General features: G+C 52.1%; 53 protein-coding genes and 4 riboswitches (2 of these 57 only partly in view). Of the genes, 28 read left to right on the top strand and 25 right to left on the bottom strand.

Annotation, left to right across the window (positions count from 1 at the left end; translation table 11 throughout):
* From rsxC to EKD02_RS01260, 8 genes are all read right to left on the bottom strand, one after another.
* Positions 1 to 697 carry the 5' portion of an electron transport complex subunit RsxC gene (rsxC, locus tag EKD02_RS01295; RefSeq protein WP_126342367.1) on the bottom strand. It extends 629 nt beyond the left edge of the window, so the window shows 697 of its 1,326 coding nt (coding positions 1–697); it begins with the start codon at positions 695 to 697; the stop codon falls past the left edge of the window.
* Positions 698 to 1,531, bottom strand: a complete 834-nt coding sequence (locus EKD02_RS01290; RefSeq protein ID WP_126342365.1) for a Fe-S cluster domain-containing protein — start codon at positions 1,529 to 1,531, stop codon at positions 698 to 700.
* 183 nt (positions 1,532 to 1,714) lie between these two features.
* Positions 1,715 to 2,146: a SoxR reducing system RseC family protein gene (locus tag EKD02_RS01285; RefSeq protein ID WP_126383446.1), complete on the bottom strand. Its 432-nt coding sequence runs from the start codon at positions 2,144 to 2,146 to the stop codon at positions 1,715 to 1,717.
* Between the two features lie 6 nt (positions 2,147 to 2,152).
* Positions 2,153 to 3,460: an adenylosuccinate lyase gene (gene purB / locus EKD02_RS01280; RefSeq protein WP_011890040.1), complete on the bottom strand. Its 1,308-nt coding sequence runs from the start codon at positions 3,458 to 3,460 to the stop codon at positions 2,153 to 2,155.
* Positions 3,461 to 3,503: 43 nt separating this feature from the next.
* Positions 3,504 to 4,916 carry a CCA tRNA nucleotidyltransferase gene (locus EKD02_RS01275; RefSeq protein WP_126383444.1) on the bottom strand — a complete coding sequence of 471 codons (1,413 nt, stop codon included), beginning with the start codon at positions 4,914 to 4,916 and terminating at the stop codon, positions 3,504 to 3,506.
* Between the two features lie 21 nt (positions 4,917 to 4,937).
* Positions 4,938 to 5,996 carry a Gfo/Idh/MocA family oxidoreductase gene (locus EKD02_RS01270; protein ID WP_126342359.1) on the bottom strand — a complete coding sequence of 353 codons (1,059 nt, stop codon included), beginning with the start codon at positions 5,994 to 5,996 and terminating at the stop codon, positions 4,938 to 4,940.
* A gap of 39 nt (positions 5,997 to 6,035) precedes the next feature.
* Positions 6,036 to 7,313 (bottom strand): MFS transporter, encoded by a 1,278-nt coding sequence (locus EKD02_RS01265; protein ID WP_126342357.1) that lies wholly within the window; start codon positions 7,311 to 7,313, stop codon positions 6,036 to 6,038.
* Positions 7,314 to 7,386: 73 nt separating this feature from the next.
* Positions 7,387 to 8,283 carry a cobalamin-binding protein gene (locus EKD02_RS01260; protein WP_126383442.1) on the bottom strand — a complete coding sequence of 299 codons (897 nt, stop codon included), beginning with the start codon at positions 8,281 to 8,283 and terminating at the stop codon, positions 7,387 to 7,389.
* 81 nt (positions 8,284 to 8,364) lie between these two features.
* Between EKD02_RS01260 and EKD02_RS01255 the strand changes: the two genes are divergently transcribed.
* The 22 genes from EKD02_RS01255 to EKD02_RS01150 all read left to right on the top strand — a co-directional run bounded on the left by EKD02_RS01255 (position 8,365) and on the right by EKD02_RS01150 (position 32,853).
* On the top strand, positions 8,365 to 10,062 hold the full coding sequence (locus EKD02_RS01255; RefSeq protein ID WP_126383440.1) for a Na/Pi cotransporter family protein: 1,698 nt from the start codon (positions 8,365 to 8,367) through the stop codon (positions 10,060 to 10,062).
* 41 nt (positions 10,063 to 10,103) lie between these two features.
* A riboswitch (cobalamin riboswitch) is annotated at positions 10,104 to 10,324 on the top strand.
* 26 nt (positions 10,325 to 10,350) lie between these two features.
* Positions 10,351 to 10,650 carry a hypothetical protein gene (locus tag EKD02_RS01250; RefSeq protein WP_126342351.1) on the top strand — a complete coding sequence of 100 codons (300 nt, stop codon included), beginning with the start codon at positions 10,351 to 10,353 and terminating at the stop codon, positions 10,648 to 10,650.
* A 46-nt stretch (positions 10,651 to 10,696) separates the two neighbouring features.
* A riboswitch (cobalamin riboswitch) is annotated at positions 10,697 to 10,936 on the top strand.
* 117 nt (positions 10,937 to 11,053) lie between these two features.
* Positions 11,054 to 13,207 (top strand): ribonucleoside triphosphate reductase, encoded by a 2,154-nt coding sequence (locus EKD02_RS01245; RefSeq protein WP_126383438.1) that lies wholly within the window; start codon positions 11,054 to 11,056, stop codon positions 13,205 to 13,207.
* On the top strand, positions 13,204 to 13,902 hold the full coding sequence (locus EKD02_RS01240; RefSeq protein WP_126383436.1) for an anaerobic ribonucleoside-triphosphate reductase activating protein: 699 nt from the start codon (positions 13,204 to 13,206) through the stop codon (positions 13,900 to 13,902). Before EKD02_RS01245 ends, EKD02_RS01240 begins: the two co-directional genes overlap by 4 nt.
* A complete protein-coding gene (locus EKD02_RS01235) occupies positions 13,895 to 15,232 on the top strand; it encodes a cobyrinic acid a,c-diamide synthase CobB (RefSeq protein WP_126383434.1) in 1,338 nt (445 codons plus the stop codon). Before EKD02_RS01240 ends, EKD02_RS01235 begins: the two co-directional genes overlap by 8 nt.
* Positions 15,233 to 15,310: 78 nt before the next feature.
* Positions 15,311 to 15,516, top strand: a riboswitch (cobalamin riboswitch).
* Positions 15,517 to 15,628: 112 nt separating this feature from the next.
* Complete coding sequence (locus EKD02_RS01230; protein ID WP_126342342.1) at positions 15,629 to 16,600, top strand: zinc-dependent alcohol dehydrogenase; 972 nt, start codon at positions 15,629 to 15,631, stop codon at positions 16,598 to 16,600.
* A gap of 79 nt (positions 16,601 to 16,679) precedes the next feature.
* Complete coding sequence (gene trpD / locus EKD02_RS01225; RefSeq protein WP_011890051.1) at positions 16,680 to 17,771, top strand: anthranilate phosphoribosyltransferase; 1,092 nt, start codon at positions 16,680 to 16,682, stop codon at positions 17,769 to 17,771.
* Between the two features lie 144 nt (positions 17,772 to 17,915).
* Positions 17,916 to 18,155: riboswitch (cobalamin riboswitch) on the top strand.
* 255 nt (positions 18,156 to 18,410) lie between these two features.
* Complete coding sequence (locus tag EKD02_RS01220) at positions 18,411 to 20,297, top strand: TonB-dependent receptor plug domain-containing protein (protein ID WP_244924377.1); 1,887 nt, start codon at positions 18,411 to 18,413, stop codon at positions 20,295 to 20,297.
* Between the two features lie 80 nt (positions 20,298 to 20,377).
* Complete coding sequence (locus EKD02_RS01215; protein ID WP_126383430.1) at positions 20,378 to 21,178, top strand: ABC transporter substrate-binding protein; 801 nt, start codon at positions 20,378 to 20,380, stop codon at positions 21,176 to 21,178.
* 62 nt (positions 21,179 to 21,240) lie between these two features.
* Positions 21,241 to 22,758, top strand: coding sequence for a cobyric acid synthase (locus EKD02_RS01210; RefSeq protein WP_126383427.1), 1,518 nt, complete (start codon positions 21,241 to 21,243; stop codon positions 22,756 to 22,758).
* The gene (cobD, locus tag EKD02_RS01205) at positions 22,755 to 23,804 is read left to right on the top strand and encodes a threonine-phosphate decarboxylase CobD (protein ID WP_126342332.1); all 1,050 of its coding nucleotides are present in this window, start codon (positions 22,755 to 22,757) and stop codon (positions 23,802 to 23,804) included. Before EKD02_RS01210 ends, cobD begins: the two co-directional genes overlap by 4 nt.
* Positions 23,797 to 24,759 carry an adenosylcobinamide-phosphate synthase CbiB gene (gene cbiB, locus EKD02_RS01200; RefSeq protein WP_126383425.1) on the top strand — a complete coding sequence of 321 codons (963 nt, stop codon included), beginning with the start codon at positions 23,797 to 23,799 and terminating at the stop codon, positions 24,757 to 24,759. The genes cobD and cbiB overlap by 8 nt, the downstream gene beginning before the upstream one ends.
* 13 nt (positions 24,760 to 24,772) lie before the next feature.
* Positions 24,773 to 25,312 (top strand): cob(I)yrinic acid a,c-diamide adenosyltransferase, encoded by a 540-nt coding sequence (locus EKD02_RS01195; RefSeq protein ID WP_126383423.1) that lies wholly within the window; start codon positions 24,773 to 24,775, stop codon positions 25,310 to 25,312.
* A gap of 1 nt (position 25,313) precedes the next feature.
* Complete coding sequence (locus EKD02_RS01190; protein ID WP_126383421.1) at positions 25,314 to 26,357, top strand: FecCD family ABC transporter permease; 1,044 nt, start codon at positions 25,314 to 25,316, stop codon at positions 26,355 to 26,357.
* 2 nt (positions 26,358 to 26,359) lie between these two features.
* A complete protein-coding gene (locus EKD02_RS01185) occupies positions 26,360 to 27,622 on the top strand; it encodes an ABC transporter ATP-binding protein (protein WP_185805675.1) in 1,263 nt (420 codons plus the stop codon).
* An 8-nt stretch (positions 27,623 to 27,630) separates the two neighbouring features.
* Positions 27,631 to 28,437, top strand: a complete 807-nt coding sequence (gene cbiR / locus EKD02_RS01180; RefSeq protein ID WP_439099345.1) for a cobamide remodeling phosphodiesterase CbiR — start codon at positions 27,631 to 27,633, stop codon at positions 28,435 to 28,437.
* Positions 28,434 to 28,955 carry a bifunctional adenosylcobinamide kinase/adenosylcobinamide-phosphate guanylyltransferase gene (cobU, locus tag EKD02_RS01175; RefSeq protein WP_126383415.1) on the top strand — a complete coding sequence of 174 codons (522 nt, stop codon included), beginning with the start codon at positions 28,434 to 28,436 and terminating at the stop codon, positions 28,953 to 28,955. The genes cbiR and cobU overlap by 4 nt, the downstream gene beginning before the upstream one ends.
* A 10-nt stretch (positions 28,956 to 28,965) precedes the next feature.
* A complete protein-coding gene (gene cobT, locus EKD02_RS01170; protein ID WP_126383413.1) occupies positions 28,966 to 30,030 on the top strand; it encodes a nicotinate-nucleotide--dimethylbenzimidazole phosphoribosyltransferase in 1,065 nt (354 codons plus the stop codon).
* A 6-nt stretch (positions 30,031 to 30,036) separates the two neighbouring features.
* The gene (locus EKD02_RS01165; RefSeq protein ID WP_011890063.1) at positions 30,037 to 30,786 is read left to right on the top strand and encodes an adenosylcobinamide-GDP ribazoletransferase; all 750 of its coding nucleotides are present in this window, start codon (positions 30,037 to 30,039) and stop codon (positions 30,784 to 30,786) included.
* Positions 30,787 to 30,928: 142 nt separating this feature from the next.
* A complete protein-coding gene (locus tag EKD02_RS01160; protein ID WP_041469784.1) occupies positions 30,929 to 31,336 on the top strand; it encodes an OsmC family protein in 408 nt (135 codons plus the stop codon).
* A 52-nt stretch (positions 31,337 to 31,388) separates the two neighbouring features.
* On the top strand, positions 31,389 to 32,369 hold the full coding sequence (locus EKD02_RS01155) for an SLAC1 anion channel family protein (protein ID WP_011890065.1): 981 nt from the start codon (positions 31,389 to 31,391) through the stop codon (positions 32,367 to 32,369).
* Positions 32,370 to 32,388: 19 nt separating this feature from the next.
* Positions 32,389 to 32,853 (top strand): DUF134 domain-containing protein, encoded by a 465-nt coding sequence (locus EKD02_RS01150; protein WP_126383411.1) that lies wholly within the window; start codon positions 32,389 to 32,391, stop codon positions 32,851 to 32,853.
* Between the two features lie 62 nt (positions 32,854 to 32,915).
* Here EKD02_RS01150 and EKD02_RS01145 read toward each other — a convergent pair whose 3' ends face one another.
* Together EKD02_RS01145 and EKD02_RS01140 are read right to left on the bottom strand one after the other, a co-directional pair.
* Positions 32,916 to 33,314 carry an SET domain-containing protein-lysine N-methyltransferase gene (locus tag EKD02_RS01145; protein WP_244924376.1) on the bottom strand — a complete coding sequence of 133 codons (399 nt, stop codon included), beginning with the start codon at positions 33,312 to 33,314 and terminating at the stop codon, positions 32,916 to 32,918.
* Between the two features lie 92 nt (positions 33,315 to 33,406).
* A complete protein-coding gene (locus EKD02_RS01140) occupies positions 33,407 to 33,634 on the bottom strand; it encodes a hypothetical protein (RefSeq protein ID WP_126342316.1) in 228 nt (75 codons plus the stop codon).
* Between the two features lie 123 nt (positions 33,635 to 33,757).
* Between EKD02_RS01140 and EKD02_RS01135 the strand changes: the two genes are divergently transcribed.
* On the top strand, positions 33,758 to 35,098 hold the full coding sequence (locus EKD02_RS01135; RefSeq protein ID WP_126383409.1) for a BaiN/RdsA family NAD(P)/FAD-dependent oxidoreductase: 1,341 nt from the start codon (positions 33,758 to 33,760) through the stop codon (positions 35,096 to 35,098).
* Here EKD02_RS01135 and EKD02_RS01130 read toward each other — a convergent pair.
* The 6 genes from EKD02_RS01130 to EKD02_RS01105 form a co-directional block, all read right to left on the bottom strand.
* A complete protein-coding gene (locus EKD02_RS01130) occupies positions 35,083 to 36,018 on the bottom strand; it encodes a hypothetical protein (protein ID WP_126383407.1) in 936 nt (311 codons plus the stop codon). The two genes, EKD02_RS01135 and EKD02_RS01130, sit on opposite strands and share 16 nt — an antisense overlap.
* 217 nt (positions 36,019 to 36,235) lie before the next feature.
* Entirely contained in the window at positions 36,236 to 38,302 is a 2,067-nt protein-coding gene (locus EKD02_RS01125) for an intermembrane phospholipid transport YdbH family protein (RefSeq protein ID WP_126383405.1), read from the bottom strand.
* Between the two features lie 21 nt (positions 38,303 to 38,323).
* Positions 38,324 to 38,671, bottom strand: a complete 348-nt coding sequence (locus tag EKD02_RS01120; protein ID WP_126342308.1) for a YdbL family probable chaperone protein — start codon at positions 38,669 to 38,671, stop codon at positions 38,324 to 38,326.
* A gap of 17 nt (positions 38,672 to 38,688) precedes the next feature.
* Positions 38,689 to 38,886, bottom strand: coding sequence for a YnbE family lipoprotein (locus EKD02_RS01115; RefSeq protein ID WP_126342306.1), 198 nt, complete (start codon positions 38,884 to 38,886; stop codon positions 38,689 to 38,691).
* On the bottom strand, positions 38,883 to 39,401 hold the full coding sequence (locus EKD02_RS01110; RefSeq protein WP_126342304.1) for a DUF2141 domain-containing protein: 519 nt from the start codon (positions 39,399 to 39,401) through the stop codon (positions 38,883 to 38,885). The genes EKD02_RS01115 and EKD02_RS01110 overlap by 4 nt, the downstream gene beginning before the upstream one ends.
* Positions 39,394 to 39,861, bottom strand: coding sequence for a hypothetical protein (locus EKD02_RS01105; RefSeq protein ID WP_011890075.1), 468 nt, complete (start codon positions 39,859 to 39,861; stop codon positions 39,394 to 39,396). Before EKD02_RS01105 ends, EKD02_RS01110 begins: the two co-directional genes overlap by 8 nt.
* A gap of 160 nt (positions 39,862 to 40,021) precedes the next feature.
* On the opposite strand from EKD02_RS01105, the gene EKD02_RS01100 reads away from it, so the two are divergent.
* The 3 genes from EKD02_RS01100 (at position 40,022) to murB (ending at position 42,676) form a co-directional block, all read left to right on the top strand.
* Positions 40,022 to 40,618, top strand: coding sequence for a nitroreductase family protein (locus EKD02_RS01100; protein ID WP_126342302.1), 597 nt, complete (start codon positions 40,022 to 40,024; stop codon positions 40,616 to 40,618).
* Between the two features lie 75 nt (positions 40,619 to 40,693).
* A complete protein-coding gene (locus EKD02_RS01095; protein ID WP_049752416.1) occupies positions 40,694 to 41,002 on the top strand; it encodes a hypothetical protein in 309 nt (102 codons plus the stop codon).
* A gap of 78 nt (positions 41,003 to 41,080) precedes the next feature.
* A complete protein-coding gene (gene murB, locus EKD02_RS01090) occupies positions 41,081 to 42,676 on the top strand; it encodes a UDP-N-acetylmuramate dehydrogenase (protein ID WP_126383501.1) in 1,596 nt (531 codons plus the stop codon).
* Positions 42,677 to 42,681: 5 nt separating this feature from the next.
* Here the strand turns inward: murB and EKD02_RS01085 are convergent, their stop codons facing one another.
* The 6 genes from EKD02_RS01085 to EKD02_RS01060 form a co-directional block, all read right to left on the bottom strand.
* Positions 42,682 to 43,497 (bottom strand): FAD/NAD(P)-binding protein, encoded by an 816-nt coding sequence (locus EKD02_RS01085; protein ID WP_126342435.1) that lies wholly within the window; start codon positions 43,495 to 43,497, stop codon positions 42,682 to 42,684.
* A 47-nt stretch (positions 43,498 to 43,544) separates the two neighbouring features.
* The gene (locus tag EKD02_RS01080) at positions 43,545 to 44,558 is read right to left on the bottom strand and encodes a 4Fe-4S dicluster domain-containing protein (RefSeq protein ID WP_126383403.1); all 1,014 of its coding nucleotides are present in this window, start codon (positions 44,556 to 44,558) and stop codon (positions 43,545 to 43,547) included.
* Positions 44,559 to 44,570: 12 nt separating this feature from the next.
* The gene (locus EKD02_RS01075; RefSeq protein WP_011890081.1) at positions 44,571 to 45,401 is read right to left on the bottom strand and encodes a 4Fe-4S dicluster domain-containing protein; all 831 of its coding nucleotides are present in this window, start codon (positions 45,399 to 45,401) and stop codon (positions 44,571 to 44,573) included.
* A gap of 10 nt (positions 45,402 to 45,411) precedes the next feature.
* Positions 45,412 to 45,861: a hydrogenase iron-sulfur subunit gene (locus EKD02_RS01070; RefSeq protein WP_011890082.1), complete on the bottom strand. Its 450-nt coding sequence runs from the start codon at positions 45,859 to 45,861 to the stop codon at positions 45,412 to 45,414.
* 36 nt (positions 45,862 to 45,897) lie between these two features.
* Positions 45,898 to 47,868: a CoB--CoM heterodisulfide reductase iron-sulfur subunit A family protein gene (locus tag EKD02_RS01065; RefSeq protein ID WP_126383401.1), complete on the bottom strand. Its 1,971-nt coding sequence runs from the start codon at positions 47,866 to 47,868 to the stop codon at positions 45,898 to 45,900.
* A 107-nt stretch (positions 47,869 to 47,975) separates the two neighbouring features.
* On the bottom strand, positions 47,976 to 49,517 hold the full coding sequence (locus tag EKD02_RS01060; RefSeq protein ID WP_126383399.1) for a heterodisulfide reductase-related iron-sulfur binding cluster: 1,542 nt from the start codon (positions 49,515 to 49,517) through the stop codon (positions 47,976 to 47,978).
* Positions 49,518 to 49,685: 168 nt separating this feature from the next.
* On the opposite strand from EKD02_RS01060, the gene mscL reads away from it, so the two are divergent.
* Positions 49,686 to 50,135, top strand: coding sequence for a large-conductance mechanosensitive channel protein MscL (gene mscL / locus EKD02_RS01055; RefSeq protein ID WP_126383397.1), 450 nt, complete (start codon positions 49,686 to 49,688; stop codon positions 50,133 to 50,135).
* 90 nt (positions 50,136 to 50,225) lie between these two features.
* The gene (locus EKD02_RS01050) at positions 50,226 to 51,449 is read left to right on the top strand and encodes an LL-diaminopimelate aminotransferase (protein WP_126383395.1); all 1,224 of its coding nucleotides are present in this window, start codon (positions 50,226 to 50,228) and stop codon (positions 51,447 to 51,449) included.
* Positions 51,450 to 51,609: 160 nt separating this feature from the next.
* Here the strand turns inward: EKD02_RS01050 and EKD02_RS01045 are convergent, their stop codons facing one another.
* The 3 genes in view from EKD02_RS01045 to secA are tightly spaced (at most 29 nt apart) and all read right to left on the bottom strand, a layout consistent with a single transcriptional unit that may run on beyond the window.
* A complete protein-coding gene (locus tag EKD02_RS01045) occupies positions 51,610 to 53,196 on the bottom strand; it encodes an NAD(P)H-hydrate dehydratase (protein WP_126383393.1) in 1,587 nt (528 codons plus the stop codon).
* A gap of 3 nt (positions 53,197 to 53,199) precedes the next feature.
* On the bottom strand, positions 53,200 to 55,485 hold the full coding sequence (purL, locus tag EKD02_RS01040; RefSeq protein ID WP_126383391.1) for a phosphoribosylformylglycinamidine synthase subunit PurL: 2,286 nt from the start codon (positions 55,483 to 55,485) through the stop codon (positions 53,200 to 53,202).
* Between the two features lie 29 nt (positions 55,486 to 55,514).
* A protein-coding gene (gene secA / locus EKD02_RS01035) for a preprotein translocase subunit SecA (protein WP_126383389.1) crosses the window boundary here: on the bottom strand, positions 55,515 to 56,601 show its 3' portion. Its footprint extends 1,976 nt past the window's final position; 1,087 of the gene's 3,063 nt are visible here — the last part of the coding sequence; its start codon lies off the right edge, out of view; it ends in the stop codon at positions 55,515 to 55,517.

Genomic DNA, 56,601 nt, shown 5'->3' with positions numbered 1-56,601 from the left:
ACTTTGTTTCAAGGGTAACAATTTCAATGCCAGTTCCCTTCGCCGCCTTTTTCATGGCCGCAATGGCGTCGGGCTTGTTGGCCTCAATTCCGATGAATGGCTTTGCTTTGCCCTGAAAAAGCGATGTGATGATTTCCAGCCCCTTGATGACTTCTTCAGCGGATTCAACCATCACACGATGGTCTGCTGTCAGAAACGGTTCGCATTCGGCACCGTTGAGGATGATGGTATCAATGGTTTTATCGGGAGGAGGGGAGAGTTTGACCGATGAGGGGAACCCTGCGCCACCCATTCCGACTATGCCGGCATCCTTGATTCGTTCAATGATTGATTCTTTTGACAGTCCTTTCCAGTCAATTGGAGCAGTGTTCAATCCTTCTGCCCAGGCATCCTCACCGTCAGTAGTGATGGTGACTGAGAGAGAATAGTTGCCGCCGGGGTGGGGAACCGATTTGACGGATTTAACCTTGCCGCTTGTGCCTGCATGGACATGTGCTGAAATGAACCCGTCAGCTTCACCGATGCGCTGGCCTTTTTTCACCTCTTCACCTACTTTGACAAGCGGTTTGGCGGGCTTGCCGAGATGCTGACTCATTGAGACCACAATCTCTGAAGGGACCGGCATCTTTTCAATGGCTTTCGACGCTGTCAGTTTTGATTCAGGGGGGTGTATTCCACCAATAGTGAATGTCTTCATTTATGAGGCGTTTGTTGATTTGACCATGTCTTTTTCAAGGACGATGCAGTTCACCTTCGAGGGGCACACTTCAAGGCATTTGCCGCAGGCCGTGCATTTTTCCTGAATGATTCGCGCCACGAAATTCTCAATGACAATGGCCTCTTCAGGGCATACTTTTACACATTTCTGGCAGGCTGTACATCCGGCGTCGCAGGCTCTTTTCGTGTCGGCACCACGATCATGCGAGTTGCAGGCTATGAAAATCCGTTCTGCCTTTTTCTGCTGCATGACAAGCACACCTGTAGGGCAGGCAGGAACGCATGCACCGCAGCCCGTACAGAGATCCTTGTCAATGACTATAAGGCCGTTTTCAATGCGCATGGCGTTGAAGTCGCACCAGGCTATGCAGGAGCCAAGACCGAGGCAGGAATGACGGCACTGCTTCGGGCCGGCAAAGGCCTGCATGGCAGCCCAGCAGTCCTGTATGCCCACATATTCTGCGCTGGCGCGTGCATTGTCGCTGTTTCCCTGACAGATGACAGCGCAGGTGACAGGTTTGGGTTCAGCCATTTCAATTCCGAGTGATTCGCCAAGCTTTGCCGCAAGGTCCGCTCCACCTACAGGGCAGGTCATGGTCGTATCTTTTGTCCTTACAAGTTCTTCGGCAAACTGGTTGCAGCTCGGATATGCACAGGCACCGCAGTTGACTCCTGGCAGAATTCCGTTGATGATGGTGACCATCGGGTCTTCTGCCACATAGAATTTTTTCGAGACAAAATAGATGATGATGCCAAGAATGAGGGCAAGCGATCCAAGGCTGGTTACGGCTGGTATGAAAGCTTCACTGATCATGGGACGGTGTTTGTTGCTCGAAAAAAAAAAAAATACCCTGCCGGCATTGTGTTCTGCCGGTCAAATGAATTTTGTCGGTTCGGGGTCACTGAGCCCGGGTCCGTGCTGTGAGGAGCATCGCTCTGTTGAGAGATGGAAACCCTTAATATAGCACAATCAACCTGTAAATAAAAGCCACTGGGGTCACTTGTGACGGAGAGGTTTCGGCTGAGGCGCAACCTGGTCAATGACATAGTAGGTCTTTTCACCAAGTCCTGCTTTTAACATCAGAAAAGTGATGATAAGGGAAGCAAGACTCACTCCGAACGATTGCCAGAGAGGCAATTGCAGGGAGCTTGTGAGAATAAGCGCACTCATGAAGATGAGCATCGGGATGATGAACAGAATGAGAGCTGCTTTCAGTTCTGCATGCCCTGCAAGTGATACCTGAACCCTGTCGCCGCGTTTTGCTCCGCAGGTATTTCGGGCAAGGACACTCTCTTGGGGCGCTTTGCCTTTTGAGCCTCTGGCCGCAGTGCAGAATCCGCAGTGCGGCCCTTTGAGCGCTTCGTCCTCACAGAGGATGAGAAGCTCGGCTTTTCCCTTTACTTTTGTTGAAACTACGGTTGCGTACATGAAATCTCAGGAGAGTCCGTTTCTGGTGAAGATGATGTCAACATTGTTTTTCAGCTTGTTCTGGATGTTTTCAAAGCTGAACAGTTCCTTGATTTCTTCAGCACCAAGATGCCGGAGAAGATCCTCGTCTTTCAGTACAAGATCACGCAACTGCGTTTTGGTTGACCAGCTCTCCATTGCATTTCGCTGCACAAGACGGTAGGCCTCTTCGCGGGTCAGACCTTTACCGGTAAGGGCAAGCAGAAGCGTCTGGGATGTTGTCAGGCCGTAGGATGTGTTGAAGTTCTCTTTCATCCTTTCGGGATAGACCAGAAGGGTTTCAAGTGATTCACTGAAAGTTCTGAGCATGTAGCAGAGCGCAGTGGTGGAATCGGGCATGATGATTCGCTCAACAGAGGAATGGGAAATGTCGCGTTCGTGCCAGAGTGCCACATTTTCAAGTGCGGCAATGGCATTGGAACGAACCACGCGCGCCATGCCGGTAAGCCGTTCAAAGGTGATCGGGTTTCGTTTGTGTGGCATGGCGGAGCTGCCTTTCTGCCCTTTGCTGAAAAATTCTTCTGCCTCACGGACTTCGGTGCGCTGAAGATGGCGGAGTTCAACTGAGAACTTTTCAATGCTTGCGGCTACAATTGCCATGGTGGTGGCAAATTCTGCGTGGCGGTCGCGTTGAAGAATCTGCGTCGAGATTGACGAGGGCTCCAGGCCCAGTTTGTGGCATACGGCGGCTTCAATATCAGGGGAGAGGTGCTGGTAGGTGCCTACGGCGCCTGAAATCTTGCCCACTGAAACATTTTTGACGGCATGCTGCATCCGCTCAAGGTTCCGTTTCATCTCTTCGTGCCAGAGAAGCAGCTTGAGGCCGAATGTGGTCGGCTCTGCATGAATGCCATGCGTGCGGCCCATTTCAATGGTGTATTTGAACTCAACTGCCCGTTTTGCGAGAATTGAAATCAACTGTTCTATGTCTTTGATCAGTATTGCACCGGCATCACGCATCTGCATTGCGAGGCAGGTATCGACAACATCGGAAGAGGTCAGCCCTTCATGAATATAACGGGACTGCGGTCCTACATATCCGGCAACATTGGTCAGAAATGCTATGACATCGTGTTTTGTCTCTTTCTCGATTTCAAGGATTTCGTCAACCTTGAATGTTGCGCGTTCTTTTATTGTGGAAAGGGCCTCTTCGGGAACATATCCTGCTTCCATTCTTGCTTCAACGGCGGCAATTTCAAGCTGAAGCCAGCGCTGGAATTTGGCTTCGTCGGTCCAGATGTCGGCAATTTCTTTGGGTGAATAACGAGGTATCAAGGGTGTTTCTGTTTAGTGTGTGGTGAAAAAAAGAATATAAGGATTATTCCTTTTCATGCTGCAGCTGTTCGTATGCTGCTTTGATGAAGGTGATTGCGGCCTCTCTGTCGTAAGGAATCCTGCCGTCGATAATGGCATTTTCCATCTGTTTCTTTATGGCGCCAAGAAGACGCCCTTCGCCAATGCCCAGCTCTTTCATGATGTCAAGCCCGTCTATCGGAGGGCGCCATTTTGCAAGAAGGTCTTTTTCTCCTACCTCTTCAATCTTCTTCTCAACATTGGTGAAGTTGTTCATGATTTTTGCCACTTTCCTCGGGTTTTTGCTGGTCACATCTGCCCGGCAGAGTGCCATGAGGTCGAGGAGGTCTTCTCCGGCATCAAACATGAGGCGGCGCACAGCCGAGTCGCTGATTTCTTCTTTGGAAAGAGGAATGGGGCGGTGGTGAAGGCGTATCATTTTCTGGACATAGTCAAGATGGCTCATGGGCCAGCGCATCTCACGGAAAATTTTTGCGGCAGTCCGGATGCCGACAGCGTCGTGGCCATGAAAAGTCCAGCCGTGCTGCTTGCTGAAACGCTTTGTGGCCGGTTTGCCGATGTCGTGCAGGAGCGCAGCAACTCTCAGCCAGAGATTGTCTGTGTGTGGTGAGAGGTTGTCTATCACCTTGAATGTATGGAAGAGGGTATCTTTATGGCCCATTCCGTCTACCTGCTCTATACCTGCCATGGTGGCAACATCGGGCATTATTTCCTGTAGCAGACCGGTCTGGTGGAGAATGATGAGTCCAACGGAGGGGCGAGGAGACGACATTATTTTGAGAAACTCAGTGCTGATTCTCTCCCGTGAGACGATTGTGATGCGTTTATGCATGGTTTCCATTGCCTCGATGACCTCTTCAGCAGGAGTGAAGCCGAGCTGGGCGGCAAATCGTGCGGCACGCATCATGCGGAGCGGGTCGTCTGAAAATGTCTGCTCTGGATCAAGCGGGGTGCGGAGAATTTCTTCTTTGAGATCCCGCAGTCCGTTGTGCTGGTCGATGATATCTCCCCGCCCCTGTCGGTTGAGTGAGAGTGCAAGAGCGTTGAGTGTGAAGTCACGGCGTGCGAGGTCGTCTTCAAGGGTGCCGGTGAGGGTGATGGGTTTTCTTGATTCCGGATTGTAGGATTCTTTGCGGGCGCCAACCAGTTCCAGCTTGTAATGAACCCCTTCAGGGCCCGGGATCTCAAGCTGTGCGGTTCTGAACCGCTCAAACAGGACGAAGTTCTTCCCGTGCAGTTCCTTACGGATCTGTTTTGCAAACGGGACCGGGTCGCCGATGACCATGATGTCTATATCGGTGCAGGGCCTTTGGAGAATCATGTCGCGGACGAATCCTCCAACAAGGTAGCAGCCCATTGCGTTTCTGTCGGCAATGTCGCCAATACGGAAAAGCGTGTCAGGGATGGTCAAGGTCATCGTGGGGAGTTCCTTCTCGATTCACAGTGTGCCCGGGTTGCTGCTTTTTTCGACCAGGTCGATATTTGCGGCAATCTCACGGGTAATTCTGTCGGCCACCATAATGGCCTGACGGCCGTCTGCAGAGCTGACGGCAATTGGTGTATCAGCAGTGACTGCTGCAATGAAATGTTCAAGTTCGTCTTTGAGTGCGTTGACTTTCGGCGGGTCCGGGTGGATGTAGTCAAGCACATGGCCCTCCATTGCCTCCTGGATTTCACCGAACTGTTCGAGAATTTTTTTTGCTGCAAGTTTTTTGAGAGGGTTTTTTGTGGTTGCCTCTTCTGGCTTGACAAGACGAAAGACCTCTGACTTACCGGTGGTCAGGTCAAGTGATGCGTAACTTTTCGGGTCAGTACCGAAGAACCGGAGCTTGCGCTGACGGCAGCGGCTGAGGCGGCTTGCAGTGACATTGGCCGTTGCTCCGTTCATGAAGTCAATCCGTGCAGTTGCCATGTCGAGTTCGTTTGAGAATACCCTGACCCCGGAGGCTGCAATGGTGCGTATCTCGGATTTGATGAGAGAGAGCACGAGGTCGATGTCGTGAATCATGAGATCAAGCACCACGGAGACATCGGTCACCCTTCGTGAAAAACCGCTGAGGCGTTCAGCCTGAATGTACATGGGTTGGCCGATGTATGATTCCACAGCCCTCAAGGCAGGGTTGAACCGTTCAATGTGGCCGACCTGAATGCGGACATTCTGTTCTTTTTCAAGGCGGATAAGTTCATCGGCCTCTTCAAGGGTGGCCGTGATGGGTTTTTCAATAAAGAGGTGCAGCCCTTTCAGGAGGAGCTCCTTTGCAATGGCGTGATGGGAACTTGTGGTTGTGGCTATGACTGCCGCGTCACACCCTTCGGCAAGATCGGCAAGGGAGGCGAAGCAGGGAACAGCATATTTGGCGGCCATTTCCTCTGCACGGGCGGTATTGAGGTCGAACACTCCGGCGCATTCAACCGCAGGTTGTTCATTGGCAATTTCAGCCAGAAGTTTTGTGTGGAATTCGCCAAGTTTGCCGACGCCGATTATGCCGATTCTCATATCGTGGATTCTCCTGTGGATGCAGAACTATACCCTTCTTCAGCTGCCGATTGTTTCAGCAACTGTGTCTCCATCGGGGTCAAGGGCATCTATTTTGTATTTGAAAAGGTCAAGTGCGATAATGAATCCGATTATGGTCAGTACTCCGGCAACAATATAGGGCGCGTGAAAATTCATTCCATAGAGAATGCTGCCGCTGAAAGGCCCCATGATGCGGGCAAATGAGTTGACGGACTGTGAAATTCCAAGAATCTCTCCCTGCTGCTGTTTGTAGCTGTAGAGTGAAATGAGGGAAAGGTTGATGGGAGCGACGAGGCTTGTGCCGACTGCAAAGAAGAAAAGGATGGTGAGCCCTATTGTAAACAGAGACTCCTTGGGGGCGAAAGGTACAAAAAAGACGCCGATGAAAGTGAACAGGTGACCCCAGAGAAAGAGCTTATGTTCACCGAATTTCTTGACAAGATTTCTGATCATTCCTCCCTGTACGATAACCGAGAAAAGACCGACGAAGGCGAAAATGTATCCGATCTGCTGGTCACTGGCCAGAAAATACTCTTTCCACAGCAGGATTGAGGCTACCTGCATGTTGACGATTGCAAAGGTGAAGAGATAGTTCGCAATCATCAGCATTGCGAGAGGACGCGAGCTGAATGCAAGTTTGACTCCGGCTGCATATTCGTTGATTTTCTGGGCAAGAACGGCTGAAGTTGGAGGGCGGTCTGCGCTGTGTTCAGTTCCACTGCGTCGGAATGAGAGTTTTTTTGCGTTTTTGTTGGACTCGGGCAGGAAGAAGACTGCCAGAATGAAGTCAACGAAAATGAGGCCGGCAGAGACATAGCCGACCATGGGAATTCCGTAGTTGTGCTTGAGCAGACCGCCGATAAGGGGCCCTATGATGAAGCCGATGCCAAAGGCGGCTCCGATCATTCCCATCGCTCCCGACCTGCTTTTGCTGTCGGTGACATCGGTGATGTATGCCTGTGCGGCGGCAATATTTGCAGAGCCGATGCCGGAGAGGCCGCGGGAGAAAATCAGAAGCGCTATGGTAGTTGTCTGCGAAAAGACAAGATAGGAGACTGCGGTAATGAAGATGCTGAACAGCATGACGGGACGGCGGCCGATTCTGTCGCTCAGCTTGCCCCAGAGAGGGGAGAAGATGAACTGCATGATCGAGAAGATTGCTGCAATCAGGCCAATCATGAAGGGGCTGGCTCCGAGATCCTTGGCATATGTCGGGAGCAGCGGGAGGACAATCCCGAACCCGATCAGGTCCAGCATGACCGTCAGGAGGAGAATGAAGAGAGGCGATTTCTTCATGAAGAAGATCCGGTTTGTTCAGCTAAAGCCCCAAAGATACGAAAAAGCCATCTGTTTATGCAGTCCGGTTTTGTTACCTGGATGCCTGCGGGCTTGATTCGGGATGGGCAAGCCGGTACAGTGCTTCAATTCCATCGAGAACGCGAGGTCCGGGACGAAGGAAAATGCTGTTGTCGAAGCGGTCGTACACCCGTCGGTTCTTCACGGCGTCAATATGGTTCCATCCTGGGCGGTTCATGACATCGTCGGCTGCTGACGACTCTTTTGCCATGTACATGCAGGCAATGATTTCAGGGTTCTGCCGTATCACCCATTCCTGGGATATTTCAAAATATTCCTTTTCGACAGCATCCCCGATGTTCCGGGCTCCGGCATATAAAATCAGGGCAGATGTGTAGCTCCCTCTGCCCCCGGTCCAGAACGGATCATCCCATATTTCAAGATAGATGGATGGCCTGTGGCCAATTTCGGCGGTTTTTTTTCGATACTTTTCCAGACCCTGGTCGATGATGGAGGCAAGGCTGTCGGCCTGTCGTTCATGGCCTGTCAGTCTCCCGATTCGCTTCAGTGCATCGGGAATTTCTTCGGGAGTCTTGCATGAGATGGTTTCGCGCCGGATGCCGAGCGCTTCGATTTTTTTTCCCATGGTTTCATCGGCAAGGTCAACATCAATGACAAGATCGGGATGGAGGGACGCCAGCATTTCAAGTGATGGTCGACCGAAAGCTCCCGTAACCGGTACGCTGGCGGCTTCTTTCGGCCAGTCGCACGCACTGGTCCGACCCTTCAGTTGCTCTCCGGCACCGATGGCGTAAATCATTTCAGTGATGCTCGGTGCCAGGCTGATGACGGTCGGTCTTTCGGAATCTCGTTCAGGAGCCGCTTTTTCGCCAGGGCTGCAACCCCAGAGAAGGAAACTGAGCGAAAGCAGGAAGATGAAATGGGGGAGTGCGGAGCGTTTCGGGTGCATGGTTCATGAATTGTTTGGGGATGGACCAAAAAAGCAGTAACAAAGTAATGAAGACGATATCGAAACCCAAGCGTTGGGATAATGGAGCAGCATATCTCATTGTCGGCCATAGCGCTGCTGTTTGCCGGCGGCCTCGCACTGTTCCTCTACGGAATGAGGATGATGGCGAGCGGGATGAAAAAAGCCTCGGGAGACAGGGTCCGACGGCTTATTTCAGCGGTTACAGCCAACCGTCTTTCAGGGTTGTTTGCAGGGGCTTTCGCTACTATGGTGGTTCAGAGCAGCAGTACCATCATTGCCACTCTTGTTGGTCTGGTACAGTCGCGCCTCATGTCGTTCAGTCAATCGCTTGCCGTTATTCTCGGTGCTGAAATCGGCACAACGGCCATGGCTCAGCTTATTGCATTCCGCCTGCATGATTTCGCGCTGGTGATTTTCACAATCGGTTTCGTGATCCATGTATCAGCCAAAAACGAAACCATCCGTTTTACCGGTGAGGCATTGTCGGGCTTCGGGCTACTGTTTTTTGGTCTGAAACTTATGTCGGAGGCGGTGGCTCCGCTTGAGGAGTATCAACCGTTTCTGGCTCTTCTCAGGGTACTTGACAATCCAGTGATAGGCGTCTTGACAGGCACTTTGCTGACAGGCCTCATACAGAGCAGTGGTGCTTTTATCGCCATTGTCATGACGCTTGGAGGGGAGGGGAGTCTTTCCCTTGAGGCGGCAATTCCCCTGTTGCTCGGGGCCAACATTGGAACCTGCATCACCGGCATTCTGGCCGGTTCTGGAATGGGACGGCCGGCAAGGAGGGTGGCTTATGCTCAGGTTGCCTTCAATCTTGCCGGCGTTGTCTTGTTCATCTGGTTCATTCCATCGTTTGCCGATGCCGTTCGGGTGTTTTCTCTCTCTTCGGTTGAGGGTGCATCCCTGAATCCCGGGTCAGTCGTTCCCCGTCAGATTGCCAATGCACACTCAATCTACAATGTGTTCATGGCCTTTTTTCTCCTTCCGTTTCTCCCGCTGATGGAGAGGCTGCTCTACCGAATCTATCCCGACGATCCTGAAGAAACCCGCCAGATACCTGCAGTGTGGTATCTGCAGGAGTCTGCGCTTGATTCTCCTGCACTCGCCCTTGGTTATGCCCGGGCCGAAATTTCCCGAACGGCGAAAATCGCTTCACGAATGGTATGTGCGGCCCTTCATCCTTTCATTGCCAATGAGCCTGGTCGCGACAGGGTCTACAAAAGTCTTACGGTTGTGGGGGGGATGGCGATGCGTGAAGAGAAGCTGGATTTTCTTGAAAAGCAGCTCTCCGATTACCTGATAAAAATCAGTCGGAGCGAGCTGAATGAAGAGCAGTCAAAAGAGGTGTTTGCTCTCATGGACGCAATCAAGAGTCTTGAATCTATGGGCGATGTCATCGATGTACTCAGGGGGCGTCTCGTAAGGGTAAAAGAGAGTCTGAAGGCCGAGTTGAGCGAAGAGGGTAAACGGGAGCTGCTTTCGCTGCATTCCCTTGTATGTGGAGAAGTTGAAAAACTTCCGGTTCTGCTTGAGGAGATGGACGGGGATAAGGCAGCTGCGATGCTTTTGGACGACAGGTTGTTCTGTGAGCTGGTCCAGACTGTACAGAATGCCCATTTTAAAAGGGTTCAGCTTCATCCAGAGGCGGAATTGACCCATGACCTCCACATGGAGCTTATCAATGTGCTGCAGCAGGTTCATCATTATACGAAAGGTATTTGCCGAACTATTGCTGAAATGAATCACGGTAAATAAGTACTTCCGGCCTCTTGACATTCCATGTTTCTTTCTTATAATCATACTTGAACCTGCGGTGCCGGAATCGGAAATGAGACCGGCTTAATAGGGAACCCGGTGTGAATCCGGGACAGTCCCCGCTGCTGTAATCCTGCGCCTTAGCTTGCTTGAGCAAGGTGAAAAGGTTCCGTCAATTATGCCACTGTACCGAAACATTCGGGACGGGAAGGCTGCCGGAATCCGGGAAAGTCAGAAGACCTGCCGCAATTATTTCTTCCATGCTTCGGGATAAAGCAACATACTGCCATGAAGAACAACACTGCTCCTGTTCAGGGCGTGCGAGTATTGCGTGCCGCTATCAGGGATTACATTTCCCGTATTTTTTTCTCCTTTCTTAACCGCCTTTTTCCCTCATTGCGGAACTATGCTGTGCCGACACCGGCGCCTGTTGAGCTGTTTGTGACAGAGAGAAAGCTGGTGTTTACCAATCCATTGATGGCCCGGGCCATACTCCAGCACCGCCGGCCGGCAATGTGTTCTACCGGAGGAGAAAAAGAGCCGCTCTGGGATCCTTTCGGATACGGGCACTGCTTTTCGTTGAATTAGATTTCATTGCTGCTTATTTGAGATACCTGTAAATATTTTAATCACTGTTCTTTCATTGTATGCTGGTGCCGGTTTGAAAGCCGGAGAATAGGGAACTGCGTGAAAATCGCAGACTGTACCCGCAACTGTATGACGGTAAGCCCTGAAACCACTGCATGACAACATGCACCTGTTTCCGGGTTCGTTCCAGGTCACTGCATTGTTTTCCTCACAGGAACACAGCGGGAAGGCCGGAATGGAAGGGCACCCTCAAAGTCAGGAGACCTGCCAGCATGCATCGCATCAATCATCGGACTACGGCGTATGGTCCTTTGCGACAGCTTTCCTGCAGACACTCCATACCTGCCTCATCTGCCGCATTGTTTCTCATTCGCCCGATTCCATAACCAAACCATCGGGAACAATGGGACAGATAGACATGGCTTTTCCAGCCATCATCAAGCGCGACGGGACGAACGCTCCTTTCGATACCGAAAAAATCACCTACGCCATCTTCCGGGCCCTTCGTGCCGTCGGCAAGCCTGACAGGACAAAGGCCGCCAAACTCTGCGGAGATGTGCTGGCGCGCCTGCATGAACTTGCAGGGGAAAACCAGCCGACCGTTGAAGGCGTGCAAAACCTTGTTGAGAAGACGCTCTTTTCAACAGGGGAGTTCGAGGCAGCCAAAGCCTACATCATCTACCGCCATCAGCACCGCACTCTCCGTGACGCAAAGGAGATATTCAGCAATGTCGACCTTGTCGACCAGTACCTCAATCTTGAAGACTGGCGGGTGAAAGAGAGTGCCAACTCCAGCTGGTCGCTGCAGGGGCTGAACCAGCACATCTCCACTATTGTCAGCTCGCAGTACTGGCTGAACCGCATCTATCCACCTGAGATCAACGAGGCGCATACATCCGGAACGATGCACATCCACGATCTCGGCTTTCTCAGCGTCTACTGCGTAGGCTGGGATCTTGAAGATCTCCTTCGTAGCGGCTTCACCGGCGTAGCCGGATATGCAGCCAGCAAGCCTGCCCGTCACCTCCGTTCGGCACTCGGCCAGGTCGTCAACTTCTTCTACACCATGCAGGGCGAGGCAGCCGGCGCCCAGGCCGTCTCTAATTTTGACACACTGCTCGCCCCGTTTATCCGCTACGACTCCCTCGATTACGAAGAGGTACGCCAATGCCTGCAGGAGTTCTTTTTCAACATGAATGTGCCGACCCGGGTCGGGTTCCAGACCCCCTTCACCAACATTACGCTCGACCTCACCGTGCCCTCCACTCATCGCGACATGCCAGTGATGATTGGCGGCGAAGCCATGGCGGAGACCTACGGCCTCTTTCAGGAGGAAATGGATCTCTTCAACCGTGCCTTCGCCGATGTAATGATTGCCGGGGACGCTAACGGCGCCGTTTTCTCATTCCCGATTCCGACTTATAACATTACACCCGATTTCGACTGGGAAAATCCGGTCTATGACGGAATTTGGGAGATGGCCGCCCGATACGGCATTCCCTACTTCTCCAATTTCGTCAACTCCTCCATGAGTCCCGACGATGTGCGCAGCATGTGCTGCCGCCTGCGTCTTGACAAGCGCGAGCTGCAGAAGAAGGGCGGGGGGCTCTTCGGATCGAATCCCCTCACCGGTTCCGTAGGTGTGGTCACCATGAACCTGCCGAGAATTGGATATGAGGCGCGGAGTGAAGAGGAACTCTATCAGCGCCTCGAACACACGATGGAGCTGGCAAAAGCAAGTCTGGAAATCAAACGCAAGGTGATTGAGCGTCTGACAGCCGAGGGGCTCTATCCCTATTCCAGGTTCTATCTTCGTCACCTCTTCGAGCATAACGCCGCATACTGGGACAATCACTTCTCAACCATCGGCATTACCGGTATGAACGAATGCTGCCTCAACTTCCTTGGCTGCACCATCGCAGACCCTGAGGGCAAAGCCTTCGCCCTCAGGGTGATGGATTTCATGCGCTCCCGTCTTGAAGCATTCCAGGAGGAGACCGGCCACATCTACAATCTTGAGGCGACACCGGCAGAGAGCACGGCATACCGTCTTGCCAAACTGGACAAGAAGCTTCATGCGGACATCATTACGGCCAATGAAGAGGCTGTTGGTGCGGGAGCCGATCCTTATTACACCAACTCCACCCAGCTGCCCGTCGGCCATACCGACGATCTCTTTGAGGCGCTTCGCCTGCAGGATGAGCTTCAGTCGCGTTACACCGGCGGCACAGTGTTCCATACCTTTGTAGGTGAAAGCGCGATTCCCGGTGAATCGGTGAAGCAACTCATCAAAACCGTGACGGCAAACTTCACCCTGCCCTACATCACGCTGTCTCCCACATTCAGCATCTGTCCTTCACACGGTTACCGGTTTGGAGAGCACGAGTTCTGCCCCGACTGTGCAGCCAACGGTGTAGAGCAGCGCTGCACAGTTTATACCCGAATCGTCGGCTATCTCAGGCCGGTCGAGCAGTGGAACGGCGGCAAGCAGAGTGAATACGCCGACCGGAAACTCTTTTCCATGGCCTCTGCCACAAACAGGGAGGAGGTGCTGTGAACAGGACTCCCGTTCTTCCTTTGGGAGGATTTCTGCCACAGAGCCTTGTTGACTGGCCGGGCCATATTGCAGCGGTCATGTACACTTCAGGCTGTAATTTCCGCTGTCCTTACTGTCACAATCCCGAACTTGTGCTTCCCGACGAGTTCGGCTCAATTCCGTTGCTTTCGTTCGACGAGGTGCTCGCCCGGATCACCCGTAACCGGAACCTGCTCGGCGGAGTTGTTGTGACGGGCGGAGAACCGACCATCCACCAGTCGCTTCCCGAGGCCTTGCGCACCTTGAAAGGGCTCGGCCTGAAGGTCAAGCTCGATACCAACGGCAGCAGGCCGGAGATGCTCGGACAGATTCTTGACGAGCGGCTGGTTGACGAGGTTGCAATGGATGTCAAGGCTCCCCTGGAGTCGGAACCCTATTCTCGTCTTGCCGGTATTAGTTGCTCTTCAGAGCTTATCGGAAAGGTCCGCGATTCAATCCTGCTTCTGCGCCGTTCCGGCATCAGCCACCGGTTCCGATGTACGCTGGTCAAGGGTCTTCACGCTACGGAAGATGTTGTAGAGCTGGCGGAGTCTTTCGGAAAAACCATAACATTCCAGCGCTTCAGGCCGGGGAAGACCCTGCAAAAAATGGATACGGAGGCTTTTGACCCGGAAGGACTGGCGACATTGGTATCAGAAGGCATCTATAATGCATAAAACAGGATTTCTTCTGGCTGCCCCTTCAAGTGGTTCGGGCAAAACAACACTGACGCTAGCTTTGTTAAGGATTCTTGCTCAGCGAGGACACAGTGTTCAGCCTTTCAAGTGCGGGCCGGATTACCTTGATACCTGGCTGCACACCATTGCGGCATCATGGGGAGAAAACAGCAAAAAAGGCATCAATCTCGACACCTGGATGGCATCGAAACAGCATGTGCGGGATCTTTTTATGCGCTATTCGGCCTGCGCAGATGCGTCCATTGTTGAGGGGGTCATGGGACTTTTTGACGGTGCCGAAAAGTCGGCAGGGAGCAGTGCCGAGATAGCTAAACTGCTTCGTCTTCCTGTCATCATGGTTGTCAATGCGAAAAGCATGGCCTATTCGGCAGCGCCTCTGCTCCATGGTTTTCGTACCTTTGATCCCGAGGTGAATCTTGCCGGGGTGATCTTCAACGGAGTCAATACCCCCTCTCATTACCGTCATCTTGAAAATGCGGCACTTGATGCTGGCGTTGAACCTTTGGGGTATGTTCCCCGAAGCGACTCCATGACCATACGAGAACGCCATCTGGGTCTGAATATTTCCTCAGAATACGATTACGATGCCATGATTGACGCTATGGCGGAGCATGTCAAAAAAACGGTTGACATTTCTCGCCTGCTTGACATTGCAAGGATTGATGATTTCTCGTGGCCCTCTGTTCCAGATGCCGTTCAAGGGGGTAATAAGGTGATTGCTGTGGCTCGTGATGAGGCGTTTAACTTTGTCTACCAGGAGAATCTTGATGTTCTGCAGGGGTATGGCACCATCGTATTTTTCAGTCCGATGGATGATGCAGTTCTTCCAGAAGCAGACTTCCTCTATCTGTCTGGGGGATACCCTGAACTCTACGCGGACAAACTTTCCGCCAACAGCTCAATGCGCGCGAGTATTGCCGACTATTGCCACAAAGGCGGTTGCGCTTACGCCGAGTGCGGCGGGATGATGTATCTTGGACACTCAATTACCCTGAACGATGGTTCCGCCTATCCGATGTGCGGAGTTCTTGATTTTGATACTACCATGCAGGATGTAAAAATGACGCTCGGCTACAGAAAAGTTTCGCTGAACGGGGGATACCGTGATGAGCTTCGAGGCCATGAGTTTCACTATTCACAGATAAAAAGGGTGGGTGAGCTGCAGAATATTGCTTCAATAACCAATGCCCGTGATGAAAACACCGGAAGTGCGCTGTACTCTCAGGGCAACACGCTTGCATCCTATGTCCATCTCTACTGGGGAGAGAAAAGGGATTTTCCAGGGTATCTCATGGGCACGCATAAGTGAATCAAGTTTGACAATGATGGTATGCGTCAATGCCCGATTTGAATGTTCATTCCGATTTTCTATACTAATCAAGCTGTTACTGATGCATGAGGTGACGGTTGTCGTTTTCGCAGTATCCAGGAACACGGTGTGAATCCGTGGCGGTCCCGCCGCTGTAACCGGGGACTGAACCTGCACTTAGACCCCTTTGGGGGTGGTCACTGTTCCGGCTTACCGGAATGGGAAGGCTTGCAGGGGAGGACTGATCCGGAAGCCAGAAGACCTGCTGTGACTGACTGTTACATATTATGAGCATGCCCTTGACGGAGCCTGCTTTGAGAGAAACCCAATGGAAAAGGGCTTCGCTCCATCTTCTTGAAAGGTGGGTCGAAGCCCTTTTTTTATTCCCGTAAAAACATGAAAGCACTGCTTCTCAAAGGCCCCAAATCACTCTCAATTGTCGATCGACCCCTTCCTGTACCCGGCGAAGGCGATGTTCTTGTGCGTGTCAGGGCGGCTGCTCTCTGCCGAACTGATGCCAAGATGTGGCATTCTGGTCATCGTGATCTCGCGTTGCCCCGGGTTCTCGGCCATGAGGTCAGCGGCTCTATTGATGAAACGCCGGGGAAGCTTTACGCACTTTGGCCGGGAAAATCCTGCGGCAGCTGCAGTGCGTGCAGGAAGGGTCGGCAGAACCTCTGCCCTGATATGCAGATAACCGGGTTTCATCGGGATGGTGGCTTTGCGGAATTCCTCACTGCTCCCCGTTCCAGCCTTCTTGAGGTGCCTGATGGCGTCGGTCCAGTGAATGCAACGCTTGCCGAACCTCTTGCCTGTGCCGTTCACGGTGTGAGGCAGGTGGGCGTCAGGCCGCAGGAAAAGGTGCTGATTTATGGTGCGGGTACCCTGGGGCTTTTGATTGCTTTGGTCTGCCGAAACCGCGGTGCCTCGGTCGTGATAGCTGATCCTGATGCCCTCAAGCTTTCGAAAAGTAAAGACCTCAGGAACCGTTTGGGAATTTCTGCTGATACAGGTGGAATCGGAGAGGGCGGTTGTGTTGATGTTGTCTTCAACGCAACCTCAGCATATGAAACACTTGAGGCTGGAGTCTGCAGGCTTTCGGCTGGCGGCAGGTTCTGCCTGTTCAGCGGGATAGGAAAGGATGCGACAATACCTTCCGGGCTGTTTGACGAACTCCATTACCGTGAGCTGGAAGTTGTAGGATCGTATGGCTGCACCTTTGACGACATGGGCGAAGCAATCCGTCTTCTGTCGTGCTACACTGAAGGACTTCAATTCCTTATTGAGCGCAGGATACGGCTGGACGAGGTGCCTTCAGTAATGGATGCCGTTCATGTCGGGAAAGGGTTCAAGTATGTGATTTGTTGATGTGCCCCTCATAAGCACATCTTTTTACTAACCATACCGTAGCCCTTATCGGGTGTGGGTATCATAAAGGAGAGCCGAAATGGAGAGCGAACAACGGTTTCGTGAATTCGGGAAATTGATTACAGCAATTGCTGGAGGTCATATCATGAATCGAGAGGAGTCCTGTGAAGCGTATCGTCAGGTCATACTTGATTTCCAGCCAGAGCTTCAGCAAGGGGCATTTCTTTCAGCCCATCTGATGCGCAGGCCGACAACAGAGGAGCTTTCAGGCGCCTGGGACGCCCTTGACAGTTGCGATACGATGAAAATCGAGGTGGATCTGGTTGGTCCCGTATGTGACATCGTCGGTACCGGTTCCGATAGCCTGAAAACACTGAACTGTTCTAGCCCTGCCGCTCTGATTGCAGCTGCATGCGGACTGCCAATTGCTAAAAAAGGGGCGCGGCTTGTTACCGGCGTTTCGGGAGCATCTGATATATTCGAGTCGTTGGGTATCGATCTTGACCACCCTATGGACCGTGCCGCAATGAGTCTCCAGCATGCCGGGATATGCTATCTGCCCGGAGAGGCTTTCTTGAAATCGGGCTGGGCAAGGCTCATCAGAAGCATGCGGTTCACCTCACCATTCAACATTCTTGGCCCCCTTACCCGTCCCTGCAGGCAGAATAACTGCGCGGTTATTGGAGCCTATTCTCCTGGTGTTTCGCTGCAGATGGTTGAAATCATGGCAGAAATAGGGATGGACGCAGCCCTTTCTCCCTATGGCATGGCAGAAGGTTTTGACCCTCTGCTCGGTATTGATGAATTTTCGCTTTGTGGTCCAACCCGGGTGGTAGAACTGTGTAAGGGCGCAATAACGGAGCATGAAGTCACCCCGGAGGATTTCGGGATGAAAACGGTGCCGTTTGAGTGCATTGCGAGCAAAAGTACCGCAGCGGAGAACGCAGCAACAGTTCTCGCAGTTCTTGAAGGGCGAGAAGGCGGGCCGGCAGGCGATTTCTTCTGCATGAATGCAGCCGCAGCGCTCTATGTTTCAGGCATGGCCGTATCGTATCGACAGGGAGCCGACATGGCGCGCCATGCCCTTGAGAGCGGTGCCGCCTATGAGAAATTCGAAGCCCTGCGTCAGTATCAGGGCCGTGATGTGTTTATGAGTAATGAAAGCAGATAAGGCTGTGACTGTGAGGGCTCGGAGGTTGATTGCCGTGTCTCTGCGGCCACTCGCCTGAAAGGCTCGCTGTGCCTGCATGGGGAGCGGGCCCGGCTGATTCCGCTTGGCACTTTCAGGGGAATTTGCTATATAACGCGTCATAATTGTTCTTTCAGCGTAGCTGGTGCCGGTTTAAAAGCCGGAGAATAGGGAATTGCGTGAAAATCGCAGACTGTACCCGCAACTGTATAACGGTAAGCCAGGAAATCACTGCATGGCCACATGCATCGGTTTCAGGGTTCGTTCCAGGTCACTGCATCGTTTTCCTCCACGGAAAACAGCGGGAAGGCCGGAATGGAAGTAAGCCGTCAAAGTCAGGAGACCTGCCATCTACCATTTGCAACAAAACGATCGACTACGGGTTAATAGTCTGGGCAAAGCTGTATTACATCTGCATCGCTTTTCCATTGGATCCTTTTTGCAAAGCACAGGCCCAAGGTCCGTCTCTTCAGTCTCCGGCTGCAGCTGTATGGTCTCACAGTCTGTGATGCTTTGTTCTGGAATCTGAAAAGGAACAGCCGTTTCAGTGTCATACGCCCCCCATCAACTGATACCCCTGTCTGTTCAAACATTCATCAACTGAACTACACAGGATTAGACATGAACAAAAAAGTATTTTTCGCCGTCATGGTGGGTCTGCTCTGCTCGCGCGGAGTGTTTGCTGAAGATACCTTGCCGTCGTACACGACGGATGAAGTGGTAGTGTCTGCAACGAAAACTCTCAACTCCATAAGTGACGCCGGCGGGAGTTCCGTTACGGTCATTACTGCCGAGGATATCGCCAATTCCGGCAAGGAAACCGTAGCAGAGGTGATTAAAGGGGTTCCAGGCATTGATATCGCCTCCAATGGAGGAATCGGTTCAACGACAAGCATTTTCATGCGGGGAGCCGACTCGAAGAATGTATTGCTTCTCATTGACGGCGTCCCTACGAATGATCCGAGCGACGGGAACCGGGCTGCAAGTATTGCAAACCTGACGGTCGACAATATCGAACGGATCGAGGTTGTTCGCGGCCCCTTGAGTTCGCTGTATGGCGCCAGTGCCTCTGCCGGTGTGATCAACATCATCACCAAAAGAGGAGGGGTTGAGTCTTCGGTTTATGGTGGCGTTGAAGGGGGTTCGTTCGGGACGAACAAATTCTATGGCGGCGCAACCGGCATGAAAGGGCTTTTCGATTATGCCGTGAATGTGTCCAGATACAGGACGGATGGATTTTCAGCTGTTGATGAACGCAACCGATGCATCAACCCCGGTAATGCGGAGTATGAAGATGACAGCTATGAAAATACGACATGGTCGGGCAATTTCGGGCTGAAGTTAAGCTCCGTTGCAAGCCTGCGAACAGTATTGAGGTATACAGATGCAGCCCTGGATTATGATGCATTTAATGCTGATTCATCGGTTAATTCATCGGATACGAAGTCGTTCAATGGCCGCATTGCATTGACTCTCGATACCAAACCGCTCTTCAGTACATTTTCCTATGATTTCAACTCGATCGACAGGGACAACACTTCGGGGACTACGGTGAGCAGGTATCACGGCTATCTGTACGATCTTGGATGGCAGGGCGATATAGCCGCTACCGCAAATAATACCGTTACCGTCGGCCTGAATTATCAGAACGAGAGCCTGGATAACAATGCGTCGGGAACGGCTATGGATAAGAGTGTTGATACGAAAAGCGCTTTTCTTCAGGACCAGTGGCACATAGGTGAATTTGATCTCGTGGGCGCTGTGCGTTTTGAAGACCACGAAGCATTCGGTGACAAGACCACATGGCGTATGGCTCCGTCCTATGTGCTGGGCGATACGAAACTCAAGTTCAGCTATGGCACCGGCTATACTGCGCCATCCCTGTATCAGCTTTATTCTACAGATGATTGGGGGGGTGGCCCTGTTGGTAATGATCAACTTAAACCCGAAACGAGCCGCGGCTGGGATGTAGGATTCGAACAAAAGATTGTTGACAATCTGAAATTCGGCGCGACTTATTTCCGTACAGATTACGATGACCGGATTGACTATGACTCTGCGACCTCTCGTTATGTCCAGGTTTCGGGTAAGACAAAAACATCGGGCGTGGAAAGCTTTGTGGAGTGGAATCCGTTAAAGCAGTTGTTTCTTGCCGGTAACTATACCTACACATACACGAGAAATCCTCTTGGTGAAGAGCTTGCCCGTCGCCCGAAAAACAAGGCGGGACTGACAGCGTCATGGGAGGCGACCGACAAGGTCAAGCTGAACACCAGCATGCAGTGGGTGGGATCCAGGATCGATTCCGGGGCCAAGGATGAAAACTGCATCACGACCAATAAACTGGAGAGCTATTTTCTTGCGAATCTCTCTGCATCATTCCAGGTTCACGAGAATGTCGAGTTGTACGGAAGGGTCGACAACCTCTTTGATGAGTATTATGAAGAGGTATGGAGCTACGCAACTCCCGGAAGGTCTGCCTATGCCGGTATGAAACTCACTTTCTGAGTTCTCTTTCCCGGTGAAATGCCGCCCGCAGTGTTGAGCTCGGGCGGCATTTAGTGTTATAATCGCATTCACTTGATACCATGAAAAAACTGTTTTTACTCGCCAGCGTTCTGTTCCTGACGGCTTCAAGTGCCGAAGCGAAGCGTATTGTGAGCCAGTCCCCATTCATAACGTATACTCTTGAGTATCTGGGCCTCTCTGATTCCATTGTGGGAGTTAGCCGGTACGACTTCCTTGCGCTTCCGAAGACCGGCGGAATCATCGACCCTGACAGCGATGCCATAGCGGCACTTGAACCCGATATCATCCTTACTTCCAACTGGACCGACCCGAAGACACTCCGGAACGTTACCCCTGATGGGGCGAAGGCCCTTGTTCTCTATGGGTTTGAAGGAATGAAGGAGGTCGAAAAGAGCCTTCGTGTCCTTACGAAGGAGTTTGATGTTCCCGGGGGCAAGGCAAAGGCCGATGCATTTCCTTCCGCGTGGCGGAGTGAGGCGCGAAAAGTTTGCGGTGGCGGGCGTCGGGTGCTGATCCTGTCCAGCTGTGTGGGTTCGCCCTTCTCATTCGGTCGCCGAACCTATCTGTTCGATTTGTTCACGGAAGCTGGTTTCAGGGTTGTCGAAGATCATGAGACCATTCGTCATATGAACCCATCGGAGCCCATCAAGACAATTTCCGGGCTGGTCAGTCGAACTCGGCCTGAAATCGTATTCGTTTTGCATGATGCCGATCATGGGTGCGCTGTAAATCTTGATATTCCCGATGTAGAGGTCATTGAGCTGGATGGGAACCATTTTGTGTACCCTGCCCCCATCCTTTTGAAGGGATTGAAGGATCTGCAGGATATATTCAGTGCGGACAACCGCAAAGCCTCCTGAGGATTCCTCCTTAGATAGTCCAATCCATTGTTTCATCAGTTTTTATAGTGAGAGGTTCTCAGATGTGTAACGCAATTGCCGTTCTCGGCACAGCCTCCGATGTTGGCAAGAGCATTGTTGCTACAGCGCTCTGCAGGATATTCCGAAATGCGGGCATTGATGTTGCGCCCTTCAAGGCGCAGAACATGTCGAACAATTCGGGTGTGACGCCGGACGGGTTGGAGATGGGCAGGGCGCAGATTGTTCAGGCTGAGGCGGCCCGTGTTGCGCCGACTGCCGATATGAACCCGGTGCTGTTGAAACCCAATACCGATACGGGCGCTCAGGTTGTGCTTCAGGGAAAGGTATCCTCGACCGAGAGTGCGAAGGGGTATTTCAGGGACACCTCGAAATGGGCGGCGGCAGCATTCGAGAGCCTGCACCGGCTGATGGAGAAGCATGAGCTTCTGGTAATTGAGGGTGCGGGTTCGTGTGCAGAGATGAATCTGTATGAACGCGACTTCGTGAACTTCCGAACGGCGCGTGAAGCGGGAGCTTCTGTCATTCTTGTGGCTGATATTGATCGTGGAGGGGTGTTCGCCCAGGTGGTGGGTACGCTCTCTGTCATCCCTCCTGAGGATCGCTTGCTTGTGAAAGGGGTTATCATCAACCGGTTCCGTGGTGATATTGAACTGTTCAGGGATGGAATGGAGATGATTGAGAAGATGGCGGGCATTCCTGTGCTTGGTGTTATTCCCTATTTCAGGGGGTTTACGATTGACGCAGAGGATGCTGTCCCGCTTTCGGCCAAAGTTGACCCTACCGCCGGGCCTGCTTCTGGAAAGATTGGCGTTGCAGTCATCTATTTCCCCCATATATCCAATTTTACGGACCTTTCCCCTCTTGAAGAGGATTCCGGTGTTGATCTCCATTACCTTCATTATCCCCGATCGCTTGATGGCTACCATATGCTGGTGCTTCCAGGCTCGAAGAATGTGCGCGGTGACCTTGACTGGCTTCGTTCCATGGGCTGGGAGGAGGAGATTATGAAGTTCCGCCGGCGGGGTGGACTTATTATGGGCATTTGCGGAGGCTTCCAGATGCTGGGAGAGAGTATTGCAGACCCTTACGGGCTTGAGGGTGAGCCGGGCCGGAGCAGTGCATTGGGACTGCTGCCGGTGGCCACTGAACTGGAACGGGAGAAATATCTTTCAAATTCTGTCGGTCGTGCTGTTGAGGGTGGTGCGAGGGCTTCGGGTTATGAAATTCACATGGGCCGTACTGCCGTTTCGGGCGCATGTACGCCGTTCCTCCATGTTACCGGGAGAAATGGTGTCGGGGTTGAGGATACTGATGGAGTAGTAAGCGTGGATGAACGGGTTATAGGCACCTATTTCCATGGTGTTTTTGATGAACCCGGGCTTCGCTCCATGCTTCTTCGCAGGGCTGGAGGGGGATATGCTTCAGTGGCTGCAGCGACGAACCGCCGCAGCGAGCTTGACGGGAAATACGATATGCTTGCAGAGCATTTCTCCCGCCATCTTGATCTGGGAAAGGTGTTTGCGCTTGCCGGTCAGCCGGTTCCGGAGGTGAAAAATTGAGCAACCTCTATCATCATACTCATGGCGGTGCGTCCTCTGGCGGCGTCGAAGTGACTGATTTCAGTGTGAATATCAGCCCATTGTTTCCGCCTCTTGGGCCTTTGGTTATGGAGGAGAGGGATTTGATAGCCTACCCTTCAATTGATGGCGGCGGTATCAGGGATTTTTATGTGGAGCGTTTCGCTCTTGAGCCGGGCTCGGTTCTTGGAACCAATGGAGCTGCTGAGGGGATATATCTGCTTCCGCGAGCTTTGGGATTGCGCCATGTGCTTGTTCCGGCGCCTTCATTTTTTGAGTACGAGAGGGCTTGCCGAATAGCTGGAGCTGAGGTTTCTGTGGTTGAGTTGAAGGAGGAAAACGGGTTTGCGATGCCGGAATTTCAGGAGCTTGTGGACAGGGTGGAAAATGTTGATGCATTCTTTGCTGCCAATCCCAACAATCCTACGGGAACCAGGCTTGCGCCTGCTGTTGTGCTTGCGCTTGCGAGCCGGTTTCCTGACAAGTGGTTTCTTGTTGATGAGGCGTTCATTCAGTTTACGGCCGATTTCCCTTCAAATTCGCTGATGCGTGAAGTTCTGGCATTCAGGAATGTGGTGGTTGTCCATTCGTTGACGAAGTTCTATGCGCTTCCCGGATTGAGGCTTGGAGCTGTGATTGCTCATCCTGATGTGATCGGGCGGCTGCTGGAGCACAAGGAGCCGTGGACGGTGAATGCGGTTGCTGAAAGGGTTGCCGGCCGTCTTTCGGGGTGTCTGGAATGGGAGGAGTCAGTTCGCCAGCTGGCAGGGTTGGAGCGGGAACGGATCTGGCGTGAGGGTGCTTCAATTGAATGTATGCGCCTGTTCGGCGGTGTCGCCAATTTCTTTCTTGCCCGGTGGGATGGCCCACTTGACCATCTGTTGGCTCGTTTAAAGGAGCAGGGCATGCCGGTGCGTGATTGCAGGAATTTCCGTGGGCTGGAAGGGGAGTGGTTCCGCTTTGCAGTGCGGTGGCCGGAAGAAAACAGCCGGCTTATTGCGGCGCTGCGGGAGGCCTCAGATGATTGAGGGGGCCTTGCTTGTGTTCGCGGCATTTCTTCTGGATCTTCTTCTTGGTGATCCGCGCCGCTTCCCTCACCCCGTAAGGGGGATGGGGTGGCTGGCTGCAAAACTTGAATCCATTTTCCGTCTCTCACCTCTGCCATTGAGGATTTCAGGCATTGCAGTGGCTCTGCTGCTTGTTGGAATTTCGGGTGCGGCCGCCTGGCTTATGATTGCCGCTGCTTCGGCACTCCATCCTTATGCAGGCACTTTTGTGAGTGTGCTCATTTTGTGGAGCTGTTTTGCCACCCGTGATCTTGAACGCCATGCCCTTGCAGTTCTGACTCCTCTTCTTAACGGTGATCTTGTTGAGGCCCGCCGGAAGGTGTCGTGGATGGTGGGGCGGGATACGGAGGAGCTTGATACGGAGGGGGTAGTGCTTGCGGCTGCTGAAAGCGTTGCGGAGAATACAGTGGACGGGGTCACGGCACCAATGTTCTACGCGTTTCTGTTCGGGCCTGTGGGGGCGGTGGTGTTCAAGGCGGCCAGTACGCTGGATTCATCGTTCGGGTATAAGAATGATCGATACAGGGAGTTTGGCTGGGCATCGGCCAGGTTTGACGATCTGCTTAATTATCTCCCTGCACGCCTTACTGTTCTGGCTGTTGCTTTAGGGGCAATGGCCGGAAAAATGAGGGTTTTTGATATCTTTAAAGCTGTGAATAAGGGTGCAGGGCTTCATGAAAGCCCCAATGCAGGATTCCCCGAGGCCGCTTTTGCCGGTGCTCTTGGCGTTAGGTTTGGCGGTGCGAGGAGTTACAGCGGCGTAGTGAAGCATGCTCCTATGCTGGGCGTTGAAGAGGAGAAATGTTCGCCCGATACGCTTCGTTCGGCTGTAGGGCTGATGAAGCGTACGGCATGGTTTTTTATTGGAGGCGGTCTCGCATTCAGTGTGGCTGTCGACTTGTTAATCGTAACATAAGTTGACCAGGATAATGGAAACAGAACATAGCGGATGCCGGATTCTTCTTTTTACCGGTGATGGGAAAGGCAAAAGCACGGCGGCTTTCGGCATGATGTCGAGAGCTCTTGGCCATGGGATGCGGGCAAGGGTCATACAGTTTGTAAAATCAGACAGTGCTGTTGGAGAACAGAAGTTTTTCAGCAAGTTGCCTGAGGTCAGTTGGGAGCAGTTTGGCCGGGGCTTTCTTCCCCGTGACCGGAAGAGTCCTGTGATGGAGGAGCATCGCGAAGCTGCAGCTGAGGGACTGCGGGCCGCAATTGAGGCGCTTGGAAATCCTCAGTATGATTTTGTGCTTCTTGATGAGGTATGTTTTGCGCTTGCCAATGAGCTGATGCCCGTTGAGCCGCTTCTTGATGCACTCCGCAGCTGCGGAAGCGGTAAAATAGTTGTCATGACTGGCAGAAATGCCCCACAGGTGCTTCTTGAGATTGCTGATACCGCTTCTGAAATGAAAATGCTCAAGCATGGATATCAGCAGGGAATCCCGGCAGAGAAGGGTGTTGAAAACTGATATGGCATCGACGCAGCAAAGAGTTGCAGTCTGTGCAGACAACCGCTTTACAAAAAAGAAGCCTCCGCTGCAGCGTCTCCGGCTTGTCCTGTTTCTCCTTGCTGTGCCTCTTCTGCTGATTGTTTCACTAATGCTTGGCCCTTCCGGGATCGGATTTCCGGATCTTGATTCACCGGTGGGAAGCGCCATTGCCTCCCTTCGTTTCAGCAGGATGCTGATGGGGATGATGACCGGTGCGGCTCTTGCGGCTTCAGGTGTGGTGTTTCAGGCATTGCTTCGCAACCCGCTTGCTGAGCCCTATGTGCTCGGGGTGAGTGGCGGTGCGGGACTTGGCGCAACCGTAAGCATTCTTGCTGGCGCGAGCCTTGCGCTTCCGTTGAGTCTTCCCGTTGTGGCATTTGTGTCTGCCGTTTTGACGCTTTTGCTTGTTTATGGTATTGCCAGTCAGGGTTCAGCTGGTCAGCCTTCGGTCTACAGTCTTATTCTGAGCGGTGTTATTGTCAGTGCCATATGCTCCAGCATCATCATGTTTCTTGTGTCCACTGCCAGTGTTGATGGCATGCACAATGTGATCTGGTGGATGCTCGGCAGCCTTCAGCCGGCCTCAACTGCACAGCAGCAGTTTTCAGCACTGCTGATTGTTGGTGGACTTGCGGGGTGCTGGGTACTCTCATCCCGATTGAACGCGCTTGTGCTTGGCCGTGAAATGGCTCATTATCAGGGTATCAATGCAGGGGTTGTGATTATTGTCGGACTGCTGTTTTCTACCCTTCTTGCGGCAACCGCGGTGTCGCTGTCGGGAATGATCGGGTTTGTAGGGCTTATTGTTCCGCATGTGATGCGCGCTTCTTTTGGCCCTGATCACCGTCGTCTGCTCCCTCTTGCCGCCTTGGGGGGAGGAGTGTTTCTTGTCATCTGCGATGCGGTGGCGCGCACCATTCTTGCCCCTGTTGAAATACCTGTTGGTGTTGTGACTGCTCTTGTTGGGGGACCTTTTTTCCTTCTCATTCTGCAGCGGCGGATGAAACAGGCCTGGATAGCATGAAGATGGCAGAGAACGCCTTGACATTCCTGGATGTATCCGCCGGATACAGGCACCACAAAGTGCTCGACAGTGTGAGCTTTTCGCTGAAGGCGGGGGAGTTAGTCTCTCTTATAGGGCCGAATGGCAGTGGGAAAAGTACGCTTCTTAAAACAGCAGCGGCTTTCATTAAGCCGCTGGAAGGCAAAGTGGAGCTGTTCGGCAGGGATGTCTCCCATCTCCCCCCCCGTGAGCGGGCCGCTCTATTGGGAATTGTTCCCCAGAAGCTTGAGTCGCCCATGGCGTTTACTGTGGAGCAGATTGTAACCAACGGACGGGTTGCTTCGATGGGGCTGTTCCGACCGGCAACATCATCCGATCATGATCTTGTTGAACGAGCAATGATTTACACGGATGTGCTCGCCATGCGCGATAGGTTTTTCGGTGAGTTGAGCGGGGGAGAGCAGCAGCGGGTCGCCCTTGCAATGGTGCTTGCCCAGGAGCCGAAACTCATCATGCTTGACGAATCCATTTCTCATCTCGATATAAACCATCGCAACGAGGTCCTGCAGATTCTTCTGAAGCTGAACCGCGAAGAGCAGTTAACAATTCTTCTTGTCAGCCATGATCTTTCACTCTCCGCTGCAATATCCGATAGGCTTATCCTGATGCAGGATGGAGCAATCAGGGCTGCCGGTATACCGAAGGATGTTCTCAAGGCTGATCTCCTCAGCGGCGTCTATAACTGTGATCTTCAGGTTCGTCAGGATCTCTATACCGGGGCATTGCAGGTTTCCGGGCCGATTGAGGGTCAAAAGCGTTCGTCGCCAACAGGCTGCAGGGTGCATGTTATTGCCGGAGGGGGGAGCGGAATAGAGTTGTTCCGGCGGTTGCTGCTTGAGGGGCACCGTGTGACGGCCGGAGTGCTCAACCTGCTTGACTCTGATGCGGAGGCTGCCAGAGCACTGAACATTGAGGCTGTGTTTGATCAGCCTTTTTCACCCATAGGGGCACCGGCTCTTCAGAGAGCCGGGCGGCTGAGCGAAGCAGCGGATGCTGTTATTGTGAGTCATGTTCCCTTTGGAGCCGGTAACCTTGTCAACCTTGACCTGGCGGCTGAGGCACTGAAGCAGGGGCGGAGGGTCTATATTGCAAACGGTATTTCCGGCCGCGACTACACCTCCGGAAAGCTTGCCACCCAAAAAGTCGAGGCTCTTTTCAATGACGGTGCTGTTGAGTGGGAGAGCCTGCACGAGCTGCTGACCGTACTTCATGAAAACCAGAAATAATGACAGCAATGGCATCAACCCACGCCTTCCCTTTTCGCTTTGGAACAACTTCATACATTATTCCCGATGAAATCATTCCCAATGTGGAATTTCTCAAAGATCGGGTTGACGACATAGAGCTCGTTCTTTTTGAGTCGGACGAATTCAGCAATCTTCCCTGCCGGGACGATATAGGCAGACTTTCGGATATTGCCGATGAATATGGGCTGTCGTATTCAGTTCATCTTCCGCTTGATGCCTATCTGGGCCATTCTGATAGGACTGAACGGCTCAAGTCGGTAGAGAAGTGCCGAAAGATTATTGAGCTGACGCGCCCGTTGCCGGTATCAGCCTTTGTCACCCATGCTGAAGCGGGCCTGGGTGTAGATATCAATCTCTTTTCGGAAGATGGTGTTGCCCGTTTCAGCGACCTTTTCTGGCAGTCCATCAACCAGCTCCTTAAAACTTCAGAAGCCAGCGCTTCGGAGTTTGCAGTAGAGACTCTCAATTATCCCTATGTCTTTATCTGGCCGGTTGTTGATGACCTCGGTCTTTCGGTGACTCTTGATGTTGGTCATCTTGAGTTATACGGATTTCCATTGGAGGATCATCTCAAGGAGTATCTCCATCGTACCAAAGTGATCCATATTCATGGGGTGCGTGAGGGGAAAGATCATAACTCGCTCGACTTTTACCCGTCTTCTGCTATGGACAGCGTGCTGGCAGCTTTACAGGCAAGTCCTGATCCGGACAGGGTGTTTACAATGGAAATATTCTCACTCGATGATTTCAACTCGTCATCTGACCTGATGCATGAAAGAAGGAGGGGGTTATGAAAAGGGTGGTGTTTGTGACCGGTGGGGCGAGAAGCGGGAAAAGCTCATTTGCACTCAATCTTGCTCTCAGGTTTCAATCCCGGGTTTTTCTGGCAACGGCTCAGGCGTTTGACCTGGAAATGGAGGAGCGGATACAGAAACACCGTGATGAGCGGGGTACAGGATTTACAACTGTTGAGGAGCCTGTCAACCTCGCAGGTGCACTGAGGGAGATCCCGGCAGGTACAGAAGTAGTGCTTGTGGACTGCCTGACGGTCTGGACCGGCAACCTCATGCACCGGTTTGGTGATGAGTCGAAAGAGATGATTGAGAAAGAGACTGCAGCTCTGCTGAGTGTGCTTGAGAGCCCTCCCTGCACAATCGTTCTCGTATCCAACGAGGTTGGCATGGGCATAGTGCCTGAGAATGCAATGGCGCGAAAGTTTCGTGACCTTGCCGGAAGAGTCAACCAGAAAGTGGCAGCAGCCGCTACGGAGGCCTATCTTTTGTGCAGCGGTCTTCCAATCCAACTTAAATAGGTTATTTCCCATGAAGGAAAAGTTTCTGGCTTTGATTGCTGCCGTCAGTCCTGCTGACCATTCCCTTTCCGGGGCGGCTCAGGCTCATCTTGATGACTTGACCAAGCCTCAGGGAAGCCTTGGGCGCCTTGAGGAGATTGCCTTGCGCTTTGTTCAGGCAACAGCATCCCTTTCACCAGTCATCAATCGGAAAAAGATCTGCTGTTTTGCCGGCGACCATGGTGTTGCCAGAGAAGGGGTTTCAGCGTTTCCTTCGGAGGTGACGCCGCAGATGGTGTACACTATGCTTTCGGGCGGGGCTGCCATCAATGTGTTTGCCCGTCATGTCGGGGCTGATCTTGCAGTGGTTGACATGGGTGTGAATCATGACTTTCCAGACCATCCGGTATTGGTGAAAAGAAAGGTTGCCAAAGGTACCGGCAACATTGCTGCGGGACCGGCCATGAGTGAAAATGAAGCGATTGGGGCCATCCTGGCCGGTGCGGCACTGGCTGCAGAGGCTCATGCTGAGGGGTACCATCTCTTGGGCACGGGTGAAATGGGAATTGCCAACACAACGCCTGCCGCAGCTTTGTATTCAGTTCTTCTCGGGGTTCCGGTTGATGGTATTACCGGGCGGGGGACAGGAATTGATGATGAACGCCTTCAGCATAAAAAAGAGGTCATAAAGAGGGCTGTCGGGGTAAATTCCGGGCTGTGCACTACTCCGCTGGGTACGCTGGCTGCTCTTGGAGGGTATGAAATTGCCGGCATTGCAGGATTCATTCTTGGTGCCGCGGCTTGCCGGGTTCCTGTTGTAGTTGACGGATTTATTTCCTCAGCCGGAGCTGTTGTGGCCATGAAACTCTGCCCGGTTGTGGCTGACTATCTTTTTTTCAGCCATCTTTCAAACGAGCAGGGGCACAGAGCTGTGATGCAGGCACTCGGGGCACGCCCGATTCTTGACCTTGATCTTCGTCTTGGCGAGGGAACAGGCGCAGCACTTGCAATGCAGATGATTGAGGCTGCCGTTAAAATGTATAATGAAATGGCAACATTCAGCTCGGCCAGTGTCAGCGAAAAGGAAGGGGAGTAAGAGGAGATGCTGAGTGGACTGGTTTCGGCAATACGAACGCTTACCATTTTTTCTGTTCCCGGAAAAGATGCGGAGAATTTCAGCAGTTCCCTCTACTGGTTTCCAGTTGTCGGCGCATTTCTTGGCACCCTTCTCGCCGCCTGCGCCTGGCTCCCGCTCAGCATTGGCTGGAGTGAGCTTGCCTCTGCTGTGGTGGTTGTGGGCGGTTTTATTGTAAGCCGTGGGATGCATGCTGACGGCCTGGCCGATATGGCTGACGGCTTCTGGGGCGGAGGTGACCGTGAGAGGACACTCTCCATCATGAAAGATCCCACTGTCGGTTCTTTTGGTGCACTTGCCCTTCTCTCTCTCATGCTGTTGAAGTGGGTTGCGATTCTCAGGCTTACCGAACATGGTGCGTTCGCCCTTATTGCCTCTGGTGTGCTGCTTGGTCGGTTGTCGCAGGTGCTGCTGGCCGCATCGCTTCCGTATGCCCGGAAGGAAGGGGGAACGGCTTCAGGTTTTGTCGGGGGTGCTGGCCGAACTCATGCAGCAGTGGCCCTGGCTCTCTCGTTGATGATGACTCTTCCTTTCTTTTATCGTGACCCGTTTTTGCTCTTCCTCCTCTTCGGTGCGGCATTGACTGCAGCCGCGCTCATCGGTTTTTTGAGCATGAAAAAAATTGGCGGCATAACGGGCGATGTTCTGGGCGCGGTGAGTGAAGTCACGGAGCTGTTCGTCTGGCTTGCAGCCGGCGTTGCTTTCACTGCATTCTGAAAGTTCCACAGCTCCCGCCGACCTCTTTTATTTTGTGATTTTTCATCGGTTATTTGGTTGCTTATGAGCATATGCTTATAATTTGCCCATCAGCACGGCATATGCCGTTACTTTCTCTTAATTTTATCTGAAGTGTACGGCTATGGGCGACAATATGGTCATCTCCTTTGGCGGCGGTAAAAAAGTAAACGCCAGTTACCGCGGATTCACTATCCAGACAGACCAGTCGGTCAATGGCGGAGGTGAGGGTTCAGCACCAGAGCCGTTTGCGCTTTTTCTCGCTTCAATCGGCACCTGTGCCGGAATCTATGTTTTTCTGTTCTGTGAGCAGCGGGGGATTCCAACCGACAATATCCGTATTGTGCAGTCGCACGAACCCCGGGAGGACGGGACAGGAGTAGGCAAAATTTCTCTTTCCATAGATCTTCCCTCTGATTTCCCTGCAAAATATCGGACTGCCGTCATTTCTGCAGCCAATCTCTGCGCAGTGAAAAAGCACATTCTCGACCCTCCTGTTTTTGAAGTTGCGGCCACAATCGCAGAAGGCTGAACGACCACTTTTTCCATCAACATCAACCCCTCACATTCACCATCCTTCAGACATGACTACTCAAGCAGGATATGAAGAACAGCCATTACGGCTGCGTAATTTTCACATTACATTTTTTGCCATCATTCTTGGTATGGCAGGTTTTACTCTTGCCATCCAGAAAGGCAGCGGACTTTTTCCAGTGCTGGAACCAGCAAACGCCTGGCTTCTGTATTTCACTCTCGCCCTTTTCGGCCTTGTCAGTCTTGTCTATCTGGTAAAAGCAGTAACTCATCCCGATACCATAGTCAAGGAGTGGAACCACCCGGTCAAGGTCAACTTCTTTCCTCTTATAGCTAAAATCTGCCTTGTCCTCAGCGTTGTCTATCTTGATCGCAGTATGCAGGTTTCCTACTATCTGTGGGTAACTGGTGTGGTGCTTCAACTTCTTGCCTCTGTGTTCATTATTTCCAGCTGGATCAATCAGTCGCATTTCAAGATTGAGCATATGACTCCCGGTTGGTTCATTCCAATTGTTGGCGCCATTATAGTCCCTATCGCCGGCGTAAAACATGGCTTTATTGAAGTTTCCTGGTTTTTCTTTGCGGTGGGTATAATTTTTTGGATCGCGCTGTTTACCATTGTCATGTACCGGATGATTTTCCACGCATCCATTCCAGACCGTCTGCTGCCTACTCTCTTCATTCTTTTCGCTCCCCCTGCCATCGGCTTCATTGCGTATGTAAAGCTTGGCGGCGGTGAGCTTGATGCCTTTGCCCGCATCCTTTATTATTTCTCGCTCTTCATGTTTGTGCTGGTACTGTTTCAGCTTCCCATGCTCTCAAAAATCAATTTTTACCTTTCATGGTGGGCCTATTCATTCCCGGTGGCAGCCAAGGCCCTTGCAACGCTTCTGATGTACCACCTGACAATGAATCCGTTTTTCAAGAGCATTGCGATTTTTGAACTCGGATTTCTCATACTCATTATTGTGGTGCTGCTGATTCGGACACTGATGGCGGTGGTACGAGGTGAAATCTGTGTTGAAGACTGAGCGGCAGAAATTGCCTGCAATGAAAAACATCAGAGCCGGGAGGCCGGTCCGTTGCCGTTGTGTTGAGGATCTTCCGAAAGTCACCTGCTTCAATCCTGAGGGGGTTTCCCCCTCAAGGCTTGAGAGTGTGGTGATTTCGGTTGATGAGCTTGAGGCACTAAGGCTCGGTGATAAAATGGGCCTCTATCAGGCTGATGCAGCAGCTCGCATGAGGATTTCGCGGCAGACCTTTGGCAGAATTATTGAATCGGCTCATAAAAAGGTAGCTGAAGCGATTGTTGAAGGGAAATCAATCTGTATTGCGGGTGGTCATGTTGAGGCTCATTCCGGTCCGTTTGGTACCTCCGGGCCCGAAAGTTGCGTCTGTCTGGGCTGCGGTTATGAAAATCCTCATCTTGATGGCATCCCATGCCGGATAGAGCTGTGTCCTCAATGTGGCGGGGCGCTTGTCCGAAAGGGGAGAAGCTCAAGCGTTGACACTTAACCGTCTTTTCCGCTTCGTGTTGCCCACCAGTCCTCCCCATAGTTGTAGAACATCTCTTCCCCCTAGTTCACTTCACTGAGTGCATAGAGTACCAGCTCTTTTCCTGACGGGGTTTCGTCAAGATAGTAAGCCACATTCGGTTCAAAGGAGTGGTTGAAGAGCATCCCGTTGCCCATCACCACCAGTCGCGAATTCTCTGAATTTCCGTAGAAGACATAGTTGAGCAGTTCGCCTCCGATGTCGGTATGGTTGACCTCAAGTGCTGGACAGCGCTCGATGATCTCACCGGATTTGATGTTTTGTGCCGCAAATGCTCCTCTGCCGGCGATAGGGGAGGGCTTAATGCGGACCTTTCCTTCTGGTCGATTTTTCCTGCGGAAAATGGTTGTCACAAGTGTGGTTCCAATGGCCAGGGTCGCAACAAGAGTGACGGCCAGAGTGATGAACGATACTTCTGTCATAAGTTGGAGAGTTGCCGGTGGTCCGGAAAACAGGACTGCCGGCCCTTTTGAGCCGGCAGTCACTGTCCCGATTACAGAGAAGAAGTCGGTACTTACTTTTTAGGCGTGATGGCAGCAGAGACGCTGTCAATGACGCTGATATAGGCGTTAACGACACCGGTAGCAATGTTGCCCGACGCTTTGAGGGCAGAGCTTGCGATCTCCATGCCGTTATTTACTGCATCACCGGCAATGTCAATTGCCCCCTGTCCCATGTTGCCAACACTTTGAAAGAGATCAAAAAATACTCCGGTGCCGTTGTTTTCTGCTTCGTTTGCCATGGATGTAGATATGATTAAGGTTGATGATTCGGGTTCTGCACTGTTTATGAGTATGTTTAAGATACAATAAGTTTCAGTTTTTCCCTGCAGCCGTGCGGTTGAACCTTTTTTTCTGAGTTATTCATGCCGAACAGTTCTCCTGTTTCTCTTGTCATAATCGGCGGCGGTGCGTCCGGAATGGCTGCGGCAATCGCGGCCCGTGAAACTGCTGACAGCCTTGGGCTAAAAAGGGGAGATTTCAGTATTGTCATTGTTGAACGAAATTGCCGCCTGGGAGAGAAAATAAGGATATCGGGGGGAGGGAAATGCAATATCACCCATGAAGGCACTCCCGCTGATCTTCTGCGGCAGGGGTTTTTCACCAAGGCCGAGGAAAGGTTTCTCCGCTCGGCTTTGTTTTCATTCACAAACTCAGACACTCTTGAGCTGCTTGCGCGAAAAGGGCTGGAAACCAGAGCGCGTGAGGATGGGAAAGTGTTTCCTGTTGATGGAAACGGGCCGGCTGTTGCCGAGGCTTTTGGTTCACTGCTTGATGACTTTGCTGTCCGTGTTCAATTTTCTTCCAGGGTCAAGAAGGTGTTTCATCGGGATGGGCAGTTCGAGCTCTTGTTTGATACCCACGGGACCCTTTGTTCAAAGCACCTTGTATTGGCTACAGGGGGCGTTTCCTGGCCCCAGACTGGAACAACGGGCGACGGTCTCCGGATAGCCCGTTCTCTGGGTCATACGCTTGCAGCTTCTTCTCCTGCCCTTGCCCCGCTTTATCTGGTTCGTCCCCCTTCACCTGCATTGGCAGGAATTTCACTTCGAAGTGTAGGACTGAGGGTTTCCTCTGTGTCCGGAGAGGCCTCTCGCAGGGGGGATGTACTCTTTACCCATAAAGGGCTCAGCGGTCCGGCAGCACTTTCCCTTTCGCGAGATGCGGCACTGCTTCTGTCACATGAGGGGAAATGTTCAGTTGTGGCAGATCTTTTCCCTGATCTTCCGGTTACCGCACTGGAAGGGGAACTGCTTCGCCAGGCCAAAGAGAAGGGGGCGCAGATGATCAGGAAATTTCTGCAGATGTGCCCGATTGCACCTCCAGGAAGATTTGTGGATGCTGCTCCACATGGAACCATACCCAGCGCATTGGTTCCCTTTATCATGAAGCATGCCGGGATTGAAGAGGATGTTACCTGGAGCTCGCTTTCAAAAATCGGGAGGAAAAGTATGCTCCGGGTTCTGAAGAATTTCCCTCTGGGTGAAGTGGGGCGGGTGCCGCTTGAACAGGGAGAGGTGTCGGCGGGAGGGGTAGTGCTTCGGGAAGTAAATCCGAAAACCATGGAGTCGAGAGTTGTTCCCGGGCTCTATCTTTGCGGGGAAATTCTGGATTATGCCGGTGAAATCGGCGGCTTCAATCTTCAGGCCGCCTTTTCCACCGGATGGCTTGCCGGCTCTTCCGCCGTCTCTCAGCTGCAGGAGTAAATCGGGTCGGAAGCTGGTGCTGTGTTTTTCTGGACCTCCATTCGTATTCCTGCACTATCAAAGGACTGCGGAGTTTTTCCTTCAACTGTGACCACTGTGCCCTCAAACCTAATGCGCATGGGCACACTTACTTTCCGTTCATCACCGCAGACATTGTTTTTTACCCCGGGCCGCAGGAGAAGGGGAGCGGCGTCTCCGTCAGTATATGCAGCAATAGCATAGTCAACAGTACTGAGTGCGGTTATGGAACCATCCTCGCCAAACTGCACGGAGTTGATGTCGCCATGGATGCCATTAGGCTCATTGTCATAGGCGGTTATTGTGCCTATTGGCGTTGGAAGCTCTATTTTTTTCAGTGGTTCAAAAGAACGGACGCTCCCGTTTTCATAAAAGGCAACACCTATTCTGGCGCTGAAACTTCCGAGAGGCGTGTTGAGGATGATGCTCTGTCCAGGCCAGAGCGTTATGCTTTTCAGAGAACCGCTTTCGTAAAACTGAGCTGCAATTATTTTTGCAGTAATAGGTCCGGATGGTGTTGCCAGAGTGCTCTTGACCGCCAGCTTGAACTCGTTCTCCCATGACCAGAAACCACTCAGTTTCCCGTCGAGCGGGAAGATTCTTTTGACGGCACCGCTCCGGTAAAAGGTGACAAGTTCTGCAGGCATGGGACCTGCCGGAGTTTCAAGCATGGTCTGCGACTGAAGGGGGAGTGATTTAAGCGAGCCGTCCTTGTAAAAACAGACGGGCTTCACGCTTCTGCGGCCCATATCTTCGGCTTCATATTGCGGAACAAGGTTTCCCAGAGGCGACTGCAGCTCGTTGTACTCTGTCATGAAGCCGCCGTCCATTTTACTATTTGAGGCCAGTTCCTTGAATGTAAAGCCCGAAAGCTCTCCATATGGTGTGGGTTTTGTTGCCATGGTAGTCCTTGTTTTCTCTGTTTGGCGTTGAACGATCCCGACTAAGCAAAGGGGGCATACGACGATTATGCAACAACCGTGCCGAAATCGCGTGATTTCGCAAGCTGTTTAATTATAGGTTCTTAGCGGGAGGCTTTTGTGCCAGCTGCCTTGAAAAAAGCTACCCGAAGGTAGCTTTTGAGGGGGTGGCGACGGAATGGTAGGAAATGGATGGCCTCTATTGGGTGCGCTGCTGAAGAGCTTTTTCGGAGATGACCTGCTCTATTGATGAGGAAATGCTGAGACTTCGCATAAGATCCAGAAGGTTCTGGCGTATGGTGAGGTTGATTTCTATCGGACGGCCATTTTGGTAGTCGGGGTTTCTGCCTTTCAGGTGCAGCGCAATTTCAGATTGACCATCGGGTTCCATGTCTATGGTTGAGGTGAGGTCGCGGTAAAGAAAATTAGTCAGTGCATCATAGGTGATTCTCAGACCGGGATTCGCAGCAGCGCGCTCTTCAGGTGTTGTTGCGTAGATGATCTGGCCATTCTGCTCGGCATTCATACCTCCGTCCCGTATGGCAAAGGTCTTGTTTTCCATTGTTACAGGAATACTGCCTGAGAGTGTTCCGGTGGCATAGACTTTTTTTGTTCCCTGCATGTCAAGCAGTTTCTGGAGAGGGAGGCTGCTGAAATGAATTGAAGTTTCTCCGTTTCCTGTTGCCATGTCATAGTCCATACGCGCAATGCTCATGGTGGAATTGAAAAAACCGGCGCTGAAATTTGAGAGGGTGATGATGTCCGGGTTGTCGGGGTTGAAGAATAAACGGGCTCTGCCTGCCGGATGGCTTATCAGCAGTTCTCCTCCTCCGGCTGTTCGTTTGAGCTCCTGTGAGCTGAAGTCAATGACTGTGGCTCCGCCTGGGTGGCGTGTCAGGACAGCTGCAGGTTTACTGAAAGCATACGAGGCCTCACCGGTTTGGGGGTCACGGATGGTGATTGTTCCTCCACCATCCGAACGAAGTCGCGCGTTTCTAATGACTGGTCCGTTTGGTGTCAAGGCGAGGGGAATGGTGCCGTTCACGCTGCCGATCAGCTTTCCACCGAAATCACCATGAAAATGAACCGTTTCAAGAGCATTGACATTTTTGAGGGTAAAAACGAGTGAAGTTTCTGCAGTGGCACTGTTGTGACGGGATGGGGAAGCGCTGAATGTTCCTCCAAGCAACGAGGCTGAAAGGGCGCTGAGGCCAACTCCTTTGTCGGGGCTGACTGAGGCAGCTGCATTGAGGTTCTGAAGGAACACGCCTTCATTGAGTTCTATGGTGAGCCACTCTTTGTTCTCACGGTTATAGTATGAAAGACGGGTATTGGGTCCGGCTGAAAGGGATGCGTTTCTCAGAGTCACTGTTGTGTCTCTGTAGACGAAGGGAATTGTTCCTTGAAATGTTCCGGTGGCAAATGGCAATTCGCCCTCTGTGCGTTTGAGTCCGGGCAGTTCTCCAATGTTGATGTCTGTCAGGGAAAGGGTGCCGGCCGCCATGCCCTGTTTCATATTGTAGGTCAGGGTGTCGAGCGAGGCGTTCATGCCGAACAGGTCTGCTGAACAATCAAGGAGTGAGATTGTGCAAGGCTGCAGGCTGTCGGCCCGGAGAGGAAATGAGGCTGAAATGTTGGCGACAGGCAATCTGTCCGGGCCGCTCTGGATACTGCCGATACGGATTGTTCCTCCTCTTGGGGTCAGCCCTTTTTGAGGGTTCAACAGCAGCGGGAAATGTATCTCCTTTGCCGATAATGCACCGCTCTGTAGCGAAGCATCATCTATGGAGTAGGAGAGAGATGTTGGCGTCAGGGTTGGGGCAGCTCCTCTTTGAAGGGCAACGGCAAGGGTTGCTGAAAGAGCCGGATTGCGGTCAGTAAAAACAAATTGTCCCGATTCTGGCTGAACGGCAAGGGAGTCTGATTGTAACGAGAGATCGGCGTTGAGTAAGGCTGAAGCGAACAGTGAGGAAAGGTTCAGCTTCCATCCAATTCTCCCTTTGCCGAGTGAGGCTCTGTATATGGAAGGAGGCGAGTCAGGGGAGCAGGGGCCGGGTGGGGTAGTAATTGTGGCCGTTATGGATGTAAATCCAATTCCGCCGGGTCCCGGCCTGCCGAGTCCATTCAGCTCAATAGTGTGTGACGGGCCATGCAGCGCCCCTCGAAGAAGTGCGGGGGCATACATCGGAAACGCAAGCCATGCTGCCGTCACTACCATGACCGACAGCAGCAGCAGAGCAATAATAATTCTTCCGGCCCATTTCACTGTTGAAACATTTGCGGGCGATCAGGGAGCCTTCTGTTTCCAGGTGCCCTGTATCTGAACCCAGGTTCCTGCCGGAAGTCGAGGGTATATTTTCTGAAACATCATGGTTCCGACAACTTGAAGCCCGAGATTGTTCTGGGCGGCAATTTTGGCATACTCTGCCCTCCGCTGGTTGTTTATTGCAGCAATGACGGGTTCCGCTTCATTCGATGCACCGGGAGGCACAGCCAGGAGCCCGTTGTCAACCTCTCCTGCAAGGCCTTTGGCCCGTGCGGCATCAAGATCAAGTGCAGATGCCGATGCCGTCATGGCAACAACCAGAAGCATTATTGCGCTCAAGCGGACAAATATAGTCTGTAATCTTTTCATCACCCTGTTCCTCCTGTTTAGAATAATCCCTGTTTGGTGTCAAGAAGCGAATCAAGTTCCTTGTCGACTTTGACCCGGATTTCATGGTCGATCTTTATGTTCATGTTGATCACAATCGGTTTGTCCGGAGCTTCAACACGGACAGTCGGATTGCAGCCGGTCATGAACAGTCCTGCCACGAGAATGGCAAAGAGTGCGGTACGCTGCTGTTTCATTGGAGTTCCTTTTGCTCAATGCTGCTGTTTTCAGTTCCCTTGTCTTTATTAAAATAGTTCATGGCCACAATCAATTCAACCTTTTTTCCCTTTACACTGAATTCAGCCTCACTGAAACTGGGAGGGCCGTATTTGATTTTGGGATTATTGGATACGCCAAACCCTTCTTTGGGTATGCCGATGAAGGTCTTGTCCATTTTCCCGTTGCTGTTTTTATCGTGGAGCACACTGACGGCGTAGGTTCCGTAGGGGATATTGTCGAAAACGAAAACCGGCTGTTTTCCGTCAAGCTTCTTGACTGTTGACTGCCATGCCCGTTCCGGCTTGTCGGGGAATCCTTTCTTTGTTGTGTAGAGTGCGACGCCCAGAAGTCCTTCCGGCTGATGCAGTTCAGCTACACGAACTGTTATGCGGCAGGTCTCGCCGGTTACGGCCCTGCTGTCCGGCTGCGGAGCATCCGCCATCACCAGGGGGGATGAAAGCAGCAGTGCTGCAGTGAGAAGTATTTTATTCATGGCCATTGTTCTCGTGTTGTTCAAGGCTGAGGACAACATGCTCACGGATCATCTCCTCAACATTGGTTGCGGGAATCATAAAACGGTTCAGGGGGGTGTTTTGGGTTTTAGCATGCAGAATCCCCCGGGCAGTTCCGGCTGTCATCTGTGCCAGATGTCCGGCAAAAGGTTTTGGCAGGGTGAACAGCCTTTTCTCCTCATTGATGAAATTGTTCCAGGACTCCTCATCAATGGCAAAAATACAGCCGGCTTCAATGGTGATAAAGGGGATTTCGTCCTGAAGAAAAACATTCCTGAAAAGAACTTTGAGAAGCTTTTTCGTGCTGTCAATGCCAAAATTCAGTCCGGCATTGATTTTGACTGGTTGTTGCGCAAGAGGGGCGGTGTCTGAAAGTTCACATCGATCGGTCGTGATTCCGGCAAGAACAAAATTGACCTGCCGTGCAGCGGTTTCTGACATAGTTGAGATACATATGGTTACAAGGAGAATAAAGCTTATTGACAAGGTAGGGATTTTTACAGATAACTCAACAGGCGTGATGGAACGACCAGGCCTGCGGGGGAGTTATTACTATTAGTGGATAAAAGGAATTCAGCAATCTTTTGATACTGCAGCTGCCATGAAGAAGAATTTTCTTGAAGCGGTAGAGCACAGGCGGAGCGTCTATGCGATAGGAGGAGATATTCTTACAGGAAGGGAGCGGGTAACGGAGATAGTGCGGCATGCTGTCAAACATGTTCCCTCAACTTTCAATTCACAGAGCGCAAGAGCTGTTATTCTGTTTGAGGAATCGCACAGACGACTGTGGGATCTGGTGCTGGAGGTCCTTCAGGGAATTGTAAACGAGAATGATTTTGCTGCAACCGCAAAAAAGATAGATGGCTTCAGGCGGGGAGCTGCGACAGTGCTGTTTTTTGAAGACAGGGCTGTGGTTGAAGACTTGATGTCGCGTTATTCCCTCTATGCAGACAAATTCCCTGAGTTTTCGCTGGAGGCCTCGGGAATGCTGCAGTTCGTGGTTTGGACGGCATTGGAAAATGAGGGGTACGGAGCTTCTCTTCAACACTACAACCCTCTGATTGATGAGGTCGTCCGTGAAGAATGGAGTCTTCCTCAATCATGGCAGCTTCGTTCACAGCTGGTTTTCGGCTCCGTGGTGGAATGGCCTGGCGAGAAGTCTTTTATTCCGCTTGAAGAGAGGGTGCTCGTGTTCTGAGGCCTTGCAGTACCGCTACAGTGCTGCTTGCTTGTGTCGCAAATCTACTTAATGACTGACAACAGGAGGTTGACCATGACGGTAAAGATTGAGAAGTACCATATCCTCTTTTATGGGGGTCCTGAAGGATACGCTTCAAGCCGTTCCATGATTTTGTTGTATGACGATGAAGGACGCATGAGTGCGTGTCTACGGTTCTGTGATGCGGGTATGATTTATGAAAATGATTCCGAGAAGGAAGGGGTTGTGTACATGCACCTTCCATCGCATATGTTTTCATCAGTTGTTGATGTGATTCGCAACGAGGAGCCGCTCTATGTTTATTTTGCCTTTGGAAGGGGATTTCTCTCAACATCAATGGAGCCGGTAGGTGAAGGTGAGTAGTGGGTCTTTTTTGTGAAAGACGCCAGTTTGGTTATGTTTCGCTTGAGTTTCCGTGTTGTGTCATTTGCCAAAATGGTTATGGTTCCCATTACTCCTCCCTGTCATTGTTTTCGCGATTTCCCCATCAGCGAGAAGGCCTATTATGGCATTGGGGGGGATGTGCGTTTTTTCTGCACGCCTTCTTCGGTTGCTGAACTGGGAAAACTTGTCTCCTGGGTCCGAAGTGAAGGAATGCCTCTTGCCATGCTGGGTTTGGGGAGCAATATGCTTTTTTCCGACATCAACTTTCCCGGCGTCATTCTTTCAACAGAACGAATGCTGCAGTTCCGGCAGGTTTCTGAGCTGGAGTTTTTCTTTGAAGCTGGTGTCGAAAATACGGTGGTCGCTGAAACAATGCAGCGCCTCGGCATTGCCGGAGCGGCATGGCTGTATCGTCTGCCGGGGAGAATCGGCGGAACGGTTCGGATGAACTCCCGCTGTTTTGGTGGAGAGATATCTTCCGTTGCTTCAGCGGTTCAGGTGCTGACCCTTGAGGGATCACTTGTAATGCGTCGTCCTGAAGAGGTGTTTCTTGGTTACAAGCATACATCCCTGATGCATACCGGTGAAATTGTTACTGGAGTCATGCTGCGGTTTCCGGGCAAAGCTGATCCTGATGCTATTGGTGCGGAAATGCTTGACCATGAGTCTGAACGGCTTCGGAAACGCCACTTCGATTTCCCGAGCTGCGGCTCCACATTCAAAAACAACCATGAGTGCGGAAAGCCGAGCGGAATGATTTTTGAAGAGCTTGGGTTCAGCGGTGCCCGTGAGGGTGGAGCTGTTGTTGGAGAACACCATGCCAACTTCATTTTCAATACCGGGGGAGCATCGGCATGCGATGTGCTCAAGATTGCTGGCAATATGCGATCTGCTGCCTTGAAAGAGGCCGGCGTGAAGCTGGAGCTTGAGGTTGAGTGTACAGGACTTTTCCCCCGCAATCTTCTTGATGCCTGCGGTTCGCCCTACCAGGTTGACCGTGATGATTCCTCAAAAGGGTGGTCAGGGCTTCTTCTTTATCCCAATGGGGTCAGTGGAATCAAGCACGCGACGGCTGCTTTTCCGCGCATTCTCATTGAAGGCCCCCTTGCTTCTGCGGCAAGGGTTTCCGTAACGCAGCTGATTTCACTTCATGAGGCACGGTTACAGCCCGATAAACCCTTTCTTTCATGGAGCACAGCGCTGAAGCCGGGAGAGCATGTTTTTTTACCAGTGCCCGAGGCGCCTCGCGGTGCATTCATTGATGGGCTCTGGAATTACGGTGTGAGTGAACTCTTTATTGGAAACGGAAAGGATGAGGGGCGCTATCTTGAGTTTGAAATGACTCCGGCGGGGCAGTGGGTTGCCCTTGCTTTTGATGGAGCGAGGAAGAGGGCTGAGGGTTATGAGGTGCTCACTCCAGAGCCGTGGGTTGATGGTCTCCGGCTTCATACGCTGGAAGGAAGTTTCGGAATGTCGTTTTCTTTCTCACTGCTGGAAAAATTCTTTGACGGCATTGGCGACGGCGTTCTGTCGCTTCAGTGCGCATCCTCAATTGAAGGGGGCACGACCGACCTCTTTCCCTCCTGGCACAACGCCCCTGTTCCTGCCGATTTTCACTGCCCGGAAAGGTTTTTCAGCATAGCCCTTTCCTGATGGCTCTACAAATCTGCTGCCGGCATTGCTGAAACCTCTTCAGCGGTAAAGACAGGCCCTTCTTTGCAGACATACACACTGCCTACATTGCATCGTCCACATTTTCCAACACCGCATTTCATGCGGTTCTCAAGTGTGGTATAGACATTGGCCTCCTCGAAACCAAGCTTTTTGAGAGAGGCAAGGGTGAATTTGATCATGATTGGCGGGCCGCAGAGTACTGCAACGCAGTTGCCTGGAGCGGGAGCTGCCTCTTCAAGGATTGCGGGGACGAAACCTACATGGTGTTTCCAGTCGGGTGACTCGCCACCGGGATCAACTGTCAGGACCAGTTCAACATCTTCCCGCTCTGCCCATTCATCGAGTTCCTGCTTGTAGACAAGGTCCGCAACGGTCCGAGCTCCGTAGACAATTGTAATTTTCCCGAATTTCTCGCGTTGGTCAAGGCACGACCAGATGACGCTCCGGGTAGGCGGAAGGGCAATGCCGCCGGCAATGAAGAGCAGGTTTTTGCCATGGAACTCCTCTATCGGGAAGCGATTTCCGTACGGACCCCTGAAGGTGATACGGTCGCCTTCTTCAGCAGCGGCAAGGGCTGTGGTGACGCGTCCGGATTGCCTGAAAGTACACTCAATATAGTCCTTCCTTGTTTCTGGGCTGGCAACGCAGAAAGTGCTCTCGCCTTCGCCATAGATGCCGTAAAGACCGAACATTCCGGTTCGGTAGGCAGCTGCAAATTTTTCCTGATCGGCCGTGTCCTGAAACTCCAGGCGTAAAGTTTTTACCCCGGGGGCTTCGTTCCGGGTTGCGGCGATTTTCATGACCGCCGGCCTGTAGATGTTGTTCTGGGCTGCAATAATGGTGTCTGTCACTTCTGTAGTGTTGATATCGCTTGTAAAGTTTCTCTGACCCCCATGTCGACGGGGCACTCTCTGGTACATCTGCCACATCCGGTACAGCTGTTGACGCTGAATTTGTCGGAAAAATAGTTGAATTTATGCATGATTCGCTGACGCCAGCGGGCCGACTGCGTGGCGCGGGGGTTGTGGCCGGAGGTGTGCATTGTGAAGAGCTGGAAAGAACAGCTGTCCCAGTTTTTCCGGCGTATGCCTTCATAGGTATCGCCCTCGTCCTGAATGTCGAAGCAGTGGCAGGTAGGGCAGAGATAGGTACAGGTTCCGCACCCTATGCATCGTTCGGAAATCTCTTTCCAGAAGTGACTCTCAAAATTTTCCGGGTCGGCAAGCCAGGTGGTGCAGGCTTCAAGGTCAAAGAGTAGAGGGACTTCTGCCGTCGGGGCAGCCGCCTCTGAGCCCTCTTTCAGAAGTGAGGCTATGGGCTGAAGCGCTTTACCGCCTTTCGGGGTCAGTTCCTCCACCCTCCACCCATTGCCGGAGGCAAGTGGGCGGAGAAGGACATCGGAGCCCTTCGCACTGTCGGGCGCAAGGCCGAGTGAAGTGCACATGCAGAAGTCGTCCGACTCTTTACAGGCAATGGTTATGATGACCGAACGGTCTCTGCGCCGGAACCAGTATTCATCCCGGTAGTCCCAGTTGAAGAGTTCATCATCAATCGCCATGCCGGCTGCGTCACAAGGACGGGCGCCAAAAATGATGCATGCATTTTCTGAAGGCAGAAATTCGCCTGTTTCAATTTTCTGTTTGCCAATACTGTAACTGAACATCGGTTCGGTTCTCGGAAAAAAAAGCTCCTTGAGCGTCCGGGCTGTCAGAACAAGGTTGAGGTCAAGCTCATGTGCGTCCTGAACTTCGCCGAAACCAGATGTTTTGGCTTTGGATACGGGGCCCAATACCCTCATCCCCTCCTTTCTCCATAGTGAGAAGCAGGCAGTGAGGTCGTTGGCGTAGAGTATTTTTGTCATGCGTATGAGTACTTAGAGAATGAAAGTCTCAGGGTCGTCTTTTCTGAAACTGGCGAGTACCGGTTCCTGATGTTCGTCGGCGCCGGGATAATAGTCGAACGCTGTGAGTACCTCTTCAGTCATCCTGCGATTGAGCAGGTGGAGCGGAATATTGACGGGGCATGCTTCACTGCAGTTGCCACATTCCACACAGCGGCCTGCAAGGTGAAACGCGCGAACAAGATTCCATTCCAGATTCCCGAGCGTATGGGAGGATGTGTTTACCCACTGCGGCTGGTTGTTGTCAACAACGCATCGTCGGCACCAGCACATCGGGCATGCGGCACGGCATGCGTAACATTTGATGCAGCGCGAAAACTCGCCTTCCCAGAATGAGAATCGTTCAACGGAAGTCATCTGTTCGAGTTTCCGGGCTACTTCGTGTGATGGCTGTTCCTTGCGTTTTTTCTTTCTCTCGGCAATGATTCCTGAAAAATCGGCAACCCTTGTTCCTTCGAGCTGTCTGGCATTCTCCCCATCAATTTGAAACCCGAGAACGATAACCTGCTCCGTTGCAAGCTGCGACTCGGCCGCAAGAATGTTGATGGTCCGAACGCCATCGGGCGTAAGGAAAACGGCAACGCTTTTCTGATCAGCAAGAAGGCCTTCGCGTAGAAGATAGCCGGCAAGGTTAGTTCTGCAGGCAGCGTCGAGCACAAGCCGGTCAGCATCGTCGGGGCTGGTTATGAAAATGGGCCTGCGGCGGAGAGGCGTTGTTCCCGCGCCGTAGCCGATCACCATTTTTACTGTACCCTCCCGGAGGAGTTCCTTGGCTCGTGACCTGTATTGTTCCTGAATGCTCATGAAAATATGTTTAGACTGAAGCTGCAGACCCGGTTTCCGCAATCAGCTTGTGATACTGTTCAAATGGTCCCGCTGTGCGGATTTCTTCGGTGATGCTCTCAATAAGTTCGGCGAATTTAATCCCCTCAGCTGCGCTGATCCAGGAGAACTTGACCCGTTCTTCAGGCACCCCTGTAAACTGCAGGAGGGCGTTGAAGGCGGTCCAGCGCCGACGGGCATGGTAATTCCCATGGTCGAAATGGCAGTCGCCGGGATGGCACCCGCTGACCAGCACGCCGTCTGCCCCTTTCTGAAAGGCTTTGAGAATGAACATAGGGCTGATTCTGCCGGTGCAGGGAAGTCGGACAATGCGCACATTTGGTGGATATTTCAGACGGCTTGTGCCTGCAAGATCTGCGCCCGCATATGTACAGTAGGTGCAGACAAAGGCAACTATTTTAGGCTCGAAGGGTTCGCTCATAATGATGATTTGACTGTTGGCGTCAGGGTGAGAGGATCAGAGTCCCATCACTTCGGCAAAAATCTGCTTTTCTGTAAAGCCTGCAAGGTCGATGCTGTTGGAACGACAGAAGGTGACACAGGTGCCGCAACCCTGGCAGAGCCCTGCATTGACCGATGCTACCCGCCGTATGAGGTTGCCGGCACGGTCGGTAAGGTCTTTTTTCTCTATTGCGTTGTAAGGACAGGCAAGCACGCATCCCCAGCAACCGGAACAGGTTGCCTCATTGTTCTGTGCAATGACAGGTTCCCTCTCAAGTTTTTCGCGGCTGAAAAGTGCCAGCACTTTTGAAGCGCAGGCGGAGGCCTGGGCAACAGAATCAGGAATATCTTTGGGTGACTGGCAGGCTCCGGCAAGGAAAATGCCGGCAGTGGCAGTTTCAACGGGGCGGAGTTTCAGATGTGCTTCATTGAAAAAGCCGTATTCATCATAACCGATGCCGAGGGTTTTGCCAAGCTCTTTCGAATCAGACTGTGGAACCATTGCCGTGGCCAGCACCACCATGTCTGCGGCAACCTCAACCGGGCGGCCCAGCAGAGTATCTGCACCACGAACCATCAGTTTTCCATTCTCCTGCCAGAGTTTGCTTACTCTGCCACGAACATACCCTGCCCCATCCTCCTCAATTGCCCGACGGGTGAATTCGTCATAGCCCTTGCCTGCAGCGCGGATATCCATATAGAAAATGCGGCTGTTGCCATCGTGGTTCTTATGGTGATAAAGCATGGCATGCTTTGCAGTGTACATGCAGCATATTTTTGAACAGTAGGGTATTCCCTTGGATGGGTCGCGCGATCCGGCGCACTGAATGAAAACGATTGTTTCCGGCTCTTTGCCGTCCGAAGGGCGCTGAATCTTGCCCCCTGTCGGGCCGCTTGCAGAGGCAAGCCGTTCAAACTGAAGTCCTGTGAGAACATCAGGGTAGCGGCCATAGCCATACTCTCCATAGAGAGCTGTATTCTGTACCTGAAAACCGGTAGCCACCACAATGGCGCCTATTTCAAGTTCAACCAGCTCATCTTCCATGTCAAAGTTGATTGCCCCTGTCGGGCATACTCTCTGGCATGCCTTGCACTTTCCGTTTTTAAAGTAGATGCAGTGCCCGCTGTCTATGACGGGTTTATTGGGAACAGCCTGTGCAAAGGGAGTATAGATTGCCGTACGGTTTGCCAGCCCGCAGTCAAATTCTCCCGAAATTTTTTTTGCCGGGCATTTAATGATACACTCACCGCATCCCGTGCAGAGGTTCATGTCAACATAACGGGCTTTTTGGCGAACGGTGACATTGAAATTGCCGATAAAGCCTTCAACTTTTTCGATTTCCGAATAGGTGAGCAGGCGGATTTTAGGGTGTCGGGCAGCCTCAACCATTCTTGGCGTCATGATGCACTGTGAACAATCCAGGGTCGGGAAGGTTTCAGATAGCTGAGCCATGTGACCGCCAAGTGAAGCCTCGCGCTCAACAAGAACAACATCTCCTCCGGCGTTTGCAATGTCAAGCGCTGCCTGTATGCCTGCAATTCCGCCTCCTATAACAAGCGCTCTTCTGGTCACTGGCACCTCAATAGGCTGGAGTTCGTTGTTGCGCTTTACCTTTTCAACAAGGGAGCGGGTGATCTCAATAGCCTTCCGGGTTGCCTGTTCTCCATCACTGTGGACCCATGAGCATTGTTCGCGGATATTGGCTATCTCACAAAGGTAAGGGTTGAGACCGGCCTCGGCACATGCCGTGCGGAAGGTGGCTTCGTGCATTCTTGGAGAGCAGGCTGCAACTATTACACCCGTTAGTCCATGCCCGGTAACTGCCTTTTTGATGCTTTCCTGTCCGGGTTCAGAACAGAAATACTTGTATTCATGGGCAATGGCTACGCCGGGGTGGCTCTCCATGGCTGCAACCAGTTTTGTGCAATCGACTTTTGCGGCAATGTTCTCACCGCAGTGACAGACGAATACTCCTATTTTTGCCATTGGATTTCAGTCGTTTTTTATGGGCGTGCATAAGGCATACGAATCAATGGAGCATAGTTCCCTATCTGCTATTTGATCATGCGCGCGAAACAGTTCGCCGTGTTCCTTCAGGGAGCTGAAGGTTTTGACAGCAGTTCAAGTGCTGGAACAAAATGCTTGCCTACAGCAACTTCAATCGGGTCGGCTCCGCAGGCAATGGCCACAAGTTCAGAAATGTAGTAAACAGGCATCGGATCGAGGTCACCATAGCGTTTTCTCATGCTTTCCTGGCGCATGTCGAGATTTGCATGACAGAGCGGACAGGCAACAACAAAGGCTTCGGCTCCATTGTTGGCGGCATTTTTGGCAATACTGTGGGTAAGGTCTTCCACCATACCCTGCTGGGCCAGCGTATGGCCTGCTCCGCAGCATTCTATCTTGAATTCCCACTCAACAGTGTTGGCTCCGAGTGCACGGACAACAGACTCCATTTTCTGCGGATTTTCCGGATCATCAAACCGCATGTCGTCCAATGGACGGACAAGAAGGCAGCCATAATAACAGGCGAGCCTGAGTGCGGAAAGCGGCCGGGTGACCCGGGAACGGATTGCTTCTTCTCCAAGAGACTCCAGCAGCTGTGTGACGCCGATGAATTCCGCTCTGCCTGTTGGCTCAATGCCTGTCGCTTCTTTTACTTCGTGACGCAGTTCTTCATCTTCAAGAATGGCTTTTCGCGCTGTGACCTGACGATTATGGCATGCGGCGCAGGGAGTGAGGACGAACTCCATTCCGGCATCATCAGCAAGAGCCTGATTGCGGGCGGGCAGAAGAACGGAAAGTTTATGGTTGGTTGCATGTGCGGAGGTTGCTCCACAGCAGTTCCAGTCCGGAATCTCCCGGAGTTTGATTCCCAGCAGTTCGCACATTTTCCTTACGGAAATATCGTACTCTTTTGCTGTTCCCGTAAGAGAACATCCGGGATAATATCCAATGGGCGATCCGGGGGTGATGGCAACCGGGCCGTCTGTTATCATGGATGCGGATTTCGGTCTTCTTTTGCGGACATTCAGATGCTTCCCGGTTCTGGATGCTTTGAAGATTGCCGATATCTGCTCTTTGCCTTTAACATCATCCCTGCCCGACAGAGAGTGGAGGATATTGATCTTCCCCTCTTTGATCATGGTCATACCGGCTCCCGCATCCTGCAGAAAGCTGCGGGTACGGAGTTTATAGCTGTTGACCAGAGAGAGTTCCTGAAGGCGTCCGTGCTTCTTGACATTGTTGAGAAAAGAGATATGAAAGGCTGTGACGAGCTTTTTGGCTTTATCGTCTGAGACAATGCCGCTCTCCAGTGCCAGTGAACGAAGGGCGTCCATGGTGCCGGCAATGTCCATATTCTGTGGGCAGCGGGCAGTACAGGTCTGACAGCCGACGCAGTACCAGAGAGCATCACTCTTCAGGGCTTCTTCAATATAGCCTGCCTGTACCAGACGCATTATTCGGGTAGGGGGGTTGTCCATGAAATTGCCGGCCGGACATCCAGCCGTACATTTTCCGCACTGATAGCAGCAGTTGAAATCGTTGCCGGTGGCTTCGGCTATCTGCTGTTTCAGTTTGCCGTTATCTGGTAATAATGATTCAGACACTGAAGAGTATTGATAAGGTGGCATTAAAGAGCGGGGGCTGAAAAAATCGAAAGTATTCATAGTAATGAAAATATCAGACTATCCCATTACCAGGCTGCTTGGTATCTACATTTCTGTGGTTACCTTTCTGAATGCAGTTACAGGGGTAATGATGAAGATGATGTGGAAAAAATAGAGTGAGGAGAGTTCATTATGATGAAGCAATTCAAGGAGTTTGCAGTTCGTGGCAATGTGGTTGACATGGCTGTCGGCATTATTGTTGGCGGAGCTTTCGGCAAGCTTGTCAACACGCTGGTGTCTGATGTGATGATGCCGCCGCTTGGTTTTCTGACAGGTGGAGTTGATTTTGCGAACCTTTATTTCGTTCTCAGCGAGGGCTCGACTCCGGGTCCCTATGCGGCTCTTGAGCAGGCTCGGGCAGCAGGTGCCGTCACCGTCAACTACGGGCTTTTCATCAATGCCATGATAAGTTTCATCATTATGGCATTCGCCGTCTATCTGCTTGTGCGTGGGATAAATTCACTGCGAAGAAAAGAGGAAGCTGCGCCACCGCCTTCAACAAAGCAGTGCCCGTTCTGCCTGAGTACAGTGCCGCTGAAGGCAACCCGCTGCCCCGCATGTACTTCCGGGCTTGAAAAATAATCCGAAGCCGTATTGATTTCATCTGCTTTTTCATTATGCTTGCATGAGAGTGCAGTGTAGGTTGCCCCAATTATTTTCCTGACAGATTCCATGTTTGATGAAATTGAGTTTGATCGGATCAAACGCCTTCCGAAGTATGTTTTTGCTGCCGTCAATGAACTGAAGATGGCCGAAAGGCGTGCAGGCGAGGATGTCATTGATTTTTCTATGGGCAATCCTGACGGCCCGACGCCACAGCATATTGTCGATAAACTTGTTGAGAGCATCAACAAGCCAAGAACCCATGGATATTCCGTATCCAAGGGTATTTATAAACTTCGCGGAGCAGTAGGGAACTGGTACCGGAGAAAGTACAATGTTGATTTGGACCTTGACCGTGAGGTGGTGGTGACCATGGGTTCCAAGGAGGGGTATGTCCATCTTGTCCAGGCCATCACCAACCCTGGCGACCTGGCCATGGTGCCGGACCCTTGCTACCCGATTCATTCGCAGGCCTTCATTCTTGCGGGCGGGAATGTTCACCGGATGCGTCTTGAAATGAATGATGATTTTACGCTCGACGAGGAGGGCTTTTTCCGGAACATTGAAACAGCACTTCGGGAGTCGACCCCGAAGCCGAAGTATCTGGTGGTGAACTTCCCGAACAATCCTACAACGGCAACCGTTGATCTCTCTTTTTATGAAAGGCTTGTTGCTCTTGCCCGCGAAGAGCGGTTTTACATCATCAGCGATATTGCATACGCAGAGATAACCTTTGACGGCTATGTGACCCCATCCATTCTTCAGGTTCCCGGTGCCAGGGATGTTGCCGTTGAAAGCTACACCCTTTCCAAGACCTACAACATGGCAGGGTGGCGGATGGGATTCATGGTTGGTAATGCAAAGCTGATCGGTGCGCTTGAGAAAATAAAGAGCTGGCTGGATTATGGCACATTCACTCCGATTCAGGTTGCATCTACAGTTGCCTTGAATGGCGACCAGACCTGTGTCAAGGAGATTACGGAAGTGTACCGGAAACGGCGGGATGTTATGGTCAGCAGCTTTGAGAACGCGGGCTGGCCACTTGTCTCGCCCAGGGCGAGCATGTTTGTCTGGGCACATATTCCTGAACCGTTCCGTGCAATGGGAAGTCTTGAGTTCAGTAAACGACTTCTTACGGAAGGAAAGGTGGCTGTCAGTCCCGGTATAGGATTCGGGGCATACGGTGATGACTATGTCAGAATTGCCATGATTGAGAATGAAGAGCGCATCCGTCAGGCTGCGCGAAATATCCGGAAGTTTCTGCGAGGCCACGGCGAGCATTGCCCTGAGTAGTAGCTTTCTGCAGTGTAGATCCCGCTCCGTAGTCCATCAATGCGGTAGTATCCGAACTGGTTGGCCATTAATATGTCTTCATATATATGACGCATTGATGTCATTCAACTTCAATATGATCAGGGGGAACGGGCGAGGGGACAGTCTTTTTGAAACTGTGTCAGGAGTGGTCTTCAAAATCGAAGATCTCATCAATTGCCAATGGAATTGAGTCGAGAACCAACGAAGAGGAAACAAGCGAGGAAACATTGGCTGCCAGGTCACCCGCACGGCCATGGAACCATGCTGCGGCTCCGGCAGCATCCACAAGATCGTTCCCCTTTGCAGAAAGAGCTGCAATCATGCCGGACAGAACATCGCCCGTGCCTGCTGTTGCAAGAGCTTCTGTACCGCTGGTGTTGATGAGAACGGGAAAAGAAGAGGATGCGATGAGGGTCGGAGAGCCTTTCAGGAGAATGACAGCGCCATACCTGCCTGAAAACTGAACGGCACTGTTAATGGGGTCTGTTGCGGCCTCTTCTGCAGTTATTCCTGCAAGTTTTGCAAATTCTCCGTAATGGGGGGTCAGAAGTACTTCGGGCATACTGGCGAGCAGGCTCTGAAGTCCTCTTTCAGCTATTGCATAAAGAGCGTCAGCATCAAGTATCAGCTTTCTTGATGATATGTCGGGGCTCTTAAGAAGTGCCTCAACGAGGTCGAGAGACTCCTTTTCGCGGCCGAGACCCGGCCCTATCAGTATGGTATCAGCCCATGCGGCTTTCGTTATGATGGTATGCAGATCCTGATTGATGACAACAGCTTCCGGTACCGCCATGTGCATCGCAGATGAAAGGGCCGGGGGGAGTGCCACGGCGACATAGCCGGCCCCGGCTTTTACGGCAGCTCCTGCCGAAAGGATTGCGGCGCCTCCCATCGAGCCTTCCGGGGAGTGGGAACCGGAAACAATGAGAACCTTTCCATTCTCATGTTTGGCGCTCTTTTCCGCACGGAGCACAAAGTGGTCGGCGGCGAAAAGCTCATCAACAAGCAGGCAGCCGGGTTCGCCGGCCATCCACTCCGGAATTGAGATTTCTGCGACGGATACTTCACCTGCAACAGGTGGGCCGTCGTTGAGCAGAAGACCGGTTTTCAGAAACGCCATGGTGATTGTGTAGTCGGCCTCTATGACGGATTCTGCACTGAATCCGTTTGTTGCGTCAAGGCCGGAGGGGATATCGACGGCAGCCGTCAGTGATGCGGTTCGCTCATGCAGGCTGTTGAGGAGTTCTATGCCCTCATTCAAAGGGGAGCGCAGTGCCATTCCAGGTTCACTTATCTTGAGGCCGGTGCCGGTCATTGCATCGAACATGACGCTGTATGGTCGTTCAGAAACGAAAGGGAGGGCTTCCTGAATCGTTCTGAAGATGCGCAGAGGAAGATGTTCTGGGAGGTATGATTCAAGGATGCTGAGGTTGCCTGCTGCTGCTCCGGCAGCTGTGCTGTCGGGGTAGAGAAGAACGAGGTCAACAGCGGCGCCAAGATTGAGAAGATGGCGAGCAATAACGAATCCATCCCCGCCATTGTTGCCTCTGCCGGCAACAACCAGAAATTCCATGCCGGTTGGGGAGTCGCATCCGAGTTGCTCAAGCGTCACCCTGACACACTCTTTCCCGGCCAGCTCCATCAGGCAGGCTGCGCTGAAGTGGAAGCGCTCCGCAGCCGCCCTGTCGGCCTGCTGCATTTCATGGGCTGTCAGGACCGGCTTCATGGTTTAAAGAAGTTCGTTAAGGTGAAGTTCATTTTCAAGCGCATCATAATATGCGCGTGAAAGCTCGGCAGTGCTGAAGCGAAGCGTGTCATGGCCGTCAACAGCAATGGCGGCACCCTGCGGAACGACTTTGCCGATCACCCTTACAGGTACATTGCAGGCCACTGCCTCCGCAATGACTGCCTTTGCTGAGGCGGGGGCGATAGTGGCCACAACACGACCCTGGGCTTCACTGAAGAGCTGCTGCTGCATGCGGTAAGGGCCGGCTCCGCAGTCTTCAAGATCAACATCAAATCCGAGCCGGGCCGTTTCATTCATGATGGCTTTTTCTGCCAGAGCGACGAAAAGGCCACCGTCAGACACATCATGGGCCGAGTGCAGCAGCTTTTTGCCGGCAAGCGCCACCAGAAGATCCTGGAGATTTTTTTCATGATCAAGATTGATGTCAGGAGCATCTGTTCCGGGGGTGCCATACTGAATGACCTGATACTCGCTTCCCTCAAGATTGAGATCCGGATCACCGAACAGGATGATGGCGTCGCCCGAAGTCGTGAATGTAGAGCCTACAAGATTGTCAATATCCTCAAGCAGGCCAATCATGCCAATTGTTGGGGTGGGGTAGATGGCGGCCCGTCCCCCTCCATGCGTTGACTCATTGTAAAAACTCACATTGCCGCCTGTTACCGGAGTATTGAAAGCCCGACAGGCTTCCCCCATTCCCTGTACCGATGTCTTGAACTGAAAATAGACTTCGGGCTTGTAAGGGTTCCCGAAGTTCAGGCAGTTGGTGATTGCAAGCGGACGGGCTCCTGAACATGCGATATTTCGGGCGCATTCGGCAACAGCAATTTTCCCTCCTGCAAGTGGATTGAGATAGACATAGCGTGAATTGCAGTCGGTTTTCATGGCCAGCGCCTTTTTGGTCCCTTTAATGCGGATGACTGCAGCGTCAGTATGGCCCACAGGTGTGACGGTGTTGGTCTGCACCATGGAATCGTATTGGCGGTAAACCCAGCGCTTGCTGGCTATATTAGGTCGGGAAAGCAGTGCTATGGCGCGATCTTTCAGATTGAGACCGCTGTCAGGAGTCATTTCGGCTGCAGGCGTATCAGGTTTTGATTCAACAGCCTCACGGATATAGACAGGTGCTCCGCCGCCAAGCACAAGCGACTCAGCCGGGATGTCGGCAACAAGCTCGCCCCGGTATTGGATTTTGACATTGTTGTCGGAGGTTACCCTCCCTACCGTGACTGCCTGGACATCCCATTTCCTGTAAACCGCTATGATATCCTCTTCATGACCTTTCTTTGCGACAATCAACATTCTTTCCTGTGATTCGGAAAGCATGATTTCATAGGCACTCATACCCTCTTCGCGTGCAGGGACGAGGTCAAGGTCAATCATGATGCCTCCGGTACCGTTTTTTTCAATTCCCCGTGCGCTCATTTCTGAGGTGGAGCTGGTAATTCCGGCTGCTCCCATATCCTGAAGACCAGCAACGAAACCGGTTTCTATGGCTTCAAGGGTAGCCTCAAGCAGAAGCTTTTCAGCGAAAGGGTCTCCAACCTGTACACTCGGGCGCTTATCTTCAGAGGCTTCGCTCAAATCTTCAGAGGCGAATGTGGCTCCGTGAATGCCGTCGCGGCCGGTAGAAGAGCCGACAATAAGAACCGGGTTGCCCTCACCCTCCGCAGTTGCGCTGACAGTTTTATGGTGCTCCACAAGACCGACCGACATGGCATTGACAAGCGGGTTGCCTGTATAACAGTCCTCAAAATAGATTTCACCGCCAACCGTCGGAACTCCGAATGAGTTACCGTAATCGCCAATGCCTCGAACAACTCCGTCAACAAGATAGCGGACCCTGGGGTCTTTGGGTGAACCGAAACGGAGTGAATTGAGTGAGGCTACCGGACGGGCCCCCATGGTGAAAATATCGCGATGTATGCCGCCCACACCAGTTGCTGCTCCCTGGTAAGGCTCAACTGCAGAAGGGTGGTTGTGTGATTCAATTTTGAATGCAACTGCAAGGTTGTCACCGATGTCGACAAGGCCTGCATTTTCTTCTCCGGCACCTGTCAGAAGTGCTCCGCCGTCGCGGGGGAGGGTTTTGAGTACCGCAATGGAGTTTTTATAGCTGCAGTGTTCCGACCACATGACGGAAAAAATCCCCAGTTCTGTAAATGTGGGGGTTCTTCCGAGAATGTCAAGAATCTTCCCGTATTCATCTTCGTTCAGGCCATGTTCTTTTGCCAGAGCCAATGTCACTTCGGGTTCAGTCTGTTTCATAGTTGAGGTTTTTCTCTCTCTTTAGGGGTTCAAGGCTGCTGGCCATGACAGTTTTTATATTTTTTACCGCTGCCGCAGGGGCATGGATCGTTTCGGCCGGGTTTTGAGTCTGCAGTCACAGGACGCTGAAGAGGAGCTTCATTTTCGGCACCTGGTGATGCGTTATACACACTGGCGGCATCATCATGCTGGGTAACGAGTTTTTCCTGACGGACAGCCGCCTGCCTCTGCCGTTCTTCAATTGCCCTGACCTCATCGGGATTGACCGGAAAGAGTTTAAATGCCAGTGAGAGAGTTTCGAGCTCAATCTCGGAAAGCATCTGAATGAAGAGATTGTATGCTTCCTGCTTGTATTCGAGCAAGGGGTCTTTCTGGCCGTAGGCTCGAAGGTTGATTCCTTCCCTCAGCGTATCGATTTCACGAAGGTGGTCGCGCCACTGTTTGTCAATGACGCTGAGTACGGCATATTTCTCAATCTGTCGCATGATGTCGGCCGGTACGGCCTCCTCTTTACGACGGTAGAAGGCGAGTGCGCTGTTGTAGAGCTCTTCAGAGACTCCAGTGGCGTTTTCCTCAAGATTGTTTCTATCGGGCTTGAATTCAATGGAGAGCTCACGAAGCAGCTGCTCCTCAATCCCTTCCGTGTCAAGGTTTTTGCTGTGGCGGTCGATCACCGAGTCGCAATAGTCGCGAAGAAGGTCGAGAATATCGGTTGTCAGGCGTTCCTTGATAAGGCCGTCACGCCGACGGGTATAGATGACTTCGCGCTGCTGGTTGAGAACATCATCATATTCAAGGAGCCGTTTTCTGATGGCAAAGTTCTGCTCCTCTACCTTTTTCTGGGCCCGTTCAATTGATTTTGTGATCATGGAGTGCTCAATCACATCGCCCTCTTCATGGCCGAGTCTATCCATAACTGAAATAACCCTGTCGGAGCCAAAGAGGCGCATAAGCTCATCCTCAAGAGAGACGAAAAAGACCGATTCACCCGGATCACCCTGACGGCCTGCACGGCCTCGAAGCTGACGGTCAATCCGGCGTGACTCATGGCGCTCTGAACCAAGGATGTAGAGTCCTCCTTTTTCCCTGACTCCTTCGCCGAGCTTGATATCTGTG

The organism is Chlorobium phaeovibrioides (assembly GCF_003968655.1).
GTDB classification, from domain to species: domain Bacteria; phylum Bacteroidota; class Chlorobiia; order Chlorobiales; family Chlorobiaceae; genus Chlorobium; species Chlorobium phaeovibrioides.
This window is presented reverse-complemented; position numbering and strand designations above follow the sequence as displayed.

What these genes read in the sequence shown, in the direction of transcription:
- EKD02_RS01290 (WP_126342365.1), bottom strand. Translation starts at nt 1,531, where the DNA reads ATGATCAGTGAAGCTTTCATACCAGCCGTAACCAGCCTTGGATCGCTT.
- EKD02_RS01285 (WP_126383446.1), bottom strand. Translation starts at nt 2,146, where the DNA reads ATGTACGCAACCGTAGTTTCAACAAAAGTAAAGGGAAAAGCCGAGCTT.
- EKD02_RS01275 (WP_126383444.1), bottom strand. Translation starts at nt 4,916, where the DNA reads ATGACCTTGACCATCCCTGACACGCTTTTCCGTATTGGCGACATTGCC.
- EKD02_RS01270 (WP_126342359.1), bottom strand. Translation starts at nt 5,996, where the DNA reads ATGAGAATCGGCATAATCGGCGTCGGCAAACTTGGCGAATTCCACACA.
- EKD02_RS01265 (WP_126342357.1), bottom strand. Translation starts at nt 7,313, where the DNA reads ATGAAGAAATCGCCTCTCTTCATTCTCCTCCTGACGGTCATGCTGGAC.
- EKD02_RS01260 (WP_126383442.1), bottom strand. Translation starts at nt 8,283, where the DNA reads ATGCACCCGAAACGCTCCGCACTCCCCCATTTCATCTTCCTGCTTTCG.
- EKD02_RS01255 (WP_126383440.1), top strand. Translation starts at nt 8,365, where the DNA reads ATGGAGCAGCATATCTCATTGTCGGCCATAGCGCTGCTGTTTGCCGGC.
- EKD02_RS01250 (WP_126342351.1), top strand. Translation starts at nt 10,351, where the DNA reads ATGAAGAACAACACTGCTCCTGTTCAGGGCGTGCGAGTATTGCGTGCC.
- EKD02_RS01245 (WP_126383438.1), top strand. Translation starts at nt 11,054, where the DNA reads ATGGGACAGATAGACATGGCTTTTCCAGCCATCATCAAGCGCGACGGG.
- EKD02_RS01235 (WP_126383434.1), top strand. Translation starts at nt 13,895, where the DNA reads ATGCATAAAACAGGATTTCTTCTGGCTGCCCCTTCAAGTGGTTCGGGC.
- EKD02_RS01230 (WP_126342342.1), top strand. Translation starts at nt 15,629, where the DNA reads ATGAAAGCACTGCTTCTCAAAGGCCCCAAATCACTCTCAATTGTCGAT.
- trpD (WP_011890051.1), top strand. Translation starts at nt 16,680, where the DNA reads ATGGAGAGCGAACAACGGTTTCGTGAATTCGGGAAATTGATTACAGCA.
- EKD02_RS01220 (WP_244924377.1), top strand. Translation starts at nt 18,411, where the DNA reads ATGAACAAAAAAGTATTTTTCGCCGTCATGGTGGGTCTGCTCTGCTCG.
- EKD02_RS01215 (WP_126383430.1), top strand. Translation starts at nt 20,378, where the DNA reads ATGAAAAAACTGTTTTTACTCGCCAGCGTTCTGTTCCTGACGGCTTCA.
- EKD02_RS01210 (WP_126383427.1), top strand. Translation starts at nt 21,241, where the DNA reads ATGTGTAACGCAATTGCCGTTCTCGGCACAGCCTCCGATGTTGGCAAG.
- cbiB (WP_126383425.1), top strand. Translation starts at nt 23,797, where the DNA reads ATGATTGAGGGGGCCTTGCTTGTGTTCGCGGCATTTCTTCTGGATCTT.
- EKD02_RS01195 (WP_126383423.1), top strand. Translation starts at nt 24,773, where the DNA reads ATGGAAACAGAACATAGCGGATGCCGGATTCTTCTTTTTACCGGTGAT.
- EKD02_RS01190 (WP_126383421.1), top strand. Translation starts at nt 25,314, where the DNA reads ATGGCATCGACGCAGCAAAGAGTTGCAGTCTGTGCAGACAACCGCTTT.
- EKD02_RS01185 (WP_185805675.1), top strand. Translation starts at nt 26,360, where the DNA reads ATGGCAGAGAACGCCTTGACATTCCTGGATGTATCCGCCGGATACAGG.
- cbiR (WP_439099345.1), top strand. Translation starts at nt 27,631, where the DNA reads ATGGCATCAACCCACGCCTTCCCTTTTCGCTTTGGAACAACTTCATAC.
- cobU (WP_126383415.1), top strand. Translation starts at nt 28,434, where the DNA reads ATGAAAAGGGTGGTGTTTGTGACCGGTGGGGCGAGAAGCGGGAAAAGC.
- cobT (WP_126383413.1), top strand. Translation starts at nt 28,966, where the DNA reads ATGAAGGAAAAGTTTCTGGCTTTGATTGCTGCCGTCAGTCCTGCTGAC.
- EKD02_RS01165 (WP_011890063.1), top strand. Translation starts at nt 30,037, where the DNA reads ATGCTGAGTGGACTGGTTTCGGCAATACGAACGCTTACCATTTTTTCT.
- EKD02_RS01160 (WP_041469784.1), top strand. Translation starts at nt 30,929, where the DNA reads ATGGGCGACAATATGGTCATCTCCTTTGGCGGCGGTAAAAAAGTAAAC.
- EKD02_RS01155 (WP_011890065.1), top strand. Translation starts at nt 31,389, where the DNA reads ATGACTACTCAAGCAGGATATGAAGAACAGCCATTACGGCTGCGTAAT.
- EKD02_RS01150 (WP_126383411.1), top strand. Translation starts at nt 32,389, where the DNA reads ATGAAAAACATCAGAGCCGGGAGGCCGGTCCGTTGCCGTTGTGTTGAG.
- EKD02_RS01145 (WP_244924376.1), bottom strand. Translation starts at nt 33,314, where the DNA reads ATGACAGAAGTATCGTTCATCACTCTGGCCGTCACTCTTGTTGCGACC.
- EKD02_RS01140 (WP_126342316.1), bottom strand. Translation starts at nt 33,634, where the DNA reads ATGGCAAACGAAGCAGAAAACAACGGCACCGGAGTATTTTTTGATCTC.
- EKD02_RS01135 (WP_126383409.1), top strand. Translation starts at nt 33,758, where the DNA reads ATGCCGAACAGTTCTCCTGTTTCTCTTGTCATAATCGGCGGCGGTGCG.
- EKD02_RS01130 (WP_126383407.1), bottom strand. Translation starts at nt 36,018, where the DNA reads ATGGCAACAAAACCCACACCATATGGAGAGCTTTCGGGCTTTACATTC.
- EKD02_RS01120 (WP_126342308.1), bottom strand. Translation starts at nt 38,671, where the DNA reads ATGAAAAGATTACAGACTATATTTGTCCGCTTGAGCGCAATAATGCTT.
- EKD02_RS01115 (WP_126342306.1), bottom strand. Translation starts at nt 38,886, where the DNA reads ATGAAACAGCAGCGTACCGCACTCTTTGCCATTCTCGTGGCAGGACTG.
- EKD02_RS01110 (WP_126342304.1), bottom strand. Translation starts at nt 39,401, where the DNA reads ATGAATAAAATACTTCTCACTGCAGCACTGCTGCTTTCATCCCCCCTG.
- EKD02_RS01105 (WP_011890075.1), bottom strand. Translation starts at nt 39,861, where the DNA reads ATGTCAGAAACCGCTGCACGGCAGGTCAATTTTGTTCTTGCCGGAATC.
- EKD02_RS01100 (WP_126342302.1), top strand. Translation starts at nt 40,022, where the DNA reads ATGAAGAAGAATTTTCTTGAAGCGGTAGAGCACAGGCGGAGCGTCTAT.
- EKD02_RS01095 (WP_049752416.1), top strand. Translation starts at nt 40,694, where the DNA reads ATGACGGTAAAGATTGAGAAGTACCATATCCTCTTTTATGGGGGTCCT.
- murB (WP_126383501.1), top strand. Translation starts at nt 41,081, where the DNA reads ATGGTTCCCATTACTCCTCCCTGTCATTGTTTTCGCGATTTCCCCATC.
- EKD02_RS01085 (WP_126342435.1), bottom strand. Translation starts at nt 43,497, where the DNA reads ATGAAAATCGCCGCAACCCGGAACGAAGCCCCCGGGGTAAAAACTTTA.
- EKD02_RS01080 (WP_126383403.1), bottom strand. Translation starts at nt 44,558, where the DNA reads ATGACAAAAATACTCTACGCCAACGACCTCACTGCCTGCTTCTCACTA.
- EKD02_RS01075 (WP_011890081.1), bottom strand. Translation starts at nt 45,401, where the DNA reads ATGAGCATTCAGGAACAATACAGGTCACGAGCCAAGGAACTCCTCCGG.
- EKD02_RS01070 (WP_011890082.1), bottom strand. Translation starts at nt 45,861, where the DNA reads ATGAGCGAACCCTTCGAGCCTAAAATAGTTGCCTTTGTCTGCACCTAC.
- EKD02_RS01065 (WP_126383401.1), bottom strand. Translation starts at nt 47,868, where the DNA reads ATGGCAAAAATAGGAGTATTCGTCTGTCACTGCGGTGAGAACATTGCC.
- EKD02_RS01060 (WP_126383399.1), bottom strand. Translation starts at nt 49,517, where the DNA reads ATGCCACCTTATCAATACTCTTCAGTGTCTGAATCATTATTACCAGAT.
- mscL (WP_126383397.1), top strand. Translation starts at nt 49,686, where the DNA reads ATGATGAAGCAATTCAAGGAGTTTGCAGTTCGTGGCAATGTGGTTGAC.
- EKD02_RS01050 (WP_126383395.1), top strand. Translation starts at nt 50,226, where the DNA reads ATGTTTGATGAAATTGAGTTTGATCGGATCAAACGCCTTCCGAAGTAT.
- EKD02_RS01045 (WP_126383393.1), bottom strand. Translation starts at nt 53,196, where the DNA reads ATGAAGCCGGTCCTGACAGCCCATGAAATGCAGCAGGCCGACAGGGCG.
- purL (WP_126383391.1), bottom strand. Translation starts at nt 55,485, where the DNA reads ATGAAACAGACTGAACCCGAAGTGACATTGGCTCTGGCAAAAGAACAT.